Source organism: Phycisphaeraceae bacterium (genome assembly GCA_019636655.1).
GTDB lineage: Bacteria > Planctomycetota > Phycisphaerae > Phycisphaerales > UBA1924 > JAHBXB01.
Map to the genome: position 1 here is coordinate 805,125 of JAHBXB010000001.1, position 57,671 is coordinate 862,795.

At 66.9% G+C, this 57,671-nt stretch carries 42 protein-coding genes (2 of these 42 cut by a window edge); 17 read left to right on the top strand and 25 right to left on the bottom strand.

The window, feature by feature from the left end; all coding sequences use genetic code 11:
* Both gcvP and KF745_03505 read left to right on the top strand, forming a co-directional pair.
* Window positions 1-1,355, top strand: partial view of an aminomethyl-transferring glycine dehydrogenase gene (gene gcvP / locus KF745_03500; GenBank protein ID MBX3357472.1) — the 3' end only. It extends 1,633 nt beyond the left edge of the window; 1,355 of the gene's 2,988 nt are visible here — the last part of the coding sequence; its start codon lies off the left edge, out of view; it ends in the stop codon at window positions 1,353-1,355.
* A 256-nt stretch (window positions 1,356-1,611) separates the two neighbouring features.
* The gene (locus tag KF745_03505) at window positions 1,612-2,286 is read left to right on the top strand and encodes a DUF1579 family protein (protein MBX3357473.1); all 675 of its coding nucleotides are present in this window, start codon (window positions 1,612-1,614) and stop codon (window positions 2,284-2,286) included.
* Between the two features lie 77 nt (window positions 2,287-2,363).
* Here KF745_03505 and KF745_03510 read toward each other — a convergent pair whose 3' ends face one another.
* The 10 genes from KF745_03510 to KF745_03555 form a co-directional block, all read right to left on the bottom strand.
* Window positions 2,364-3,509: a TIM barrel protein gene (locus tag KF745_03510; GenBank protein ID MBX3357474.1), complete on the bottom strand. Its 1,146-nt coding sequence runs from the start codon at window positions 3,507-3,509 to the stop codon at window positions 2,364-2,366.
* 23 nt (window positions 3,510-3,532) lie between these two features.
* Complete coding sequence (gene xylB, locus KF745_03515; protein MBX3357475.1) at window positions 3,533-5,077, bottom strand: xylulokinase; 1,545 nt, start codon at window positions 5,075-5,077, stop codon at window positions 3,533-3,535.
* An 18-nt stretch (window positions 5,078-5,095) separates the two neighbouring features.
* Window positions 5,096-7,360 carry a HAMP domain-containing histidine kinase gene (locus KF745_03520; GenBank protein ID MBX3357476.1) on the bottom strand — a complete coding sequence of 755 codons (2,265 nt, stop codon included), beginning with the start codon at window positions 7,358-7,360 and terminating at the stop codon, window positions 5,096-5,098.
* Window positions 7,360-8,100 carry a response regulator transcription factor gene (locus KF745_03525; GenBank protein ID MBX3357477.1) on the bottom strand — a complete coding sequence of 247 codons (741 nt, stop codon included), beginning with the start codon at window positions 8,098-8,100 and terminating at the stop codon, window positions 7,360-7,362. The genes KF745_03520 and KF745_03525 overlap by 1 nt, the downstream gene beginning before the upstream one ends.
* Window positions 8,101-8,118: 18 nt before the next feature.
* A complete protein-coding gene (locus KF745_03530) occupies window positions 8,119-9,672 on the bottom strand; it encodes a DUF4139 domain-containing protein (GenBank protein ID MBX3357478.1) in 1,554 nt (517 codons plus the stop codon).
* Window positions 9,673-9,721: 49 nt separating this feature from the next.
* Window positions 9,722-12,091 carry a VWA domain-containing protein gene (locus KF745_03535; GenBank protein MBX3357479.1) on the bottom strand — a complete coding sequence of 790 codons (2,370 nt, stop codon included), beginning with the start codon at window positions 12,089-12,091 and terminating at the stop codon, window positions 9,722-9,724.
* Window positions 12,092-12,311: 220 nt separating this feature from the next.
* Complete coding sequence (locus KF745_03540; protein ID MBX3357480.1) at window positions 12,312-16,277, bottom strand: DPP IV N-terminal domain-containing protein; 3,966 nt, start codon at window positions 16,275-16,277, stop codon at window positions 12,312-12,314.
* A 68-nt stretch (window positions 16,278-16,345) separates the two neighbouring features.
* Window positions 16,346-16,912: a hypothetical protein gene (locus KF745_03545; protein MBX3357481.1), complete on the bottom strand. Its 567-nt coding sequence runs from the start codon at window positions 16,910-16,912 to the stop codon at window positions 16,346-16,348.
* A 98-nt stretch (window positions 16,913-17,010) separates the two neighbouring features.
* Entirely contained in the window at window positions 17,011-17,232 is a 222-nt protein-coding gene (locus KF745_03550) for a DUF2934 domain-containing protein (GenBank protein ID MBX3357482.1), read from the bottom strand.
* A 155-nt stretch (window positions 17,233-17,387) separates the two neighbouring features.
* Window positions 17,388-18,440, bottom strand: a complete 1,053-nt coding sequence (locus KF745_03555; protein MBX3357483.1) for a hypothetical protein — start codon at window positions 18,438-18,440, stop codon at window positions 17,388-17,390.
* A 78-nt stretch (window positions 18,441-18,518) separates the two neighbouring features.
* Between KF745_03555 and KF745_03560 the strand changes: the two genes are divergently transcribed.
* Window positions 18,519-19,472, top strand: coding sequence for a formimidoylglutamase (locus KF745_03560; GenBank protein ID MBX3357484.1), 954 nt, complete (start codon window positions 18,519-18,521; stop codon window positions 19,470-19,472).
* Window positions 19,469-20,692, top strand: a complete 1,224-nt coding sequence (hutI, locus tag KF745_03565) for an imidazolonepropionase (protein MBX3357485.1) — start codon at window positions 19,469-19,471, stop codon at window positions 20,690-20,692. Before KF745_03560 ends, hutI begins: the two co-directional genes overlap by 4 nt.
* On the opposite strand, the gene KF745_03570 is transcribed toward hutI, so the two are convergent.
* Together KF745_03570 and map are read right to left on the bottom strand one after the other, a co-directional pair.
* Entirely contained in the window at window positions 20,679-21,191 is a 513-nt protein-coding gene (locus KF745_03570; protein ID MBX3357486.1) for a hypothetical protein, read from the bottom strand. The two genes, hutI and KF745_03570, sit on opposite strands and share 14 nt — an antisense overlap.
* A gap of 48 nt (window positions 21,192-21,239) precedes the next feature.
* On the bottom strand, window positions 21,240-22,058 hold the full coding sequence (gene map, locus KF745_03575; protein MBX3357487.1) for a type I methionyl aminopeptidase: 819 nt from the start codon (window positions 22,056-22,058) through the stop codon (window positions 21,240-21,242).
* A gap of 333 nt (window positions 22,059-22,391) precedes the next feature.
* Here map and KF745_03580 point away from each other — a divergent pair, with 333 nt between their 5' ends.
* Entirely contained in the window at window positions 22,392-24,632 is a 2,241-nt protein-coding gene (locus KF745_03580; protein MBX3357488.1) for a glutamine synthetase III, read from the top strand.
* Between the two features lie 77 nt (window positions 24,633-24,709).
* Here KF745_03580 and KF745_03585 read toward each other — a convergent pair whose 3' ends face one another.
* Window positions 24,710-25,075 carry a translation initiation factor gene (locus KF745_03585; GenBank protein ID MBX3357489.1) on the bottom strand — a complete coding sequence of 122 codons (366 nt, stop codon included), beginning with the start codon at window positions 25,073-25,075 and terminating at the stop codon, window positions 24,710-24,712.
* Window positions 25,076-25,200: 125 nt separating this feature from the next.
* On the opposite strand from KF745_03585, the gene KF745_03590 reads away from it, so the two are divergent.
* The 3 genes from KF745_03590 to KF745_03600 all read left to right on the top strand — a co-directional run bounded on the left by KF745_03590 (window position 25,201) and on the right by KF745_03600 (window position 26,902).
* Window positions 25,201-26,214, top strand: a complete 1,014-nt coding sequence (locus KF745_03590) for a haloacid dehalogenase-like hydrolase (GenBank protein MBX3357490.1) — start codon at window positions 25,201-25,203, stop codon at window positions 26,212-26,214.
* A gap of 62 nt (window positions 26,215-26,276) precedes the next feature.
* A complete protein-coding gene (apaG, locus tag KF745_03595) occupies window positions 26,277-26,720 on the top strand; it encodes a Co2+/Mg2+ efflux protein ApaG (GenBank protein MBX3357491.1) in 444 nt (147 codons plus the stop codon).
* Window positions 26,721-26,749: 29 nt separating this feature from the next.
* Complete coding sequence (locus KF745_03600; protein ID MBX3357492.1) at window positions 26,750-26,902, top strand: hypothetical protein; 153 nt, start codon at window positions 26,750-26,752, stop codon at window positions 26,900-26,902.
* Here KF745_03600 and KF745_03605 read toward each other — a convergent pair whose 3' ends face one another.
* Window positions 26,903-27,652, bottom strand: coding sequence for a hypothetical protein (locus tag KF745_03605; protein MBX3357493.1), 750 nt, complete (start codon window positions 27,650-27,652; stop codon window positions 26,903-26,905).
* A gap of 612 nt (window positions 27,653-28,264) precedes the next feature.
* On the opposite strand from KF745_03605, the gene KF745_03610 reads away from it, so the two are divergent.
* On the top strand, window positions 28,265-29,407 hold the full coding sequence (locus KF745_03610) for a hypothetical protein (protein ID MBX3357494.1): 1,143 nt from the start codon (window positions 28,265-28,267) through the stop codon (window positions 29,405-29,407).
* A 14-nt stretch (window positions 29,408-29,421) separates the two neighbouring features.
* Here KF745_03610 and KF745_03615 read toward each other — a convergent pair whose 3' ends face one another.
* From KF745_03615 to KF745_03625, 3 genes are read right to left on the bottom strand one after another with little or no spacing between them, the layout of a single operon-like run.
* The gene (locus KF745_03615; GenBank protein MBX3357495.1) at window positions 29,422-30,159 is read right to left on the bottom strand and encodes a DUF72 domain-containing protein; all 738 of its coding nucleotides are present in this window, start codon (window positions 30,157-30,159) and stop codon (window positions 29,422-29,424) included.
* Complete coding sequence (locus KF745_03620) at window positions 30,156-31,574, bottom strand: hypothetical protein (GenBank protein ID MBX3357496.1); 1,419 nt, start codon at window positions 31,572-31,574, stop codon at window positions 30,156-30,158. Before KF745_03620 ends, KF745_03615 begins: the two co-directional genes overlap by 4 nt.
* A gap of 27 nt (window positions 31,575-31,601) precedes the next feature.
* A complete protein-coding gene (locus KF745_03625) occupies window positions 31,602-32,258 on the bottom strand; it encodes a hypothetical protein (GenBank protein MBX3357497.1) in 657 nt (218 codons plus the stop codon).
* 577 nt (window positions 32,259-32,835) lie between these two features.
* Here KF745_03625 and KF745_03630 point away from each other — a divergent pair.
* A complete protein-coding gene (locus KF745_03630; protein ID MBX3357498.1) occupies window positions 32,836-33,264 on the top strand; it encodes a hypothetical protein in 429 nt (142 codons plus the stop codon).
* A gap of 581 nt (window positions 33,265-33,845) precedes the next feature.
* Here the strand turns inward: KF745_03630 and KF745_03635 are convergent.
* Both KF745_03635 and KF745_03640 read right to left on the bottom strand, forming a co-directional pair.
* Window positions 33,846-34,817: an NERD domain-containing protein gene (locus tag KF745_03635; GenBank protein MBX3357499.1), complete on the bottom strand. Its 972-nt coding sequence runs from the start codon at window positions 34,815-34,817 to the stop codon at window positions 33,846-33,848.
* Between the two features lie 743 nt (window positions 34,818-35,560).
* The gene (locus tag KF745_03640; protein MBX3357500.1) at window positions 35,561-36,121 is read right to left on the bottom strand and encodes a hypothetical protein; all 561 of its coding nucleotides are present in this window, start codon (window positions 36,119-36,121) and stop codon (window positions 35,561-35,563) included.
* A gap of 249 nt (window positions 36,122-36,370) precedes the next feature.
* On the opposite strand from KF745_03640, the gene KF745_03645 reads away from it, so the two are divergent.
* Entirely contained in the window at window positions 36,371-37,747 is a 1,377-nt protein-coding gene (locus tag KF745_03645) for a DUF1015 domain-containing protein (GenBank protein MBX3357501.1), read from the top strand.
* On the opposite strand, the gene KF745_03650 is transcribed toward KF745_03645, so the two are convergent.
* The 4 genes from KF745_03650 to KF745_03665 are packed head-to-tail and all read right to left on the bottom strand — an operon-like array spanning window position 37,731 to window position 41,121.
* Window positions 37,731-38,222, bottom strand: a complete 492-nt coding sequence (locus KF745_03650; protein ID MBX3357502.1) for a thioredoxin family protein — start codon at window positions 38,220-38,222, stop codon at window positions 37,731-37,733. The genes KF745_03645 and KF745_03650 overlap by 17 nt on opposite strands.
* 10 nt (window positions 38,223-38,232) lie before the next feature.
* Window positions 38,233-39,222, bottom strand: coding sequence for a DUF21 domain-containing protein (locus KF745_03655; protein ID MBX3357503.1), 990 nt, complete (start codon window positions 39,220-39,222; stop codon window positions 38,233-38,235).
* Window positions 39,219-40,517: a DUF21 domain-containing protein gene (locus tag KF745_03660; GenBank protein ID MBX3357504.1), complete on the bottom strand. Its 1,299-nt coding sequence runs from the start codon at window positions 40,515-40,517 to the stop codon at window positions 39,219-39,221. The genes KF745_03655 and KF745_03660 overlap by 4 nt, the downstream gene beginning before the upstream one ends.
* A 37-nt stretch (window positions 40,518-40,554) precedes the next feature.
* A complete protein-coding gene (locus KF745_03665; GenBank protein ID MBX3357505.1) occupies window positions 40,555-41,121 on the bottom strand; it encodes a DnaJ domain-containing protein in 567 nt (188 codons plus the stop codon).
* Window positions 41,122-41,233: 112 nt separating this feature from the next.
* Here KF745_03665 and KF745_03670 point away from each other — a divergent pair, with 112 nt between their 5' ends.
* Together KF745_03670 and KF745_03675 are read left to right on the top strand one after the other, a co-directional pair.
* On the top strand, window positions 41,234-41,941 hold the full coding sequence (locus KF745_03670; protein MBX3357506.1) for an amino acid racemase: 708 nt from the start codon (window positions 41,234-41,236) through the stop codon (window positions 41,939-41,941).
* A 273-nt stretch (window positions 41,942-42,214) separates the two neighbouring features.
* Window positions 42,215-49,846, top strand: a complete 7,632-nt coding sequence (locus KF745_03675; GenBank protein MBX3357507.1) for a hypothetical protein — start codon at window positions 42,215-42,217, stop codon at window positions 49,844-49,846.
* Window positions 49,847-49,949: 103 nt separating this feature from the next.
* Here the strand turns inward: KF745_03675 and KF745_03680 are convergent, their stop codons facing one another.
* On the bottom strand, window positions 49,950-50,441 hold the full coding sequence (locus KF745_03680) for a rhodanese-like domain-containing protein (protein MBX3357508.1): 492 nt from the start codon (window positions 50,439-50,441) through the stop codon (window positions 49,950-49,952).
* 76 nt (window positions 50,442-50,517) lie between these two features.
* Between KF745_03680 and KF745_03685 the strand changes: the two genes are divergently transcribed.
* The 4 genes from KF745_03685 to KF745_03700 all read left to right on the top strand — a co-directional run bounded on the left by KF745_03685 (window position 50,518) and on the right by KF745_03700 (window position 55,385).
* Window positions 50,518-51,408 carry a hypothetical protein gene (locus KF745_03685; protein ID MBX3357509.1) on the top strand — a complete coding sequence of 297 codons (891 nt, stop codon included), beginning with the start codon at window positions 50,518-50,520 and terminating at the stop codon, window positions 51,406-51,408.
* 73 nt (window positions 51,409-51,481) lie between these two features.
* Window positions 51,482-52,183, top strand: coding sequence for a thioredoxin family protein (locus KF745_03690; GenBank protein ID MBX3357510.1), 702 nt, complete (start codon window positions 51,482-51,484; stop codon window positions 52,181-52,183).
* A 107-nt stretch (window positions 52,184-52,290) separates the two neighbouring features.
* Window positions 52,291-54,366, top strand: coding sequence for a site-2 protease family protein (locus KF745_03695; protein ID MBX3357511.1), 2,076 nt, complete (start codon window positions 52,291-52,293; stop codon window positions 54,364-54,366).
* Window positions 54,367-54,428: 62 nt separating this feature from the next.
* Entirely contained in the window at window positions 54,429-55,385 is a 957-nt protein-coding gene (locus KF745_03700; GenBank protein MBX3357512.1) for an alpha/beta fold hydrolase, read from the top strand.
* On the opposite strand, the gene KF745_03705 is transcribed toward KF745_03700, so the two are convergent.
* On the bottom strand, window positions 55,354-57,671 hold the 3' portion of the coding sequence (locus tag KF745_03705; protein ID MBX3357513.1) for a VCBS repeat-containing protein. The gene runs 91 nt beyond the window's last position; 2,318 of the gene's 2,409 nt are visible here — the last part of the coding sequence; the start codon falls outside the window, past its right edge; its stop codon occupies window positions 55,354-55,356. The genes KF745_03700 and KF745_03705 overlap by 32 nt on opposite strands.

Genomic DNA, 57,671 nt, shown 5'->3' on the forward strand with positions numbered 1-57,671 from the left:
CGGTCACGTGGCCCGAGTTCGGCCGGCTGCACCCCTTCGCGCCCGCGGACCAGACCCTCGGCTACGCGGAACTCTTCGCCTCACTCGAATCGTGGCTCGCGGAGATTACCGGGTTCGCCGCGGTCTCCCTCCAGCCCAACGCCGGCTCGCAGGGGGAATACGCGGGGCTCATGGTGATCCGGGCGTACCACCAGTCTCGCGGCCAGGGGAAGCGAGATGTCTGCCTGATTCCCGATTCGGCGCACGGGACCAACCCGGCATCGGCGGTCATCGCGGGAATGAAGGTGGTGGCCGTTGCGTGCGACGATCATGGGAACGTCGACATCGCGGACCTGCGGGCCAAGGCGAAGGAGCACGCCGCGGATCTGTCCTGCCTGATGATCACCTACCCGTCGACCCACGGCGTCTTTGAGGAGGGGATCCGCGACATCTGCAAGGTGGTGCACGACCACGGCGGACAGGTGTACATGGACGGGGCAAACATGAACGCCCAGGTGGGGCTCACCAGCCCCGGGGTGATCGGCGCCGATGTCTGCCACCTGAACCTGCACAAGACGTTCTGCATCCCCCACGGCGGCGGCGGGCCCGGCATGGGGCCCATCGGCGTTGCCGCGCACCTGGCGCCGTTCCTGCCGGGCCACCCGGTGCGTCCGCCGGCCGACACCCTCGCACCGATGCGGCACCGGCGCGGCATCGACGGGGTTGGCTCCAAGTCCATCGGACCCGTCTCCGCGGCTCCGTTCGGCTCGGCCTCGATCCTGACCATCTCCTGGGTGTATATCGCGCTCATGGGCGGGGAGGGCCTCAGGAGGGCCACCCAGGTCGCGATCCTGAACGCGAACTACATGGCCAAGCGGCTGGAGTCGCACTACCAGGTGCTCTACCGCGGCAAGGCCGGCACGTGCGCGCACGAGTTCATCCTGGATTGCCGCCCGTTCGAGAAGTCGGCGGGCATCAAGGTCGACGATATCGCCAAGCGTTTGATGGACTTCGGATTCCACGCCCCGACCATGTCGTTCCCGGTTCCTGGGACGCTCATGATCGAACCGACCGAGTCGGAGCCGAAGGCCGAACTCGACCGGTTCGTCGAGGCGATGGTCGCGATCCGCGAGGAGATCCGTGCCATCGAACAGGGCCGCATGGACCGGGCCGATAACCCGCTGAAGCACGCACCGCACACCGCCGCGGCGGTAGCGTCGGACACGTGGCCGCACGGGTATTCGCGCGAACAGGGCGCGTTCCCCGCTCCGTGGGTGCGGGAGCACAAGTTCTGGCCGATCGTCGGGCGCATCGACAACCCGTTCGGCGACCGCAACCTGGTCTGCGTGTGCCCGCCGATGAGCGAGTACGCCTGAGGCAGCGGGTCCGAGAACGTTGACAGGCATCTCATCGAGACATCGCCTTGGTGGGGCGATACGTGAAGCCATTCCGCAGAGTCGGATGGGGCGAGTTGCGCAATCTATCTCCGGGCCAATCCCGTCATCCGGCAGGACTCGGCTCCTCCCGTGGCCGATGGTGATAACGGACCTGGTGTCGTTCCCGCATTGCGGCCGCCCTTGAACCAGGCTTCGCAGCGCCGCCGGGAATCGAGACCCCAACGGAGCACACTTCATGATTCTGAACCGCGCCACGCTTGCCATCGTTCTGGCCGCCGGGCTCGCCGCGACTGCATCGGCCGCCGAACCCCCGGGCTGCAAGAGCCAGGACCAGACGACGGAGCGTCTGCAGCCGTGCAACTCGATGTTCAGCCGCCTCGTCGGCGAATGGGAAGGCCAGATCCAGACTCGCAACAGCGACGGGCGCGTGTCGACCTCGATGGCCAGCGTTTCGAACCGCCTCGAGAACAACGACAAGTCACTTGTGTCCTGCTTCGAGGGCTTCGCCTTCGGTCGCCCGGTCCACGGCGCCTCGGTGATCCGCATGAACCCCGGCGCCCAGGCCGAGCGGTCGTGGTACACCAACCTGACGAACGCGACCATGACGATGCCAATGAAGGCCTCGAGCAGCGAGAACTCGATCGCGTTCGCCGGCGAGGGCGTTGATCCCTCCACCGGCAAGACGGTGAGCATCGAGCAGGTGCTCCGCGTTGTCGATAGCAACAACTACGTCTTCGAGTCGTTCTCGATCGAGAGCAGCGGCGAGAAGGTCATGCTGATGCGCCTCGAGATGAGCCGGCTGCCCGAGGGCCGCCTCGCCCAGGCTGCCGAAAAGTTCAGCGACGCCAAGCTCCTGGCCAAGGTCCGGCTGAACTCGCCGGCGCAGACCGCCGACGCCAACGGTCACTGATAACCGCCTCCACTCACGCGGCTCGTCCCTGCTCTGAACGGCGGCGCCGGTCTCGACCGGCGCCGCCGTTTTTCTCGCTACCCCGGCGGAGGAAGCGGGCGGAGCCGCTCGGGGTGCCTGCTGCGGGCACGGACGAGATACGCCTCCAGCCAGCCGCGGGCGCGATCGGGGCGGCTCCTCGCGGCGAGAATCTGCTCGTGGTCCAGAACGCCGATCCAGTCGATCGCCGAGCGGATCGCGTCCATGGAAATCCGGAGGGCCGTCTGCACGGGCATCCGCTCGGGATTGATATCGATCCCGAAGTGCCCGGTGTAGCCGTGCATCGCGAGCGTGTACAGAGCCGCATCAAGCTGCTCGGGCGACACGCTCCCGACGGGGAGGTCCTGGTCATAGTTTCCCAGCGGCTGGCTGTTCCAGTGGCTGTGCGCAAGCCGGCCCTCGGAGAGAGGCCAAGAGAACGCGTAGGCCAAGTCCTCAAATCCCATCAGCACGTGACCGACCTCGGGGTTCATGCACACCAGGGCGTGACCATCCCCCAGCAGCCGAGTATTGGGTTCCGCCCTGAGCCTGGACTCGACAAGCCGTCCGAGCAGAACGCCCTCGGCGGTCGTGCCGAAGAGGATGCGGCCACGCGGTTCGTACGGCTTGGGCTCGAAGGCCACCCGCACGCCCGGCACCTCGTCCATCGCCTCGGCGAGGCCGTCGATAAACCGATCTCTCGCGGCCACGAAGTCCAGGCCAAACGGGTTCTCGTACCCGTCGATTCCCGGCCAGAGAACGGCGAAGTCACACTCCAGTTCACGGTTCATCCGCAGGGCCGCCTTCGTTCGGTCGATCGCGGCCCGCCTTGGGGCCCCGAGCGGATTCGAGAGGCTGCCGAACTCAAACTGCTCGTCGTAGAACAGGTTCGGGATCACCGTCAGGATCCGTATCCCGGCCTGACGACTCCACGTCCGCCACACATCGATGTTCTGCTCGTTGATCTCATTGGGGTAGTGCGCCTCCAGCGCCGAAAGCCCGTCGGCCTTGAGCCCCGCCGCGACTTCGAGCCGCTCCTCCAGCGAGAGTTCCTTCTGATACCTCGCGTGAAACCGGCTGGCCATCGGCGAGAAGAACCAGACCCCGGCGGAGAACTTCGGCTCAAGCCGGAACGCCCCGAGATGCGCCAGCAACTGCTCCGCAGTGCGGCGAGTGCCCTGCGATCGAAGGTCCACCAGCCCCATTGCTTATCTCCTGACACCCCGCTCTACCGTGGCATCGCGGCGAACGTCTCCCGCAGTGCAGGGTACACCCGCCCGTACATCCGCAGATGATCCGCGTAGAACCGGCGTGCCTCCTCATCCGGCTCGCGCACCTCAGTGTCCCGGATGACCTGGGCACAGGCCGCCTCAATGCTGGGCCACGCACCCACCGCAACCCCGGCAAGCAGCGCCGCACCGAGAGCGGGCCCCTCGGCCGTGGTGGGCATCGCCACTTCGCAGCCATAGATGTCCGCCTGCATCTGCCGCCAGAACGTCGACTTCGCGCCGCCCCCGCCGAGCAGGACCCGCTCGGATTCAATCCCGAGGCGCCGGAAGATACCGATGATCTGCGCCATCGTGAGGGTTACCCCCTCGATCAAAGCACGGATCATGGAGCCGCGTGTGTGGCGGGCGGTGAGCCCGACCCACGCTCCCCTCGCCGCGGGATCGGCGTGCGGGCACCGCTCGCCGGTGAGGTGCGGCAGGAACACAAGGCCCCCACATCCAGCGGGCGCCGCCCCGGCCTCCCTCATGAGGTCATCGAATGGAACCCCTGGGGCCAGGACGCTCTGCGCCCAAGAGAGGGCCCCCGCGCCGGAGAGCATGCAGCCCGTAGTGCACCATCCGCCGGGTCGAGCGTCGGTTCCCGTGGCGGAACACATGGCATGCGTCCGACCGCACGCGGCGGCATCGACCAGATCGGGGCGACACGATTTCGTATGGGCGTACACCACTCCGCTCGTCCCGAGGGTTGCGAGCAGGACCCCCTCGCGCACGACCCCGGCGCCGAGAGCGCCCATCATGTTGTCACCGGATCCCGCCACGACGGCGGTTCCCTCTGCCAGCCCGGTCTGCGCCGAAGCCCACCGCGTCACCGTGCCCGCGACTTCGCCCGACTCATGCACCCTCGGAAGGATCGCGGGATCGATCTCCGCCGCGTCGCACACCGTCGGGCTCCACGCCCGCCTGGAGGGGTCATAGAGCAGCGTTCCGGATGCGTCCCCGACATCGGTCGCCGGCTGGCCCGTGAGCCGCCAGCGGACGAAGTCCTTGGGCATGAGGACACAGCCGACGCGGCCCCACAGTTCGGGCTCGTGCTCCCGGACCCACATCAGTTTCGGCAACGTGAATCCAGGCAGGGCCGCGTTTCCTGTCTCGCGGACCAGGCTGGCCCGCCCGCCCACGCGGGATTCGATCTGGGCGCACTGTTTCGCCGTCCGCTGATCGTTCCAGAGCAACGCCGTGCGCAGGGCGGCCCCCGTCCCCCCGCCCGCAAGGGTCTCACGACCGAGCAGGACCGACCCGTGCATCTGCCCGCTGAGTCCGACTGCCGTGATTTCTCGCGACGACCGTCCCGATAGCCTCGCGACAGTTGGAACGAGCGATGCCACCCCCTTCCACCACAGTTCGGGATCCTGCTCGCTCCACCCCTCTCGTGGCCGGGTGACCGCATACTCGACCGACGATGTAGCGAGAACGCCCCCATGCTCATCGCACAGGATCGCCTTCGCCGCGGATGTTCCGATGTCAACTCCCAGCAGCAGGGCCACGTGCCGAGTGTAACCCCTTCAGGCCCCGGGCTGACGGTCGAGGGGCAGCGTCAGCACGAATCTCGCTCCCGGTGACACTCTCGCATCCAGGCGCAAGTCACCTCCCAACTGCCGCGCCAGACCCCTGGACAACGCAAGCCCGAGTCCCAGGCCGGAGGCTCCGGCGTCGCCCGCGCCCTTGCCGCGGAAGAACGGCTCGAAGACATGGGCGCGATCATCAGCGCGAACCCCCTTCCCGAAGTCACGAACCGCGATTTCAAGGTCTCCTCCGGATTCCCGGACATCAACAGCCACCCGCTTGGAGTCGCCCTCGTGCTGGCCGTACTTGCACGCGTTGTCGATCAGGTTGAACACGATGCGCTCGACGGTCGCCGGGTCGACGCGAAGCCCGGCGCTCGAACCGGCATCAAAGTCGACCGTGAGATCCATGCCGCACTGTGCCGCCCGCTCCGCCGCGCCGGGCCTGATGCGGTCGATCAATTCGCTCGCCGTAATCCACTCGCGGCTGACCGGGACAGCCCGGCGTGTAATCCTCGCGTATTCGAGCACGTTCTCGACGATCCGCGCAAGCCGCTGGGCCTCCCGCTTGAGGGTGGCAAGGTACTCCCGCCGGCTGGCTTCCTCCTTGACCATGCCATCCGACAGCATCTGCGAGTACAGACAGAACGTCGTGAGGGGAGTACGAAGTTCGTGCGTCACCGCGGAGACGAACCGACCCCGCCGTTCCGCCAGGCCCATCGACGCCCGAAGCACCATTGTGACCACGCCGATCGCTCCGATCGCGGCGATCCAGGAGAGCAGCAGGGCGGTCCGAAGTGGGGTCCACGCGGCCGCGCCATTCGGACCGACCACCGGGGCCACCGGTATGAGTTCTGCGGGGATTGAGGCCAGCCGCGACGCCAACCGTTCGGACTCAGGACTCCCACCCGCCACTTCAAGTGCCGGGCGATCCCGAACCGGCACAAGAACAGCCCCCGGAACAAGGTCAGACGCCTCGGCAACGAGCCACCGCTGCATCGCCGGCCAGTCGAGCCAGATGCCCTGCACAACCTCGTTCGAGCCCACGCGAACCGGACGCGTCAGGATGAGTTCGTCCTCGCCGCCAACCCCGCGCAGCCAGTTCGGCCGAAACTCCCCGGTCTGGACCGGCGCGGGTGTATTGGGCTCGGCGCCCGCCAACGCGTCCGCCGCGAACATCGCCGGGTCCAGGGCCCCAACCTGAGCCTCGGACACAACGATCGCCTGATCCGCTGGGCGGATGGGCCCTGCCTCTTCGTAGGCCCGCTCACGGGCGGGCCCCATGGATGAAGAATCGGCCCGCGACCGAGCGCCCCGATCGGCATCCGCCTCACCCTTCTCCCGCTTGACGCCGGCGCCTGCTGCTGCGGCGTCGCGGGCGGCGACATCCTTGTCCGCGAGCCTGCCCATTGCATCACCCTGTTCGGCCGGACTGACAGGCCCAGTTGCTGACGCCGGCGGCATCGACGCGGGCGGCGGCTCCGTGGCGGGAGCCTTAACCCACTGCTGCGGAACAATGTTGGTGGCCCGATCCGCCGCCTGCTTTCTCGCGGCATACTCGACCTCCGACCGCTGCCCGGCGCCCCGTTGGAGACTCTCATCGCTCAGCGTCTGCTGCGGAACCGACGCCGCAGCGAGGGAACGCCCGGCCCGCTCGGGGAGGTTCGATCGATCGTCCTCCCGACCCGGATCGCGTGCCTCCCGTTCGACCATGTCGAATCCAATGCCAGCGGCCGCACGCCCGACTTCCTTTGCAAGCCTGGTCGTCCGGCCGACCGCCAGCATGCGCGTGAGGGCGTCAAGCTGCCTCGTCTGCTCCACCACCTGTTCGCTCGAGACGTACGCGGCCTCCGCAAGGTCCCTCATGTTGCCCGCCGGAGCCTGCGGGGACGTCACGCTGCCGTCCGCGTTGACCTGGAAGTTCAGCCGCACGAACCGGCTGCCGGTTGTCAGCAGCGGCGAGGGCACCATGACCTCGCCGGGGCTCACCTCGTTCCACATCCGCGTGTACGCGCGATCGGCGGGGTAGAACGCCTGGTACTCGAAGTACGGCCTCGCCGCTTCGCGCGCAATAATCGGCGTAACCGCGGCGTCCATGCGCCAGAGCGTCAGCCGCACCGCCTCCTGCTGCTTGGCGTGCTCCCTGGCCCAGCGCTCCTCACGCTCCAGGCGCAGCGCGTGCGACGTGATCCACCCGAGCGCGGCCACCACCGCTCCGGCGGCGGCGACGAACACCACGACCGCCCGGCTGACCCTTCCCGTCATCAGCCCCCCTCCCGGTGCGCGTCGGCCGTGGGGACCGGGTCCGAAGCGTCACCGGCAAGCATGTACCCCTTGGCCCTGACCGTCGTGATGACCCGGGGCTCCGAGGGATCGTCCTTCAGCACCTCCCGGATTCTCGCCACCGCCATGTCAATCGTCCGCGTCTGCATCCCGCGCGGATCGAGGCCCCACACCCGCTGCAGCAACTCTTCCCGCGAAACCGCCCGTCCACGATTCGCCGCGAGATAGGCCAGAAGCTCCGCCTCACGGGGTGTAAGCGATGCCCTTGTGCCATCCTCCAGGACTGCCTCGCGGCGGTCAAAGTCGATCGTCCTTCCGGCGATGACGATCCGCGGCTGCGCTGCGGGCCGTCCGGGCGAACGCCGCATCACCGCCTCGATTCTCGCGAGCAGTTCGTTGACGCCGAAGGGCTTGATCACGTAGTCGTCCGCGCCGAGCCGAAGGCCCTGCACCCGGTCTTCCTCCTCCCCGACCGCCGTGAGAAAGATCACCGGCAGCGAGGCCCGCGACCTGCGGAGCTCCCGCAGCACCTCGGTCCCGTTCATCTTCGGCATCAGGATGTCGAGGAGGACCAGGTCCAGCTCGCCGGCAAGTGCCGCCTCGAGCCCGGCGCGTCCGTCCGCCGCCTCCCGGACGGAGTATCCGGAACACGCGAGCGCATCGCACACACCTCGGCGGATCGCCGGGTCATCCTCGATCACCAGCACGGTTCCCAGTGACATCCGCGGCTCCTCCCTTCCCTACCAACTGTACTTCACCGTATACGTCACGGTCGCCTCGCCGTCAGGGTCCAGCGTCACCGGGAAGTACACCGTCCGCGAATCCGCCTTCTCGTACTCGCTCGAGTGCTTGATGATCGCCCAGTTCGCCCACCGGTACATGTTCTCCTTGATGATCACGCGCACAGGCTCGGCCTTGTGGTTGCGGACCTTGACCTCAACAGTCTCTTCGATCCAGCGCCGCTTGGAATCGACCTTGAAGTCCACCTGACGCCGCTCCCCGACGACGTCGAACGCCGAACCCAGCTTGATCAGAACGCTCTCGTCCTTGGCGGTGTGGTCGATGACATTCTCCCCGATGAACTCCATCGATCCGTCAGCAGGATCGACCTTGTTGACGCGGATGCGCCCGCTCGGCAGCGGCATGCCCATCCGGCTCTCCTTGGAGTTCTTGAAGCGCAGGTAGATGTCGACCTTGCTGTTGGATTGTGTGCCGAAGTTCCGGTCGACCACCGGATCGGGATGGACCCCGTAATACCCGTCACCGAGCCCGTAGTACACCAGCACCTTCTCGCACGGGACCCCGTGAACCGGATCGAACAGTTCGATCTGCTTGGTCGCGTTGTCGGGAATCGTCGCCGCCCTGCCGAGCGTGTACAGGTGGTACTCGAAGAACGACTTCTCCGCAAAGCCGGCCGATTCGGCCGCAGACGGTGCGGCCACCATGGCGGCCATTCGGCCCCTTCGCTGCGGCGCCCGCTGCACGTCGCCGGCAACCAGCTTGAGCGTTGCATCCGTGTACGAAGCGCCGGACTTGTTCAGGATGCTGACCCACGCTGAAACATCCAGCGTCCCCGAGTTGGCGTCCTTCCCCTCCGCGAACACGAGGTTGTAGTCCGCCCACCACGTGATCCCCGAGGTCTGGTAGGTCACCCGCACCGGTGTCGGGCCCCCGGCGTCGCTGGCCACGTCCCAGACAAGTGTCGGCCGCGTGATGAGCCCATCCGGCAACGCGGGGAACCGGATGTTGCTGTACCCATTCACCACCTGGATCGTGCCGTCGTCGGACCTGAGCACGAGGTTCCCATAGGCCGAGAGCAGGGTCCCCGCAAGCGTGACCACCTTGTCACCCTGCACCTGATCAACGCTGATCGGCCGATCGATGAACTTGCGGAGCAGGACCTCGTTGCTCACGAGGTCGAACTGGTAACTCTGCTCCAGGATCGTGGCGCTGCCGTTGCGTGCCGTGAAGGAGACCGTGGTCGGCTCGATCAGCGACGCGACATCCGTGTACCGAACGGTGCTGCGACCGCGGGCCAGGTCAAACGTTCGGTCCTCCCGCACCAGCGCGTACCCCGGAATCTCCTCCCAGGGATACCCCCGCGAGTAGCCGCCTTCCATGGGAACCGGGCGGTACAACTCGGCGGGTATCGCCCCCGGGGTTGCCGACGAATAGATCGTCACCGCCGTCGAGCCCGCGGCCCCGGCTATGCCCGCCGCGGCGGGCTGGCCGACACGTTCCGGCTGGAGTGCCAGCCCCGCCACCGCCGCCATCACCCATGCTGCAAACGCCATAGTCACTCCTTGCTCGCCGCGCGTCCATGGTACAACGCCGATGACAGCGCTATTCGGGGTTCTTGAACAGCACCCGCTGGTTGTTGAGCATCAGATACACATCGCCGCCGAACGCCAGCATCCCCTGCCGATTCTCCTGCACCAACTGGGCCACGCACTGGGTGTACTCCGGCGTGCCGAACTCGACAACCCGATCGGGCTTCTCCTGCTCGCTTGCCAGCAGGCGGGTGTCCACCCACCGCCCGCCGCGATTCAGGCATGCCTCGCCGCCGACCTGCTGGACACCGGCGATCCGAACCATGTTCATATCCGCATCCAGGTAGCAGTTCATCGCCTGCGCGCTGGTCTGGCGGAACTGCTCGTCGTTGTTCTTGGCCTGGGCAACGCCGCTCGCTCCAGCACGGTCGGACGAGATCTTCTTGACTTCCGAGGACAGCCTGTCGCTCGCCGCGCGAGCAGGCACGAACTCAGGCATCGCCAGTCCGCGTTCCCTGCGGTCGGCCACTTCCGCTGGGTCGGTGGCCAGGAATGAAGTGTATTCGGTGAGGATGCCAAACCGCGTGCTCAGGCGCACGACCTCATCAACCAACTCCTTGGTCCGCGGATCCGTGGCGGTGCTGCCATTCGCTCCGGACTGGCGGATCTCATCCAGAAGGGCCGCGATCTTGCGGCTCGCCCACAGCCGCGGCACGTGCCCGTTCCGGGTGCTCGCCGCGCCGGGGTCGAGCGTGAACTCGAACGACCGATCCTTCCCGAAGAAACGGCCGTCAAGCCGCATCCTGGTCGGAGCATCGCCCGTGTACTCGCCGAGCACGACAAGCTGGTCCCCCTCGAACAGGTCCGGCAACTCGCCGCCGGCGCCGCCGATACCCGCCTGAAGATCCCGAACAAGCCGTGTTGACGGCTTCCCGTCGCCGTCAAGGGCCACGAGCCGCGGCGCCGCAAACGCCGGCCCGCTCAGGCGCCTGAACACCTGCGACACCTTCACCTCGACGTCCTCCTGGGGAAGCACGAACGTGCTCGCCGCGCGGCTGCCCCGCGCCAGCGCCGACAGCAGCGGCGCGTTGACGTCGAACCCCACCCCGAACGTAAAGATCCGCCGATCAAACGTGTTCGCGCGGGCCACGTCCTCGCGGATCTGCACCTCGCTGCGCACCCCCACCGTCGGAAGCCCATCGGTCATGAAGAGCACCATCGGAAGCGCCTCGGGCGTCGGCGTTACCCGCAGCGATTCGATGGCCGCATCGTGAAGGTTGGTTCCTCCCCCCGCCTCGATCGCCAGCAGGTATTCCCTCGCCTGCTCAACTGTCCGAGCGTCCTTCACAACCGGCTTGTCCGCGAACGACCGGATCGAATCGGAGTAGTCGATGATGTTGAACGACTCACCGTTCTCGAGCCCCGCGACCACCTGCAGCGCGGCGTTCCTGGCCTGCTCGAGCTTCTCGCCCCGCATCGAACCGGATCGATCAAGAACCATCACGACTTCACGCCGAGTGGCGGTCCGATCGGCGGGGCGGTCGGAGGGGAGCCCGGCCAGCAGCAGGAAGTACCCGCCGTGCCCGTCGCCGACACTCGGATCCGGGTACGCGATGATCGTTGTCGAGAGGCCGTCACCCGCCGACTTCTCCAGCAGGTACGAGAGCCGGTAGGCGCCGGCCGCGCGGGACGCCGCCTCGGGCAGGTTGACCTTGTACTGCGTCGGCGACACCCGTTCCGTCGCGAACTCGTGGCTGGGGGAGTAGACGGTTGAGATCGGCCGGCTGCTCTTGATCGTCATCCCCACCGTCCACACCGCATCCCCCCCACTGATCGACCCGGCGCCCTCGCTGCGCGGAAGGACAAAGTCGACCCGGTCACCATCCCGCGGCAACACCTGCTCGTACACCAACCGCACCTTCTGGGTGGCCCCGGCGGGAACCGGGAAGACACTGGACTTGATCAGGTTGTACCCTGCGAACTCGAGCAGCGCCGGGTCGCGCTCCCGATTCACGATGGACTCGTAGATCCGCCTCGCCTCGTCGCGGGGGAGCAGCTTGGCGGTCGGCTCCGACCCGGTCCCGTCGTACTGGAACGAGCGGATGGCCACCCCGTCCGGGACCGGGACGACCAGTTCCGCCTCCTGGGGTCGATTCGACGGATTGGTCAGCGTGAACTCGAACGACGTCACCGCGACCTGATCGTCGATCGCGACCTCGGCGCCAACCGCTGAAAGACTCACCGGGGCCGGGACATTCGGCCGCGGCGGCCGCCGCCGGACCTGCGGCACAATAACCGTAGGTCCCGTGGTGGTCGTCACGGTCGTCTGCGTGGTTGTGCTGGTCACGGTCGTCGTGGTCTGCGCCGAGACCGCCGACCCGAGCGACACCGCGAATCCAGCCGCCGCCACGATCGCCAAAGTCCGATGCTTGATCGCTTCCATGTCAGGCTCCTGCACCCAGATCAGACCCACGCGTGCCACGGCGCCCAGCCGGGCCAACGTGCATCCCAGGACCGGCTCGTCACCAACCAACGACGGCCGGCCCACTGTTTAGTCGTTTATTCCTACCGCCCGGGTCCCCGTGCGGCGGTAACGCCTTTGTAACGCCGCCGCGGCCCGCGCCGGGTCGTGCATTCTCGGCCTTCCGCCGCCCGCCGCGGGTCTATTCGGCCACGGACGCGGCCGCCTCGCCCTGTTCCGGAGCCGGCGGCTCCGATGTCGCACCGCCCGGGGTCATCGTCCGCAGAATGAAGTCGTACATCAATCGCTGATACTGCTTGCCCGTAATCCCATGCCGATTCGTCGGGTACACCGCCTGATCGAACTGCTTCCCGGCCGACTGCAGCGCCTTCGCCAGCTTCATCGAGTTCTGCGGGTGCACGTTGTCGTCCATGAGGCCGTGGACCAGCAGAAGGCGGCCCCGCAGATCCTTCGCGGCCCGAACGACGCTGGACCGGCGGTAGCCGTCCGGGTTTTGCTGCGGCGTCAGCATCAGCCGCTCGGTGTAGATCGAGTCGTAGTCGCGCCAATCGGTCACCGGCGCCCCCGCAATCCCCGCGGCAAAGAGCGACGAGTGAGTCATTGCGTACGCCGTGAGGAAGCCCCCGTACGAGTGTCCGTGCATCCCGATGCGGCCCGGGTCCGCCCACGGATGTTCGCCTGTGAACCAGCGGATCCCGTCCTCGACGTCCCGAAGTTCCGGCACCCCAAGTTCCTTGTAACACCGCCACGCCGACCTGGCGCTGACGCCGCTCGCCGACCGCGGATCGGCACGGAACACCACGATCCCCGCCTGCGCCAGCACCTGCTCCCAGACTCGCCCGTTCGCCCACGAGTCCGAGATCGTCGGCGCGTGCGGCCCGCCATAGGTCAGGAACCAGACCGGGTATCCCTCGGTCCGAGACGGGTCAAACCGCGGCGGATAGGTGACCGCTCCCTGCATCGAACCCGAGTCCTCGCCGCTTCCAACAGGGACCCGCACCAGTTCAAAGTCCCCGAAGTCGTACTCGTCCAGAACATGCACGGGATTCGTATCGATCGTCCTGACGGCCCCCCCTCCATCCGTCGACCTCAGCACGACCCTCATCGGAGTGGTCACGTTCGACCACGTGTCGACGAAGAGCTCACCGGTCGGATTCATCACGATCGAATGCGACCCGGATTCGGTCGTCAGGCTTTGGAACCCGCTGCCGTCGAGCCGCACCCGATACAGCCCCGGCGCAATCGGACTCGGCTGCGTGCCCGCAAGGTACACCCATGGAGAGCCGGATGCTGCCGCACCCGCGGGTCCGCTGGAATCCCCGGCCCGTTCCTCACCCTGCCCCTCGATCAGCACGATCTGCCGATCCTCCCAATCCCCGTTCAGAATCGGCCTCGGCCCCTCGTCGCCCGATGCAGGCGCCGAAGCCCCCGTCGGGTGTCCTTCACGATCAAAGTGATACGGATGCTTGTACCCGGAACGCTCCAGCAGGACGAGAAACGACCCATCTCTCATGAACTTGGGCTCATCCAGCTGCTCAACCCAGGCATCGGTCGTCTCACGGAACAGCTTCTTTGTGCTCCCGTTCTCCGCATCCACAGCGCACACATCCAGCCAGGTTTGCGTCCTGTCCTGAACACCGACCATCGCCGCCCTGCTGTCGGGCCACCAGAAGACGCCAGTAATGAGGAACGCCCCAGGGTCATAGTCGGGCATCTCGGCCCACGTCACGTCGCCGCCCGCAGCGCTCACCACGCCCAGGCGAACGACGGGGTTCGGCTGCCCGGGCTTCGGGTAGGGAGTCACCTCGACCCGCTGCGGATCCGTGGTCTCGTTCACAACCGTGAACGTCGGCACCTGCCGCGAATCCACCTCGAGCAGCGCAATCCGGGAAGAGTCCGGCGCCCACCAGTACGCCCGCCAGTTCCTGCCGAAGACTTCCTCAAAGTAGACCCAGTCGTTCTTGCCGTGGCGCAGCAGGTCCGTGCCGCCCGTGGTGAGCTGCCGGCTCGTCCTGGTCGCCCGGTCGACGACCCAGAGGTCATTGTCCCGCACAAAGGCAACCATCGCGCCATCCGGGCTGAACGATGCGAGTTCCTCCTTCTCCGGCGAACTGGTCAGGCGTTCAGCCGCCGAGCCGTCAACTACCGCGTAATACAGATCGTTCTCGTGTTCGAACAGCAGACCCGTGAAGTCCTCCGTCATCGTGAACGACGTCCGCTCGCTGATCTTCTTGGCCTGCTTCGCATCGATCGAAGGAACACCCTCCAGCGCCCGCGCCAGCACCTCAGGGTCGATGAACCGCTCCATGCGCCCCGTGTCGGCCGCCACTTTCCACAACGACCTGTCCTTGGCCTGGAGAAAGTGCTTGCCGTCCTTCATCCACTTGATGCCGCCGACCGGATCTCCGCCAAAGTCGGGCGCCTTCTCCGCGCCGTAGATCGCCTCGAACGTCAACGGCTGGTTGACCTTCCGATCCTCCGGGAGCGGTCGCACCGCACACGTCGTCAGCCCGACCGGCGCGTCCAGCCGCACCACCGGCGTCTCGGCCCCGACCGCGAGCGAATCGCCGAGGAACCCCCACGCGCCCAGCCCGTCCTCGCACGCCGGCTCCAGCAGGTACGACGCCAGCCGCCCTCGCTTCTGACCAGTCCGCACCACGATCGTGCCCGGCGGGAACGACCTCGCCTCCTGTGTCTTCCGGACCTCAAGGTCGACGAGCCGCCGACCCTGGAATGGCCGCTCCGACCGCGTGATCCCCCCGACGGAATACACGCCGACATCCAGCTCGACATCCTCCCGCAACTCCTCGACCTCGATCCCGTGACGCTGCAGCACCTCGACAATCGCCGTCTCGGAAGCGGGCATCATGTACGCCCAGGCCATCGGAACATCCAGGGTCGATTCGAAGCGGTCCCGGAGTTCCACCTCGTACTCCCGCGGCCGGTCAGTCGGCGTAACCACCCCGTCAACCTCGACCTCCTCCCACCCAAGCACCGTTACCTTCTGCGGCCTCGACGCGGCCTTGGTGCGCAGCGCCACCACGTCATCCGGCGCCGGCCGGCGCCCTCCATCGATGGCCCGTTGATCCGCCTCCCTCTCCAGATCCCAAATCGCCTCCCGATTCTCCGCGGCGTACTCCAGCACCTCGCGGCAGAACTCCAGTGTTCCCCGGACACGCTCCCGGTACGGTGCGTGAGAGTACGACTCGACCAGGATCCCCACCCGGTTCCTCAGCCCCACGTACGACGTCCCGTACCTCGCTTCGGCCGGAAACGTCTCCCACGCACCGCGATCTTTCGAGAAGTTCCCGTAGAAAAACGACTTGATGCCGGTCCTTGCTTCGAGCCGCCGCGAGATCTCCGGCAGCAGCGTCCCGTTGACATAGTCGCCCATCGCCGAATCGCCGGCCGGCACCTTCGGCCCCGCGTACGTGATCAGGTACTGGTGAAACGAACCATCGGTCGTGTGCGTGTCCACCACAACCGCGGGATCCCACTCGTTGATGAACTTCACGAGCGCCCGGGTCTCGGGCGCGGCGAGCTTGACGAAGTCCCGGTTCAGGTCCAGGCCCTGCGCGTTCTCCCTCGTTCCTACCCCGCCCTCGGGCCCCACCTGCTCCGGGCGACGCTCTCTCACATCCCCCACATCCTCGTTGCCGTCCGCGTTGTACACCGGGGCGATCACGACAACCAGGTCCTCAAGAACCCGCTTCGAGAACGCCTCCTCCGCCTCCGTCGGGTGGAGAATCTGGCGTGCCAGCATCGGCAGCGCCTCTTTCCCATCGACTTCCCCCGCGTGAATCCCCCCAAGCAGGAGCACCACCGGCTTCTTCAGTTTCCGCGCGTCCCTCGCCGACTTCACGGGCTTGTCGGAGATCACCAGCAGCGGGATCGCTCGATCCTGGTGAGTCCGGCCCATCTCCAGTCGTGTGGCCTTCGGCGAAGAGGCCGCGATGGCGTCCAGCAGCCCGACCACGTCCGCATACCGCGATGTCTTCGTGTAGTCGGACGACTCGGCAACCGTCCGCAGGCCCGCCGCGGCGTGTTCGACCGGTTGATCAGGCTGGCGCCCCTGCGCCGTCGGCTGGGCGCACGCCCCCGGGACGGCCAGAACCACGGCGACGAAAACCCACACCACTTTCGACATGATCGACCGCTCCAGTCGCCCGCCGCTCCGGCACGGGTTCAACACCGAACTCATCACACGAGGAGTCCTCACGGGTCCACGACGAGCATCTTCGCCGCCTTCCCGTCGTTCCCGAAGACCACCACCCGGCTGGCGCCCTCGGCCCACCCCAGCACCGCCGACGGCCTCGCCTCGCTCGTATACGCGCTCACCGACCCGTTCCCAGCCTCCGCCGCAAGCGTCACCGACGGCGACGCACCAGTCCCGCCGAACACGTTCACGACGCCCCCGCCACCATCGGGCCTCCCCGAGATCTCAACAAGCCTGCCCCCCTTCGCATCAGCCAGCGCCAGCGCCCCGCTCCCGCTTCGTGTTGCCGCCAGCGTGGCCACCAGCGCCCCATCCACTCCCTGCACCGCCACCACCCCACCCGAAGCCGTTCCACCGATGGTCACGAGCGTCCGCCCCGCCTCGTCCACGACGTGCAGGCGGAGCACCCTCAACTCGTCGATCGGCGCCGGCGGCCCGCCCTCCGAACCACGGGCATAGCCCATGGCGGCTGCCCCCGCGGCGACCACCACCACGGCCAGCGACAGGGCGCGAAACCGGCCAACCGATCTCTCCAGCCGCTCGATCCGTCGTTCTGTCTCATCCATCGCCCGGCTCCCGTAGCAAACCAACCTCTCCGCCGCGGACTCAGCCGCAACGGTCGATCGCATTATGCCACGGATTGCGGCGAGCGTCCTACGCGGTCCTAACGACCACTAAGCTCACGCTCCGCCTGCAGCCAGTCCGATTCCGGCGTGCCGTTCACGCCGCGCCGGCTTAGGTACAGCTCGTAGGCCCGCTTGCGAACCTCTTCCAGGGTCGGTCGGCGGGGCGCCGGCGAGGGCTGATTGGGCGGCGTCGGACGCACGCTCGGCGTGCTCTGAGCGACTGCCTTGGGTGTTGTCATCCGGGTGCTGGTACGTGCCATGACCTGAAAGCCTCCCTTGCTGTGTCAGTCGACGGGTGAAGGAGACGTCTCGGCGGCGCACAGATCCATCCGCGGTATTCACCGCGAGATCAACGGACTGTAGGCAGCAGCGGTCACTCGCCTGCCATAGACGATTCCGCTCTCGAAAAAGCAGCCTACTTCACCCCCACCACCATCGAATCAGGGCCACAGAGGTGCTCAACGCGGATCGACCGAAACCCGACTTCCTCCATCCAGCCGCGGCAGTCCGCCCCGCTGTAATCGAACCCGCCCGTCGTCTCGATGAGCATGTTCAGGCTCATCAGCAGCCCGAACGCGCTCTTTCGGCGTTCATCGTCGATGAGCGCCTCATACACAATCAGCGTCCCCCCCTTCGACAGCGCCGCGTAGCACTTCGCAAGGATCGCCTTCTTCTGCTCAAGGTCCCAGTCATGCAGGATGTGCCCCATGATCAGCACGTCCGCACCGGGCAGGGGATCCTTGAAGAAGTCCCCCGGATAGAACGCAAGCCTCTCGGCAAGCCCGAAGGATCTGGCGTACTCCTCAAAGATCGGGCCGACGACCGGCAGATCAAAGTTGCCGCCGGTCAGATGCCCGTGCGCCAGAGCCACTTGAACCGGCACGGCTCCCTGCGCTCCCCCGATGTCCACGAACGTGCGATGGTCGCGCCACGGGAACTTCTCCGCGATCGCTCTCGCGGCGCCCAGGCTGATCCCCGTCATCCCCGAGAGGAACTGCCGCAGCCGGGAAGGCTCGCTGTACAACTCCTCGAAGAGGTTCTGGCCGGACTTGGCCTCGTTCTGCGGCTGCCCGGTCCGGAGCGCCTCGCCGAGGGAACCCCAGTACGGATACAGCCGCGCCCCCGCCATCTCCAGGATCCCACCGACATACGACGGCTTCGCCCGGTCCAGGAACAAGTCCGTTTCCGGTGTATTCCGGTACTCGCGCTGCGGTTGATCGTCCCGATCGAGCATCCCAAGGGCCACCAGCGCATCAAAGAAGTCCGCCGCGCCCCTCGGATGCAGCCCAAGCCGGGTCCGCAACTCCTCGGCGCCGAGCGCCCCGCGGGCGAGGGTCGAAAACACGCCGAGTTCGATCGCTGTCAGCAGCGTCTTCGATCCCCAGAAGCCGAGCCCCAACTGCATAATGGAATCCGGCGTAGGTGCCGGCACGGGTCCGACCGATGGCGCAACGTGGCTCTCAATCATGCCGGCAGGGTACCCGGCATCCCAAGCCCGAACTCAACGGCTCCGCCGCCCCCAACCATCCGGCGGTAACCTACCTGCGTGATCCCCCATGTCGCCCCCCCATTCTGGCCCGAGACCCCGCCCGGCAGGCTCGCCGCGGCGATCTACCGGAACTCCACCGATCTCATCGATCGGCCCGAGGCCCTCCAGGAAGCCGCGGCCAAGTGCCGGATCGGGCTCATCGGCCTCCCTGACGACACCGGAATCGAACTCAATCACGGCCGGCCCGGGGCCCGCACCGGACCGCACGCCCTCCGCGCAGCGCTCGCCAGGTACGGCGTGGCCACTCCAATGCCCGATCCGGCCCGCGCCTCGATCGACCCGCCCTCTTTCCCGCGACTCTTCGACGTCGGCGACATCATCCCGGCGGAGACGCTCGCCGAGACCCACGACCGCGTCTCCGCGGCCGTCGCCGCCGTACTCGATCTCGGCCTGTTCCCCATCGCGATCGGCGGGGGCCACGACCTCACCTTCCCGTTTGTCCGCGCCGTGGCCCGCCGGCACGGGCCGCTCCGCGGCATCTATTTCGATGCGCACCTCGATGTCCGCCCCACCGAAGGATCGGGCATGCCGTTCCACCGGCTGCTGAGCGAGGGGCACGCCGCCGCCCTCACCTGCATCGGCATCAATCCGCTCGCCAACTCCCGTGAGCACTTCGATTGGTACACCGCCAACGGCGGCAACTTCGAAGTCTTTGCTCCCGATCAGTGGCCCCGTTCCGGAAGCGCCGGCCAGTTCGTGAGCCTTGATCTCGACGTGATCGACTCATCGCAGGCCCCCGGCGTCAGCGCAATGAACCCGTGCGGCCTCTCGGCACGAGAGATTGCAGACTACGTCCGCTCGGCCGGTCGATGCCCGAGCGTCGCCTGCTTCGACATCATGGAACTCTCCCCGCCCCACGACGAGAACTCCCGCACCGCCCGCCTTGCGGCGCACCTGCTCCTCCAGTTCCTCCTCGGTTTCGCCGAGCGGCCCGCAACGGAGACGCCATGAAGATCGTCATCCGCAACGCCAGGGTCGTGACGACCGACGGCTCCGACCCCGCCGCCCGCCGCGGCGGCGAAATGTCCGGCCTCCGGGTCCTCCCCTGCGCTCGCGTATGGATCAAGGACGGCCTTATCGACTCGATCGATGCGGACCCCGGCGAAGATTCGCCCGAAGACTGGCGTGACCTCGACGCCGCCGGCAGGGTCGTCATGCCCGCGTTCATCGATTGCCACACCCACGCGTGCTTCGCCGGCGACCGCCTCGACGAGTGGGAAATGAAGCGCCGCGGCGCGGCCTACCTCGACATCCTGCGCGCCGGCGGCGGGATCATGTCGACCGTTCGGGCCGTCCGGGCCGCGTCACAGGAGCAACTCGCGGAACTGCTCCTCGTCCGGCTAACCGCCATGCTCAACCACGGCACGGGCACCGCCGAGGTCAAGTCGGGATACGGCCTCACGACCGGGGACGAACTCAAGATGCTCCGCGCGATCCGCGACGCCGGAGCCCTCTGGCCGGGGACCGTCGTCCCCACCGCGCTGCTCGGCCACGCGATCGACCCCGACCAGCCCGACTTCGTCGACCGCACGATCCGCGAGACCCTCCCCGCCGTCTCCGCGGAGTTCCCGGGCATCACCATCGACGCCTTCTGCGAGGCCGGCGCCTGGACACTCGCCGACACCCTGCGCCTCTTCGAGCGGGCGCTCGAACTCGGACACCCCCTCCGCGTCCACGCCGACCAGTTCAACTCGCTCGGGCTCATCGGCCACGCCGCCCGTCTCGGCCTCCGCTCGATCGACCACCTGGAGGCGAGCGACGCAAGGGCGCTCACGGAGCTCGCCGCATCCGGCGCTGCGGGCGTCGTGCTCCCCTGCTGCGGCCTCCACGTCGACGGCCGGTACGCCGATGCTCGATCCCTGATCGATCGCGGCGGCGCCGTCGCCGTGGCGACCAACTTCAACCCGGGGTCCGCGCCCTGCTACGCCGTGCCGATGGCCGTCGCCCTCGCCGTTCGATTCAACCGCCTGACCCCCGCCGAGGCGATCACGGCCACCACCGCCAACGCCGCCGCCATCCTCGACTTCACCGATCGCGGCCGGCTCGAAGCCGGCCTCCGGGCCGACATCATCATGCTGCGCCACCGCGATGAACGACTGCTCGCCCACGACTTCGGCGACAACCCCGTCGACGCGGTGATCGTCGGAGGCCGGATCATCAGGCACGCCTGATGACGATGACCTCCGGGTCGCTCGACCCCTCCAGCCCGATGCGGCCCGCCCGCCACGCCGCCCCGCACTCGGGACACTCGACTCTCAAGTCCGCCTGCGCCTCGAGCCCGGCAAGGTCATAGCCGCACGCCGGGCATCGCCCGCGCCGCAGCAGCGCCTCCTCCGCCATGTCCGACGCCCTCCCCGCGATCAGCACCCCCGCCCGCACCGCGACAATGCCGACCATGAGCAGCGGGGCCGCAACCGGGCCGAGAACCAGCACGCCCAGCCCGATCGCCCCATCGTGCACGAAGACCGCCGCCAGCACCCCGATCAGCAGCGCCGCCGCGAAGACCAGCCACGTTGACGGCCGCCTCGCCACGCCCACAACCACCCTGAAGTTCTCTCGTCGAGTTCTCGCCCGGACCTGCTCCCACCACAGCGCGGCCGCCGGCCTGAGCCCGGAGAACCGCACCCACACCGGCCGGTCGCGGTCATCGGTGGATCGGATGAACAGCACGCACCCGAATCGTGCCCGGACCCCCGCGCGTTTCAAGCGGCCCCCGCCTTACCCGACGAGGTCCGGCAGGTCGTCGAGCCCCTCCGTCAGCACGCGCGGGCCCGTGTTCGTAATCAACACATCGTGCTCGTAGTGAACCGCCAAGGACCTGTCCGCGGTATAGATCGGCCATTCCCGCGAAGGCTGGTTGATCTGCGATGTGCCGATCGCGATCATCGGCTCCACCGCCAGCAACATCCCCGGCTCGCACGCCCGCGACGAATCGGGCCACTCCCCCGCATACGTCGAGACCACGTTGCTCACAAACGGCGATTCGTGGAGCCGCCGCCCGTAGCCATGCCCCCCTAGCCCGCGGACGAGGTGAAACCCGTACTGCTTCTCCACCACCGCCTGCACCGCCCTCGCCCAGTGCAGCAGCGTGTTCCCCGGACGAAGCTCGGCAACCCCCGCCCGGAGCGATTCCCGCCCGGACGCCATCAGCCGCCGGGCCTGCTCCGACGGGTACTCCTTGAACGCATAGGTCCACGCCGCGTCGCCGATCCACCCAGCCTTGACCACCCCGATGTCGATCTTGAGCACGTCCCCCACCCCCATCGGCTTCTCGTAGTAGCCCGCCGTGCCGTGGACGATGCACTCATTCACGCTCAGGCAGGCGTGCGACGGAAACGCCGGCGACTTGGGCACCCGGTACCCCAGGAAGCACGACCGAGCCCCAAGGTCCGCGAGCGTCGTCGCTACAAACTGGTCGATCTCCGGCAGCCGCTGGCCAACCCGCAGAAACCCAACCAACCGGCGGTGCGTCTCGACAACGCACTGGGCCGCGGCAAACGCCGCCTCAACTTCCTGGGCCGTCGGACACTTCGCCATAACGTCCCGCCATGGTACGCGGAGGCGACCCGCGTCACCGGTGCGATCCTCCGCTCAGTCCGTTCGCGTATCGATGCAAGCCGGACCATCCCTCCAGCGTCACCACGATTCCCAGCCTTTTCCCTAGCGCGAAACCTCTGCGCCGCGCCAAGCGAGCATCACCTCGCTTTCGCCAACATTCCCATTCCACCAATCCTTGTGAACGCCACTCGACCCTCCTATGGTTGATCCCGTTCGCGGCCCCGGCCTCTCGAACGCCGGGCCGATTCGCACATCGCGCCCTGGTGTTGAGGCGCGCAGAGCCTACGAAAGGGGTTCAGAACCATGGGATCTATGAACGGAAGCCGTCCAGGCGTTGCTCATCATGCTGCGCGTTCTGAGGCCGTCGCCGCTGCGACGAACTGGACGCAGCGGCAGCGTGATGACGGGTACGCCGGCTCCGCCAACCCCGGCTCCGCCCGCCGGCTGGATTCCGTGTTCGGCTCGGACGTCTTCTCCGAGCGCGTCATGCGCCAGCGGCTCCCCAAGGACGTCTTCAAGCGCCTGATGCAGACGCTCCAGAGGGGCACCACGCTCGACCCGGAGATCGCCGACATCGTCGCCGCCGCGATGAAGGACTGGGCCATCGAGCAGGGCGCTACCCACTACACCCACTGGTTCCAGCCCCTCACCGGTCTCACCGCCGAGAAGCACGACTCGCTCATGGTCCCCGACGGCCACGGCGGCATGCTCTTCGAGTTCTCCGGCTCCGCCCTCGTCCAGGGCGAGCCGGACGCCTCGTCCTTCCCCTCCGGCGGCCTGCGCGCCACCTTCGAGGCCCGCGGCTACACCGCCTGGGACGCCACCAGCCCCGCGTTCCTGACCCGCGGCGAGAACAACGTCACCCTCTGCATCCCCACCGCCTTCGTCTCCTGGAACGGCGAGGCCCTCGACAAGAAGACCCCACTCCTCCGATCGATGCAGGCCCTCTCCGAACAGGCCATGCGGATCCTCCGCATCTTCGGCACCGACTCCGGCGTCTCCCGGATCATCACCACCCTCGGCCCCGAGCAGGAGTACTTCCTCGTCGACCGCAACCTCTACTTCGCCCGGCCCGACCTCTCGACGTGCGACCGCACGCTCTTCGGCGCCCGCCCCCCCAAGGGCCAGCAGATGGAGGACCACTACTTCGGGTCGATCCCGCCGCGCGTCCTCGCGTTCATGACCGAGGTCGAGCGCGAGCTCTACCGAATGGGGGTCCCCGTCAAGACCCGCCACAACGAGGTCGCCCCCGGCCAGTACGAGATCGCCCCGCTCTTCGAGACGACCAACATCGCCTGCGACCACCAGATGGTTCTGATGGAGACCATCCGCCGCGTCGCGCCCCGCTACGGCCTGCAGGCGATCATGCACGAAAAGCCCTTCGCCGGTATCAACGGCTCGGGCAAGCACAACAACTGGTCGATGTCGACCGACACCGGCGTCAACCTCCTCGATCCGCGCGACGACGCCCACACCAACATGCAGTTCCTCGTCTGCCTCTGCGCGGTCATCCGCGCCGTGGACCTCCACGCCGACCTGCTGCGCGCGTCGATCGCGTCCGCCGCCAACGACCACCGCCTGGGGGCCAACGAGGCGCCCCCCGCCATCATTTCCATCTTCCTCGGCGACATGCTCAGCGACATCATCGACCAGCTCGAATCGGGCCACGCCAAGCGCACCCTTAAGGGCGGCGCTCTGGACCTCGGCGCCCGCACCCTCCCCCAGATCCCGCGCGATTCCGGCGACCGCAACCGGACGAGCCCCTTCGCGTTCACCGGTAACAAGTTCGAGTTCCGCGCCGTCGGCTCCTCGGCGACCAGCGCCTGGCCCAACACGGTGCTCAACACCATCGTCTGCGAGAGCCTCGACGCGATCGCGACCATGCTCGAGAAGGCCGTCGGCAAGGACCGCAACCCCGCGAAACTCCAGGCCGCCGTCCGCACCGTGCTCCAGAAGATCATCAAGCAGCACAAGCGAGTCCTGTTCAACGGCGATAACTACTCCGAACAGTGGCACGCCGAGGCCGCCGCCCGCGGCCTGCCCAACCTCCGCGACACAGTCGAGGCCCTCCCCGTCCTCGGGAGCAAGAAGTCGATCGACCTCTTCAAGAAGTACAAGGTGCTCACCCGGCCCGAACTCGAGAGCCGCGTCCACATCATCGCCGAGAAGTTCGTCAAGGAGGTCACCATCGAGGCCGAGACCATGGTGTCGATGGCCCGCACGATGATCCTGCCCGCGTCGCTCCAGCACCTGGGATCCCTCGCCGAAACGGTCGCCGCGACCGAGACCGCCGGCGTCGATTGCTCCAGCCTGCGCGAGTCCCTCGAGGAGTTCGCGGCCAACATCGACCGCCTCCGCACCGCGTCGCACGACCTCGAGCAAACCCTCGACCACAACGGCAACGGCGACGCCATGGCCCACGCCAGGCACGTCAAGGCCAAGATCCGCCCCGCCATGGCCGAACTCCGCCTCGCCGCCGACGAACTCGAGCGCCTCGTCCCCGCCAACCTCTGGCCCATGCCCACCTACCGCGACCTGCTCTTCATCAAGTAGCCGCGGCGAACCATCGATGCTTGCGGGCGGCCGGTTCATCACCGACCGCCCGTTTTCTTTGCGTGCAACGACCCCGCCTACCCCCCAGCCGCCTTCGCCGGATACCCAAGCGACTTCAGGTGCTCGATCACCCGGTCCCGGTGATCCCCCTGCAACTCAATCGTCGAGCCCGAGACCGTCCCGCCGGTTCCGAACGTCGTGCGGAAGTGCTTCAGCAGCGCCGGCAGGTCATCCGTCCGCGCCGATCTCACCGCAAACCCCGCAGCCACCGTGACCACCTTCCCCGATCGCTTCTCCCGCCGAACCCGCACGGCCTGGTCTTTCGGATCCAGCACCCGTCCCGTCCCCCGGTCCCGCGGGCACACGCACGCCCCCAGCGCCAGCCCACACCGCTCACACGTCACCGGCTGCTCCAACGGTGTTCCCGCAAAGAGTCCCGACATCGCCGCTCCACCTCATCTCATACGTGATCACCGCACCCCATCGCGGGCACCCCGCCCAACCCTCCATGCAGGTGACGACGGTACTGTACCCATGACGCCCTCAGCAACGGGCCGTGGAGCTCGCCATGAACCGCACCGCTGTCGCCATGCTCGCCTGCCTTCTCCTCGCCACCACCCTCCTCGGCCTCGCCTCGCCGCGCGCCGTCGACCCCCTTCCCTCATGGAACGACGGCCCAGCCAAGCAGGCCATCATCACCTTTGTCACGAACACCACCTCCCGCGGCAACCCGGACTTCGTCCCCGCCCCCGAGCGCATCGCCACCTTCGATCAGGACGGCACCCTCTGGGTCGAGCACCCCGTCTACACCCAACTCGCCTACTGCTTCGACCGCGTTCCCATCGTCGCACAGCAGCGCCCCGAGCTCCGCGACCGCGAACCCTTCAAGACCGTCCTCTCCGGAGACCGCAAGGCCATTGCCGCCCTCTCCATGGACGCCCTCATGGAGATCCTCGCCGCCACCCTCACCGGCATGACCGTCGACCAGTTCCGCGAGGATGTCGATCACTGGCTCACGACCGCCCGCCATCCGCGCTGGAACCGCCCCTACACCGACCTCGCCTACCAGCCGATGAAGGAAGTTCTCACCTACCTCCGCGACAACGGCTACAAGACCTTCATTGTCACCGGCGGCGGGCAGGACTTCGTCCGCGTCTTCGCCGAGCGCGTCTACGGCATCCCGCCCGAACAAGTCGTCGGCTCCATCGCCGCGACCAAGTTCGGCTATGACGCGGCGGGCGCCCCCATCCTCACCAAAGAGCCGCACCTCCTCCTCAACGACAACGACGGCGGCAAGCCAGAGGGCATCCACCTCATGATCGGCCGCCGCCCTCACGCCGCCTTCGGCAACTCCGACGGTGACCGCCAGATGCTCGAGTACACCACCGCCGGCCCCGGCGCCCGCCTCGGCATGCTCCTCCTCCACAACGACGCCGACCGCGAGTACGCCTACGGGCCCGCCCTCGGCCTTCCCGAGACCCACATCGGCGAGTTCCCCCAATCCCTCTACGACGAGGCCCAGAAGCGCGGCTGGACCGTTATCCGCATGAAAGAGGACTGGAACCGCATCTTCTCCTTCTGATCCGCCCCTTGCACCCCGCTCCCCCTACTCTTCCCCGCGGCAAGGCCCGCAGGGAATCTCCAATGCCCCAACGATCCTCCCCACTCGCCAGATCCCCCGACTCCACCCGTCTGGGCTCGGACACCACCACGCGCGGCATCCGCATCACCGTTACCCCTCGATTCCTCCCCGAACAGTCCGGTGAAGGCGAATCTTGGCAGGGCCGCCGCTGGGTCTTCGCCTACGACATCCGCATCACCAACGACGGCGCCATCCGCGCCAAACTCCTTTCCCGCCATTGGCTTATCGTCGACTCCGACGGCGAACGCCACGAGGTCCGCGGCGAAGGTGTCGTCGGCCACCAGCCCGACCTCGCCCCCGGCGAGTTCTTCGAGTACACCAGTTCCTGCCCCCTGGGAACCCCCTGGGGAACCATGGAAGGTGAGTACCAGTTCGAGGACGCCCACGGCGAAAAATTCGACGCCATCGTCGGCCGTTTCTTCCTGGTCTCACCTCCCGACGCCTGAGCGCACCTGCCAGTACCCGGATCGCGCCAATGAAGAACGGGAGCGAGAACGTCACCCGCCTCAACGCCAGTTGGGGCGACAGCCTGATGAACAAACTCCCCTCGCGCAGCCGCAAACGCCGCAAGCGGGAAGCCAGCAAGAAGCGGCGCGTGCGGTCACGCCAATCGCTCTCGGCTGAATAATCACCGCCTCCGACGCGCCGCCATCACCCCGCCCGCGGCGAGCAGCCCGAGCACGCCGGGTGCCGGCACCGCGGGGATCCGCGGCTCCGAAACATCCGTCCCGTACTGCAGAAGCACGTTCGAGATCGAGTCGAGCGAGAAGTTGGCCGGCAGCCCCGTCAGCGTGAACACCACGGCGTTCTTGATGAGCCCCCCGCTCCCCGTGATACCGCCGTTCCCCGTCGCCGTGTTGTCGCCGGCGGAAAGCAACCCGTACTGCAGCCCGTCGGGGCTCGTGGGCGGCGCCAGGTCCGGGCCCGGGAACAAATCGCCCGGCCCAAACAGGTCGATGCCCGTAGAACTGATCCCGAAAGAGGCGCCGTTGAACGACAGGCCGGACCTGTACGCCCACTCGCCGCCGATGACGCCCCCCGCCGGCTGGCCATCCGGATCATAAAACACCGTGGACCCCGGCGCCAGCAGCCCGCTCGTTCGCGTAAGCGACGAGGCGCCGATGTTCATCGACCAGAACACCGCCGTCAGCACGTCCGAAGGCACGGTGACGTCGCTCGTCGCCGTGTTGGTCAGCGTCACGATCAGCGCGTTGCCGCTGATCGCGAACTCAACACTCCCCGCGATTGGGTTGTTGTTGTTGATGGGATTCACCCCCGACCCGGTGAACGTCACGCTCCCTTCCGCCACCGACACCACAGCCCCCGCGGCCCAAAGAACGGCAGCGCAGCCGAACGAACGCAACAACATGGAACGCATGTCTCTCTCCCTCTCTCAATCATGACGGCCAGTCCGCACCCGAGGAAAACCCCGAGCGCTGTAGTAAATGTGCCCCAAAATCAGCGAGCAGAATAGAGAAATCCAGCATTTGTACTAAACGGGCAACAACTCTGGAAGTCTGGGCAATCTGCCCACCAATCACACACCGGTTATCGCACCCACCAGCGGCTCAGCCCGACACCCACACGAGCCGCCGTCAGATCCCCCACTCCGCCCGAAGCCGTTGGCAACGGCGGAGCAACTGGTGCCTTCGGTAGCGAACGAAGAGCGGAATCACCGCGACACCGACCGGGATCACCGCCCAGCGCGAGAGCCTGTACACCTCGGGCTCCCGAGTGGGAACCAGCCTCCAACGCTGAATCGCCCCCTCCATCTCCGTGGCATCCAAATCAACCAGGTGCCGCTCCCATCCATGCCGCACCTGCCCGCGAAGCACGATGGATGGAGCAAACCGTCGGAGTATCCCGCACACACCGACCCATGTCATCTCAGCGCGCGTCTGACCTGCACGCACACCTGTGCACGCTCACTTCGCTTGTTACATTCTCGTAGTCTTGACACGAATTCCCTGCCTCGGGTACACTGCCCTGCATGGTCGGGGGACACCACATTCCATCGCCCCGCACGCCTTCCGGCAGTGCTGCCGCGTGGCTTGCAGTCGCAATCCTTGCGATCGCCTCCGCCATCGCACCGGCCCCGCCGATCGAACCCGCGCCGCTCGGCAGCACGCCCCAGTCCCCAGCCCTTGGCCCCGAGCCCCGCGTATTCACCTCATCCGTCCTCGGCGTCTCGCTTCAATACCCAGGCTCTTGGCCCCGCTTCTACGGGACGTGCACCTCGGTCGACTCCTCGTACCACCCCCGTGCAGGCCCTGCCACCAACGACACTAATCACTGGATACTCAGTATCTACCCGCCCGAAGATGCTCCCGCTCCACATCCCGGCGCGGAGCCGCGCTGCACTCTGAACCTCTCTGTCGTCGAATCGCCATCCCCCTCCGCCCGCCGCTACCTCGCGGAGCACAACAACAACATCCTGCTCACAACGGACTTTGAGTTCGCCGACGGTCGCCGCGGCAAACGATTCCTTGCGCCCGATTCCTCGCATGTCATCTATCTTCTCGAGGCCTTTCCCGACCGCCTTATCGTCATCAGCGCCTACAGCGTTGCACCCTCGCGACTGCCCGATGTCGACGCGATCGCCGCGACAGCCCGTGCCTTCCCCGTCGTCCGCGAGCGACCGACCCCGGGTGTCTGGAAGACCTTCCGCGGCGAGGACGCCCACTTCGATTACCCCGGCGAATGGCTCCGTTCGGCATCGCTCGACGACGAGAAACCCAGCGGCCGCTTGATCTCACCCCCACTCCTTCCCTCACGTCCCGGCATCAGGCCCCAGCCACGGCCGTCGCTCTTCTTTGGATCTTCATCGATCGGCGTTCCCGACAACCAGTCCATCACGCCCGAGCAACTCATCGCAATCCCTGATTTCTGGAGGGCGACGAACGAGTATGAGATCGACGCCCGCCCCTTCACTAATGCCCGCGGCCAGCAGGGCCTCCGGATTGACCGCACCAGGATCCCCAAGGCCGGGCGCGCACCTGTTACCTCCTCCGAGGCCATCTTCATCTTTCACGTCAAGGATGGCACCCTGCGCGTGCTCACCGTCCGCACCACCCCGAACGAGCCTCCCAACCTCGTCCCGCGCATCGAACAATCATTCGAGTTCGACGAGTGACCCGCCCCGCGTCACTACACCCTTCGCCGCGTCGTTTTCTTCGCCGCCCCACCCTCCCCCGCCAAGTCCAGGAGCTTCGCCGCCAGTTTCGGCCCCGTTCCCTCATCCTCGTGCTTGAAGAACACGAACACATCGCTCCAATCCGTTCCCTGCACCCTCGCGAGCCAAGCCTTGAGTTCCTTCGGGCCGTAATCCGGCCGCCGCAGCCGCAGGTAGCCGAATCCCGACGTCGACACGAAGGGCGGCTCCACGCCGTCCTCGGCCTCCGCCAGGCACAACGCCGTGTTGTGCTCGCGCAGCAGCCCGAGCACCTCGTCATCAAACCACGAGGCATGGCGGAACTCGACGGCCGTTTGCCGACCCCGCGGCAGCAGCGCCAGGAAGTCCCGCAGACGAGGCACATCCTTTTTCATATTTGGCGGCAACTGGAACAGCACCGGGCCCAACCGATCGCCCAGCACCGCGGCGACCTTGAACAGATCTGTCACCGTTTCCTCGGACCCCTTGAGCCGCTGGAAGTGCGTGATCCGCTGCGGAGCCTTCAGCACAAACCGAAACCCGGGCGGCACCTCCGCGGCCCACGATTCGAGCACCGACACTGTCGGCATCCGGTAGAACGAGTTGTTGATCTCGACGGCGCGGAATCGCTCGCCGTAGAAGCGCAGCATCGCCTTGGCCGGCAGGTCCTCGGGATAGAACGAGCCCTTCCATTCCTTGTACGCGAACCCGCTGGTGCCGACGTAGAAGTTCATGGGTCGCGGGAGTCTACCACCGGTGGATTCAGGGCCGCGGCGAGCCGGGCGCGCAGGTCGTTGTCGGCCTCGCCAAGGATCGCCGCGTGCCGCTGCCGCGGCTGGCCGGCGACGAGGGCGGTGGTCACGAGCGACCGGCGTGCGAGCGGGGTGCCGGCCTGCTTGAGCAGCAGGTCCGCGATCTGCCATGCGTCGCCCTCGCGCCCGGCGCGGAGGCAGGCGGCGTGCAGGCGGCAGGCCTCGTCGACGAGGTACGTCCGGACGAACGCCTGCAGGCCGGGCCAGTCCTCCGGCTGGACGTTCCGGGGGCGGGCGCCCGCCGCGATAGCGGCGATCCGGGAGATGCGGCCGACGGGGTCCTTGCCGAGTTCGTAGCTGTCGGCCAGGCGCTCTCGCGCGAGCATGAGGTTGTACGCGATCTTGTCGGCGCGCGGCATCATCGCGGCTTCGGCGTCGCTGTTGATGACCATGTTGAACCACTCGACGACGAGTTCGTCGTCGGCGACCATCGAACCCAGGACGCCCCACTCGACCATCTCGTCGTAGTCGGCCCAGAGCATGCGGGCGCTGCGGGCATCGCGGATCTGGGTGAATCGCTCCTTGGCGCCGGGGCGGCGGGAGGCGAGGTCGGCGATCTCGGAAGCCAGGGCGCCGCGGCGGGCGGGGCCGAAGGCGGGGTCGAGTTCGGCGGCGCGTTCCCAGAGCCAGGTGTAGAGGCCGGTCGCCGCGTAGAGGTTGCCGACGCGGACGGCGCGGCGGGCGTCGTCGAGACGCTGCCAGAGATCGACGGGGCCGTCTTCGGGGCCGGGGTCGCGGACGGACTCGCCGAGGCCGTCGTCCATGGCGTAGAAGCCGGTGGGCATCGGCGGGGGCTCGGGGGGCGGGTTCTTCAGGTTGTGGAACTCGTACCAGACGGGGTCGGTGGAACGGATCCGCTCCATGGCGAAGTCGGATTGGAAGAGGATGCTGACGGCGCCGGGGCAGATCTTCGGCGGCTTTGGGATCTTGCGGCCGCTGGTGAGTGCCGAGGGGAGCATCCCCTCGTTCGCCGCGTAGGGCGATTCCTCGCAGTACAGACGCTTCATGCACTTCTTGCCCTTGAAGATGGAGACGCCAGTGCATGGCGCCGGCACCTTGACGGCGATGCAGTGCCAGCGGATGTACGCGGCGAGGGTGGGGTTTCGCCACGTGTACTGCTCCATCCATGCCGCGTCGGCGCTGTTGGGCTCGTATTGGTAGAGGACCAGGAGGCGGTTTTGGCGGGCGGCTTCCTCCGCGGCTTCGGTCGGACCGAGGGTGGACCACTCCACAGCGGGCGCCATCTCAGCGAGGCGGTCCTGTGCGGAGGCCGGGGCGGGGGATGCAAAAATGACAGCGGCGCAGGTGAGTGCGAGGGCGGCGGCTGCGAATCGCATGCTGCAAAGCCTCCGACTGAGGCCGCTTCAAGGGGGCCGTGGCCTGTAACGCGCCGATGGTTGGACGCACAGGGCCCGGTCTGGTTCCCATGGGCGTCCGTACGGCTCGGTCCGCGGGCGGGCGCCGTCGCAGGCCGGCAGGGGCGTGGCCGCTTGGACGGTTGCCGGGATGGGGGACGGCACGGGGTTCGGATTGGGTGGTGGGTCCGCCACGGGAGCGGGTGGGGGCGGCGGGGCATGAGAGGGTGGTCGGGGCGCCGGGGACGCGGAGTAGGACGTGCCGCGGCGCGGGCCTGGGGTGAAGTTGGCGAGGCGCAGGAGGAGGGCGGCGGCGCGGCGGGCGGTTTCGCGGGAGCGGCGGCGGAGTTCGAGGCCGCGCTGGTCGCCGGGACGGACGGGGAAGTGGGATTCGTCTGAGTTGTGCTCGTCAATGGAACGGCCGAGCGCGATGGTCGCCGCGGGGAGGAAGTTGCTGGCGACGATGCGGGTGCGGCGGGCGATGGTGGATTCGATGTGATCTAATCGCTCGGCGATCTCGGGCTCGGCGAACCAGAGGACGAGGGCTTCGACGGTGGTGTTATGGAGATCGGCGACGTCGCGGAGGGTGAGGGTGGGGTCGGTGACGGAGTCGAGGATCTTGGCCGCGAGGTCGGGGGAGGGGTTGAAGGAGGGGAGGCTGAGCATGACCGACCAGAATACGGGTTTTTAACGGTGCGTCAATAGGGTTTTGATAGGAATGTGAAAAAGCCCGCAAGTGGTGACTTGGTGAGGAGTTGCGCGAGGGCCTTGCGGTGGGCGGAGGGTTGTGGGTGCAAAGGGAACCATGCTGACTCCCTCTGCGACTCCCTCCGGCGGGGAGTGGGTGTTGGGTTCGGTGGAGGGGGCAAAGCCGCGTTCCTGCATGTTTGCCTTGCTTCATCAATGAAACGCCGCGCCTTACCAGTTGAAGAGGCCCGGCAGACGAGATGGGTCAGTCGCCCCGCTAGTGTCCTGATCTGGGAAGTCGCAACTGTTCGGGGGAGGCGCGAATCGACTCCGGGGTATTCTGGAGTCGAGCGATGAGCACACGGAAGCCGTTGAACCTGACCGCAGTGGAACGGGAGGAACTGCGGGCCCTGGTCCGCCGCGGCGTGTTCACCAGCGTGGCGGCCCATCGTGCGGCTTCCTTCGGTTCACGACACTAGGCGAGAGGTCTCGAGTAATGACCATTGGTCTTCGCAGCGCATCTGAGTCGCGATGGAAGCCAAGCAGAGGCGATATCATGGCGATGTCTCTGCGGGACAACGAGTGGTTGTTCTCTAGAGTAATCAACACATCGGCTGTCGCTAGTCCGCTTGCCAATGATTGGCTTGGCACTTTACTGTATGTTTTTAAATACAAAAATAATCGACCATTGCCGCCACAAAGGCTTTTTGTCAACGACTTGCTGATGCCACCGGTGATTGTTTCAGGCGAACTTTGGCATCACAGATTGGTAGAATTAATTGACAACAGGGGGTTTTTTGATGGCGAATTATTTGATATACATTGCTTTCGATCATTAGTATTTACGACTCAGAGATACTATGACGAGCATGGGGTTGAGCTCGCATCGCGTGTGGAACCGTGTGGCCTCCAGGTATTGTACACTGCGCAGGGGCTTGCAAAGGAGATCACCAACGCGATCGGAGGCTTGCGCGGGCTGAAGTAGCCCAGTTGGAGGGGCGAGGTCTTCGATGGTCTCGTGCGGTGTGGTTGACCGTCACGTTGGCGTGGAGCTCGCGGCACACAGGTCGCCGAGTTGGGCAACAAGCTGCCCCCCGATTGGCAGGCTTTGATACGCCGACACCGCCGCCGCGGGCAATCTCCGCTCCGACCGCTTCTAGTACAACGATATCCGCCGCCTCCTGATCTACGTAGAGCTTGCACATGAAGGCGTTCGCCGTGTGCGTCCTGTGATCGCAGAGCACATGGGCAACGATGAATATCGGCTGATTGCGGCCGAGGGGGTGCAGCGGATGACGTCTGGGAGCTTACGGCTGGCAGTGTTGTTCGATGCCGGATGGAATCCTGGGAAGGTGGAGAGATCCGAGTTGCTCGTGAGTTGGTGCGCGGCGAGTGACGGCGGGCCGGTCGCCGCGCGAGCGGGCAACTCTGTGGTGAGTGGATGCGAGGCGACGGGTCGCGGATGCAGAGGGAACCCGCTGGTTCCCTCTGCAACTCCCTCCGGCGGGAAAGGCAGGCGTGCGGGGTTGGTCGGGTTCCGGGCCGCTGCCGGTGCGCCTTGCACGCTTAGCTTGTCCGCACAAAGACGGTGTGCTGGCGGCAGCCGTCGGGGCGGTCGCAGTCGCGGTAGAACTCGGCACCTCTCTTGCGGATCTTGGCGTGCTTGCCGCAGAGGGGGCAGGTGTAGGCGAGCGGAGAGTACTTGCCGCAGTCGGCGCACTTGAGGCAGTAGTCGCGTCTGTATTCCACCTGGACGTTGATGCTGCGGCACTTCGCGCAGGAGAGGGCTTCGAGGCGGTCGATGCGGATTGACGCGGCGGGAGTGGGCTGGGACGGGGCGCGGGTGGAGGTCGCTGGCGGGGTGTGCTGTTTCATCAGGTAGTCGGCGATGCGGGAGAGTTCCGCATCAGAGAGGGTGAAGTCCGTGGCCTCGTCGCCAATCCCTGCGCGGAGCATGCCCTTGAAGCCGCTGCCGCGGAGGTGGGTTGCGATCTGCTCGTTGATTCGCTTGGTGATCTGGTCGGCCTTGAGGACGCTTGTCTCGTAGGGCTTGGTGTGGCCTGCGAATCGGCCGTTGGTGCTGATGGCGACGAAGGTGAGGATGGGGAACGCGCCGAATCTCGTCTGCAGCAGGCCGAGCGTCTTGCTCATGAGTGGCGGCTCTGCCGTGTCCAAGAGGACTCGGAGCGAGCGGGCCTGGCGGTCTGCCTGTGCGAGGGGATCGGCGATGTTCTCGGGCTTGCCCGGGTTGGATCGCCACGTGCGCTGCCACTGGCCGAGGCGGTCGACGGTGAGTTTGCCGGAGACGCTCTTGGACTCGATGATGGCGATGCCGTGGCGGTAGAGGATGAGGTGGTCGATCTGGGTGAAGCCGCCCGCGCGGTCGGGGACACGCAGGCCATTGAAGACGTAGATGTCGACGGCGGTGTGGTACTCACGGGCGAGGAAGTGGGCGAGATCTTTCTCCGCTGTCCAGCCGGCGTGGTTGAGAATGTCGGTGGACCTGGGTTCGTGCTGGTCGAAGGGTTTCCGGATCATGGGCGACGAGACTAACGAACTCTCGAAGGGATGCAAGGGCGGGGGTGGGGGCCACAGATCTGTGGTGGTGGGTGGGGTTGGCGCGGGGTTAGTACGCGTGGCTGTTGCGGATGCAGAGGGAACCCGCTGGTTCCCTCTGCAACTCCCTCCGGCGAGGGGATCGTTGGGCGCTGCGCGGTGGTGCGGGGGGCGGGATGCACTGGCTCAACCGCAGAGCCGGTTGAGTCGGTGGCACGATGTCGGCGTCAACTGCCGGCCCTGGTCCAAGCCGCCCCCTCTCCTCCGGCTCACCGTCCGGCCGGTTCCGGAGAGCTGTGACGCGTTGGTGCTAACCCTGCCGCAGATTCGGGGCCCGCGCAATCGGAGGTCGATCGCGCTGGGGTCCGGCAGCGCCTGGTGGTCTTGCCGTTTACTTGGGGAGTGGCGGGGCCTGGGCGACGGCCCGGCTCGGAGATCCGGGCCACCAAGAGGGGAGGCCGAGGGCGGGGGTCAGCCGCAGGACCAGGCAAATGCGAGGGTGTCGGGGTGCCGCGAGCTGATGGTGAGCAGTATGTGGGCGGCTGGAGTGTGATCGTGCAGTGGGCTCTTGTGACCGATCTCCACGGCTGCATCTGCAGGAAGCGCAGACGCTGAAACACCAAGGCCCGGGTGCGACGCACACCGGGCCTCGTGTGTTGCCATCCCCCCACTGCACCCCTGCCCCAAGGCTCCGCGCCCACACGCGGCGAACGTCGTTGAGGATATCAGCCTGCGAGGGGGACGAAGGTGCGGGGCCAGAGCCAGAGGAAGATGCCGGCGGTGATCGCCGCGTAGACGACGCCGTCGAAGACCTTGACGACGGCGTGGCGCCAGGACTGGCCGAGCCAGATGGTGTTCTGCGCGGCCATGCCGACGTAAGGGAGGAGGGCGATCGCAGCGAGGCCGTAGAAGAGGATCTGGTTGCTGGGGGAGTTGGGGCCGTGTGGGATGGTCCAGCGGGCGGCGACGCCGATGAGGATGGAGACGACGAGGAGATTGAGCATCCAGAGGGTGAGGCAGCGGCCCATGCTGGGCTTGCCGGACATGACGGTGAGGAGGGCCCAGGGGCCGCGGTTGAAGCGTTCAAGGAAGGCGGGGTCCTTCATGTTCTGGCCCTGGCACCAGGGGACGTAATAGACGCCCGGTGCATGGGGGTTCTGCTGGAGGTAGGCCATGAGGCCGGCCTCATCGGGCGGGGCCTTGAAGTCCGCCTTGTGGATGGGGGTGGCCATCCAGATGATCGACGACGCGATGAACACAGCGACGGCGGACAGCACGATCGGCATCCACATTTCCGTGATGAAATACATGCGTTGCCCTCGGTGACCCCCCACCGCCCCAGACATTTCAATACCAGCATATCGGAATAGCGTGCAGATACAGTGAAAACTCGGGAATTCAGAGGGTTGGGCGGCGCGGGGCGGGATCGTCGCAACTGGTGATTGCTGGCGGACTTGTGGGATAGCGCGGGGGTGCGTGAGGGGAGCTCAACCTCTTATACTCGCGCGGCGGGGGAAGGGATGAAGGACGACGCCATGCCCGAGGTTTTTCCGTTTCGCGCGGTGCAGTACACGACGATGACCAGGGGACGATCCGGGGCGCCCGCGGATGTGAGCGCGGTGATCGCGCCGCCGTACGACGTGCTGGATGCGGGGTCGAAGGGGGCGCTGCTGCGGCAGAGTGCGAAGAACATCGTGGCGATCGACCTGCCGCACTTGCCGGCGAAGCAGCGCGGGCCGGATGCTGTGTACGAGAGGGCAGCCGCGGCGCTGCGGGGATGGCTGGGGGATGGGACGCTGACGCAGCGGTCGGCGCCGGCGATGTTTGTGTACCGGGAGCGGTTCACATTCGCGGGGTCGCTGCACGAACGGACGGGGATGGCGTGCACGCTGGAGGTGGTGCCGTTCGGGCCGAGGCCTGGCGCGGGCGGGGTGCTGCCGCACGAGGAGACGTTCTCGGGTCCGAAGGAGGACCGGATGGCGCTGATGGGGGCGACGCGGGCGCAGCTGTCGCCGATCTTCGGGCTGCACCAGGATGAGCGAGGGGAGGCGACGGGGCTGCTGAAGCGGATCATGTCGTCGCGCGGGCCTGATGCGACGGCGCGGACGGAGGCTGGGTTTGGCGGGGAGGTGACTCACGAGGCGTGGACGGTGGACGAGACGCCGATGATCGAGGCGTACCAGGCGGCGCTGCGGGGAGAGGATGTGTTCATTGCGGATGGGCACCACCGGTACACGACGGCGCTGAACTATCTCACGGGGCTCGAGGCGGAGGGGGCGGTGGGGCGCGATCATCCGGCGCGGCGGTGCATGTTTGTGCTGGTCTCGATGAGCGACCCGGGGATGGTGATCGGGCCGACGCACCGGGTGCTGGGAGGGATGAAGGAGTGGTCGTTCGAGCGGTTCGCCGCGGCGGCGAAGGGGGTGCTGGAGATCCGCGAGTGCGGGGGCGATGTGGGGAAGATCGAGGGGGAGATGGCGAAGCGAGGGGGCGAGGCGGGGGTGCTGGGGCTGTACGACTTCGCGGCGGGGCGGTGCTACGTGTGCAGCCCGGCGGCGGCGGACCCGCTGGCGAAGAGGTTTCCGGATCGCGTGCCGGCGTGGCGGAACCTTGATGTGGCGATCGTGCAGTACGTGATCGTGGAGGGGATCTGCCAGCCGGCGCTCAACGGCGGCGAGGCGGTGAAGTGGGCGTTCCCGCATTCGATCGAGGAGATGATCGAGATCGGGGAGGGGAAGGAGAAGGGGAGCGGCGGCGGAGGCGCGGGGGATGCGCAGTTGGCAGTGATTGTGAGGCCGACGCCGCTGGAGGCGGTGCGGGAGATCAGCCGCGCGGGGGAACTGATGCCGCAGAAGAGCACGTTTTTCTATCCGAAGCTGGCGACGGGGCTGTTTGTCAACCCGCTGGCGTAGGGATGGCAGGGGCGGGAGCAGCCGCGGCGGACTCTTCGAGCCAGGAGCGAAGGGCCGGGGCGCCCATCACGCCGCTGTGGGAGGCGACGATTGAGTCGCCTCGGAGGACGACGAGGGCGGGGATGGAGCGGATACCGAGTTCGGCGGCGTCCTGCGGGTGCTTGTCGACATCGAGGTAGACGGGCTCGGTGTGGTCGGTGATCCACTTGTTGATGCCGGCGTCGGCGAGGGCGCCGCGCTTGAAGACCTGGCAGGGACCGCACCAGGAGGCGGTGGCGAAGACGAGGACGGGGCGGTTGGACTCCGTGGCGTGCGAGGCGGCCTCGGCGAGGGTGGTGGTGACGCGGAAGGCGGGCGGGGTTTCGGCGCTGCGGCCGGCCCACCACTGCAGCCCCATGAGCAGGGCGATGATCGCGAGGATGGGGATCAGGAAGGAGAATCGGCGGGGGCGGCGGCGGGATGGTGTGTCGTTCATGGGTGGTCCTTTACCAGGCGCCGAGTTCGCCGATGAGGGGCTCAACGAGATCCTTGGCGGTGACAATGCCCAGGGGGCGGGCGGTGCTGCCGACGACGGCGAGTTTGCCGCCGTGCTCGCCCATGAGGCGGAGGGCCTCCCTAACGGTGATGTGCGGGGGGAGGACGAGAACAGGTCGCATGAGATCCTGCAGCGGGCGCTTGGGGTAGAGCGAGATATCGAGGTGCTCGACGACGCCGACGACGCGGCCGGAGGGATCCACGACGGGGAAGCGCGAGAAGGTGCTCTGCGTCAGGAACTGGAGGAGTCGCGAACGGTCGAGGTGCTGCTCGATGGTGCGGGCGCGCGGCCAGCGGACCATCTCGTCGCCGACGGTGGTGGTTCGCATCGCGAGGGCGCGATCGAGCAGGCTGGTCTGGGACTCGGAGAGAAGGCCGTGGCGGGCGCCTTCCTTGAGGAGGTTGGCGACGGCCTCGCGGCCGCTGCTGATCCGGGCCTGCTCGCCGAGACGCAGGGCTCGCTTGGACGCCTGCATCAGGAGGAGGATGAGGGGGATGATGCCGAGGATGGTGAAGAGGAGGCGCATGCCGACGAGGAAGGGGACGAGTGCGGGGGTCCAGCGGTCGGCCTCGAGCCGGAAGAGCTCCTTGGGCATGATCTCGGCGAGGATGATGATCGTCGGTGTGAGGATGAGGATGTTGAGGAGGACCGCCGCGGGTTCGCTGTATCCGGCGAGAGTGAGGAGGATGCCGACACCGGTCGCGGCGAGGCTGCCGAAGAGGGTGTTGCCGATGAGCAGGACGGCGAGGGCCCGCTCGGGCTTGTCGAGTTCGTTCTTGAGAGCGCGGGCGCGGCGGTTGGCGGGGGCGCCGGGGGCGGTCTGGACGCTGAGACGAACGCGGTTGAGCGTGTAGAGACCGGTCTCGGTGCCGCTGCACAGGGCCGAGCCGACGAGGCCCACGATAACCATGATCCATCCGAGCATGGTGTCGGTGATCATCGGGATGGCTCCGTGCTCGCGGCGGGGGCGGCCAGCGAGACGAGGACGCGGTCGGCGACCTTGCCGACGACCGAATCGACCTCGATGGAGATGTTGCCGATCTCGACCGTGTCGCCCTTGGCCGGGATGCGGCCGAGGCGGGCCTGGACGAGGCCGGCGACGGTGGTGACCCTGGTGTCGGCGACCTGCCCGAAGAGTTCGGCCCAGTCGCGGGCGCTGAGGCGGCCGGGAACAAGCCAGCGGCCCGGGGCGATCTGCACGATGTCGTCGGTGTCCGGGGCGCCGTGCTCATCGACCGGGAGTTCGGCAACGAGGCGTTCGGCGACGTCCTCGATCTTGACGGAGCCGACGACATCGCCGTGTTCACTGACACACAAGGCGAACTGGGTCCCGCTGGTGCGGAAGTGCTCCAGGAGCTGGTCGAGGCGGGCGGTCTGGGGGACGTAGCGGACGGGCTCGATGAAATCAGTGGTACGGGGGACTGAGATGCCGGCGGCCGCGGCGGCGAGGTACCGCTTGGTGTTGAGCAGGCCGATGACGTGGACGGCGGCGGGGCCGGTCAGGTTGTGGCGGCGGCGGACGGGGATCTTGGTCAGGCGGGTTGAAGCGACGACGACGGCGACTCGTTCGGGGCTCAGCGGGAGGTCGAGCCAGATGACGCGGGTGCGCGGCGTCATGACGTCGCGGACGCGGAGGGTGCCGAGCTGGAGGACCTGAGCGAGCACCTCCTGCTCGCCGGGATCGATGGCCCCCTGGCGCCGGCCGAGTTCGACGAGGGCGGAGAGTTCCTGGACGGTGAGCGTGTTGTCCTGGTCGTGGGGGCGGGCCAGGCGGGTCAGCGGTGCGATGATGAACCGCTCGATGGCGACCCGAACCGGGCGGAGCAGGCGGAACGCTGCGCTGACCGGGACCGCGAGCAGGGCGCAGGCGCCGGCGCGCGCCGACGAGGCGAACAGCTTGGGCAGAACCTCGCCGAAGGCGACGAGGGAGATCACGGCGACCGCATTGATCGCCGCGGCAAGGAGGTGGTTCGGGGCGCGGAGCACGAGGGCCGAGGTGAGGGAGTAGTAGGAGATGTTGATGATGTTGTTGACCAGCAGGATGACAATGATCAGGCCGCGCGGCTGGGCCACAAGGCCGGCGACGACGCGGTCGATGCGCGGCGCCGCGCGCCGGAGTCGGATCCGATCGGCGTGGTTGAGGCCAAAGAGAGCGGTCTCCGAGGCGGAACTCGCCGCGGAGGCGGCGGTGAGGGCCAGGAGCGCGAGCACGATGGGCAGTGAAGTCAGGTCCATCGAGCGCCCACGGGTTGTCGGGGGGCGGTGGCGGGGGTCACGTCCGCGCGGCTCCAGGGCCGGACCGGGTCTCGCCCCCGTCGAGCTGCTCGAGAAGCCGCTCGGTGTAGCGCCAGACGTTCAACTCCAGGCGGATGGCGTGGAGGTGCTTGGAAGCAAGGTCGGCGGCGTGGCGGGCAAAGTGATCAGCGACCGCCCGGATGTGCGACCGGCGCCGATCGGCGGCCCAGTCCTCCCAGCGCTCAAAGGCGGCGGCATCGCGGTTCGCGGCGGCCTGCTCGATCTGCTCTCGCACATCGAGCATCTCGGACAGGAACTGCGGGGGGAGGGTGCGGTCCTGACCGGCGGCGGGACCTCCGAGCCGCTTCAAGAGCGCCTCGGCCCGCTGCTCGGGGTCGTCGAGAACCCGCTTGGCCGCGTTGAGCCGGGAGATCTCGGCGTGGTCATCGGGCTGGGACAACCCGCTCGTCGCATCCCCCCGGTTCCCGGCGGCGCGATCGGGATGGAAGCGGGCGGAGAGCGCCAGGTACTTTCGCTGCACCTCGGAGGGGTCCAGGTCGAACCGGGCCGGAAGTTCGAGAGTATCGAAGGGGTCGTCGGGCACAGGGAAACTGTACGCGAACCGCCCGCGGCTGCGTTGACTCGGGGACCGCGGGGCGAGACTATGGGTTGTTCAATGCCGATGCTGGGCGGGGCCATGGCCGGAGGTCTTCAGAGTGGGCAAGCACATCGGCATCGTCGCGGTCAGCCCGGAAGGGTCGGCGCTGTGCTATCGCCAGATCTTCCGGTCTGCGACGCGGCTGGTGGGCGATGCGGGTCACCCGATCGTCACGCTCCACAACGAGCCGTTTGAGCTTTATATAGAGGCGGTCGTCCGGGACGACTGGCACGCGGTGGGGATGCTGCTGCGACGGTCGGCTACGGTGCTCGCGCAGGCGGGGGCTGACTTCTGCATCATCCCGGACAACCTGATGCAGCACGCGGTGCACCTGGCCGAGGTCGGCTCGCCGATTCCCTGGCTGACGATGACCGATCTGGTCGCGGATGCCGTGACCGCGGATGGGCGGAAGGTCGTTGGCCTTATCGGGACGCGGATGGTGATGCTCGGATCGACCTACCAGACCCACCTTGGTCTGCGGGGGGTGCAGGTGCTGGTCCCCCGTGAGGAGGAGGCGCACCTCGTCGATTCGATCGTGTTCCGGGAACTTGTCTACGGGGTGAGCAAGCCAGAGTCGCAGCGGAAGGTGCTGGAGGTCATCCGCCACCTCGCGGACAACGGGTGCGAAGGGGTGATCCTTGGATGTACCGAGGCACCGCTGCTGGTGACGGCGGAGAACTCGCCCTTGCCGGTGTACGACTCGACGTCGCTGCTGGCCGAGGGGGCTGTCCGACGGGCCCTGGGGTTGCCCATGGTGCCACGGTGAATGAAACCGGTGCCGGAGCGACCCTCCCCTGATCTGGATAGTGACCACTAGCCTTGGTGAGAACCGAGGGGATCAGAAAAGCCACTTGTGGGCGGGCCAGGTGGACTCGTGAGGGAACCGGTTGGAGCCGCTGGACGAATGTCCCCTGGTTCCGTTACACTGGCGTCGGGCGGTACACAACCGCTTGCGACCAACCTGTTTACGGAAGACGCCCGCGTCGAAACGCCCACTCTTTCGACGCACGGGGGAGTGTCAAACCGCTTGGAGTCTGGCATGAGCACTCACAATCGTTCGCTGCTTGACCTTTTGACTGGTCGAGCGGGCTCGCGGTCCGCGCGTTCACTGGTGACCCGTGCGGGGCGGAGCGTTGCCGCCGCGGATCCCGAAGCGCATCCGATGTTCGAGCAACTCGAAGCGCGCGTGCTGCTCGCGGGTGATCACCCGAGTTTCGCGCTGCCGCTGACTCCGACGTCGGGCACGCAGGTCACGCTGGACGGCGGCGGGAGTGGGACCGCCACCGGCGTCATCGGAGGGATCTCGGACGATGACTTGTTCCGATTCACACCGACGACGACCGACTTTGTGCGCGTGCTGGCGGACACGATCCCGTCGGGCGGCTCGCTCAACTCGCGGATCCGGATTTACAACGCGGCAGGGCAGGTGCTGACTCGCGACGGCACGTTCGTCGCGCCTGGCTCGGTGACGCCGGCCAACCCGGCACAGGGGGACGACAACGGGATTCTCTCGACCACGCGTCCGAACCCGGCGCCGGATGGATGGGCGGGCTTCATCGCGACGGCGGGCCAGACGTACTACGTGAACGTGGTGGGGCAGAACTCGACGAGCGGCGGGTACACGGTGCGGGTGGCAACGCAGACGACGGCGCTGGCGCTGGATGGGAGTGGGTCCGCTGATCTGATGCCGGACCCGCCGAATCCTCCCGGGGGCGAGCCTAACCCGGCAACGGATCCGATCATCGCGTTCCGGCAGGACGAGCAGGTTTATAGGGTTACCACGGGTGCAGGGATCGAGCATGACAGCCTCGCGACCATCACCGCCCGGTCTCGCCGGAATGCCCCAGCGCTTCCGGGGGGACCGGTCGACACGCACCTCGAGGTGTACGACTCGGCTGGCAGGTTAATCTCGTCGGACATCGAGGCGGGATTCCTGAACGACGCGTTCGCAACGTTCAAGTCCGCACCCAACTCGACGTACTACATCCGCGTCCGTAGCGACGATCTGCGAGACAGTGCGCTGTTCCCGTCCGTCGGCCGCTACCAGTTGCGGGTGCGGATGGTGGCGAATGAACTCGACACCCCGATGGACCCCGTGGTCCGTCGGGGCGAAGCGCATAATGCGCTGGCGAATCATGCGGACAGCGTGCTGTACCGGTTCGTGGCCCAGGGAACAGGCCTCTCGTTCATTACCGCTCGCGACGAGGGAGGCCCGATCCCGCAGGATGTATCGATCCGGGTTTTCAATAACTCGGGCAGTTTTATCGGATTCAACGACGATTTCGGCCTGTCACTTGATGCGCAGGTCGAAATCCAGCTCGTGGGCGGCCAGACGTACTTCGTTGTGGTCGACGGGTTCGACGACGTCACCTCGGACGCATTTGGGCTCTACATCGAGGCCCATCACACGTTCGATCCGAACATCCCGGTTGACGACGGCGTGCCGTTGCCTCCGGCCGGATTCACCACCGAGGCCGCGACTCCGATTACGTTCAACGGGGTGACGACCTTATTTGACGGCTTCGACGGCAACCCAATCCTAGACCACCCGTATGTCATCCAGGGAACCGCCGATGGCCGAATCTATGAGGGTGCCGACAGCGACCTGTACCAGTTCACTCCTCCTGTGGATATGCTCGGTGGCTATGCGGGCAACAACGACGATGTCGGTACCGCTCTGTATATCGGGGGAGCGTTCAGCCAGGGCGATCCGCAGGCCACGAACTTCAGGCCGGTTAACTCGCGTGGGGTCACTGCGTGGGACGCAGGCGACTACTGGGCCATCGGCCGGCAGGGCCTGACGGGGCAGCCGGCACCGCTCGATCGGTTCGGATTCGTAGACAACCCCGCGACGCCCGGCACACCGACGGCCGAGATCTACACCATGCAGGTGTACACGCCGCCGCTGATTGGGCAGCCGTTCCTCTTCGTCGGCGGAGATTTCAACTTGGTGGTCCCCGGGCCGTTCGGTCCGGTCGCGATCCAGAACTTCGCCGTGTGGGGGTTCAGTGCCCTGCTCAACCACTACACCTGGTTCGATGTTGGCGGCGCGGACCAGCCAGTGCGGGCGATGACAGTGTTCGATCCTGAGGCGTGGGACCCGGATGGCCCGACTGAGCCGGCGGTGTTGCGGCCGGATCCCTCCGGCTCGGTTCTCGTCGTTGGCGGCGACTTTGCGAATATCGGTGGAACGGCAGCAAACGCGATCGCAACATTCGACGGCGCTGCGTTTGCGCCGATTACAACCGGTGTTACAGGCGGTTCGGTACGGGCACTGGCGGTGTACAAGCCGCAAGACGCTGGAGACCGGCGCGAGGCAAGCGCTGGCCCTCCGGCGCTCCCGTTGGTGCGCGATGTGCCGGCGCCGGCGAACACCCTGTGGGTGGGCGGCAACTTCACTGACGCGGGCGGCACAGGCCAGGGTGTACTCGCAACGTGGAACGGGCACTTCTGGGGCAAGCCGGACTTCGCACCCAACGGCACCAATCCAACAGTCACCTTCAGCGCTGGAGCCTCGGTCAACGCGCTGACGGTGTACGACCCACCGGACGTTGAAGGACTGAACAATGCGCCCGAACTGATCATCGGCGGTCAGTTCACGAGTGTCACCGTCAACTCGGCCGCTTCATATACGATCAACACGCTGAATATCATCAAGTACGGCCGCAAGGCATCGACCGACTTTGGCGACGCCAACGCCGACCCGGCGCTGGCGGCATTCGCTCCGCGGTTGTTGTACGAAGCGATGGGGACCGGCGTGAACAATGTGGTCCACGCGCTCACGGTATGGGACCCGCCGGATGTGTTCGGACAAGACTCGTTCCGACCGGTGGTCGTCGCCGGCGGCGACTTTACGACCGCCGGGGGCATCGGGGCCCAGCGAATCTCGGCGTGGGGGCTCAACCTCGCCGGCTCGGCTTATGCCTGGGGCGTGATGGACTTCCGGGGCGGATTCAACGCCTCGGTACGCGCTCTTACCGTGGTGCGGAACGATGGCCAGGAACCGGGCATTCCGCGGCTCGGCAGCGACTTCCCGCCGGCGAACGACGTGCAGGAAGTGTTGTATGCGGGCGGTCTGTTTACGACGGCGGGCGGCCAGCCGGCGGCTCATGTGGCGCAGTTTGCGTTCGAACCCAATCCGCAAGTCCTTGCATTTGTTTGGACGTCCCTGCGATCGGGCGTTGACGGCAATGTCTTTGCGCTTACCGAGTTTGACGATCAGAATCCGGCTGTCGACAACAGCGAGAACGAGTGGGACCGAAACGACCGACCGTCAACTCGCTTGAACATCATCGTTACCCCCACTGCGGATGCCTTCCTCGACGTTGGGTTCCGTGTCTACGACTCCAACTTCAACCAGATCTATCCGACCTCGGCCGCTGCACCGTACCACGTTGACCGTGGGGATGGGCTCGGCCCGGTCGCGACGACAATCAACCCCCTGACTACCGATCCCGCGGGAATGTTTGATCCGTCCATCGCTCCTGGCACAGAACAGGCGCTGATTGGCGTTCCGGTGTGGGGCGGTGAGGTGTTGTACATCGAGGTGGTCGGCCTCGGCGGGACTGGGAGATACGAACTCGTCATCCAGACCGAGGGCTTGCCCCCAGATCTGAACGGCGACGGACTGCCGGATGACCTGCGAGCAAACTACCGAGAGGTGCAAGGCGCTCCGGCATTCGGAGCCGCACCAGCAATCGAGCGGAATCTCGCGAGCGGAGACGGGCGGAACTTCCGTGCCGGCAACCTGAACGCCTACGGCATCCGGGACTGGCGTCAGACCCCAACGTACAGGACCCTGATTCAGCGGAGCGAGTTGCAGGCCATCGAGCACATCACCGACTCGGACCTGTATTCGTTTATCGCCGAGGAGACCGGAACGATCCTGGTCCGCGTAAACACGACCGACCTTGTCGACGAGTTCTTTGAGCGGGAGACCGATGCGTCGAATGACCTGCCGCAGCAAACAGATCGCCTGCAAACCAAGACGTACAGCAGCAAACTGGACTCGGTCCTGCGTGTGTTCAGCAACGACTTCATCCAGATCGGTATCTCCGACAACGATCCTTCGGTGCTTGGCAACGCCCAGGCGCAGGTAACCGGCTCCTTCGTACGCACGGCCACTCGCCGTGACGCGGTCGTGGCGGTGAACGTCCGCCGTGGCGAGAAGTACTACATCCAAGTCGAGAGCAGCCAGAGGGCCATGTTCGGGACCGCGATGGAGAGTCTGATCGACTGGCGGTTCGCAACCGGCGCGTATGAGCTGCTGCTTGACAGCCCGCCGCAGCTCAACTTCGACGACGACCACTCCAACGGCGCCTTCCCGTCCCCGATCCCGATCGGGACGCGCGACCCGATCCTTATCACCGACCCGCCGAACGGCGGCGGCTCAATCACGGGTGTCATCGATAACACGGCGGCAAACCCGGACGACATCGACACCTTCTACTTCACCTCGGTCGCGCGTGGGCCGACGACCCTGACATTCACGGCAGACCCCACGAGCACCCTGCGTGTCGGCGTGAACGTCACCAACCTCCGGACCGGGCAGGCGATCGCACAGGGCGGCACCAACGCCGGCGGCGCCGTCACGCTGCAGTGGTTCGCCACGAAGGGCGATGTATATCTGGTCGTGGTCGACGGTGTGGGTACCTCGGAGGGCAGCTACACGCTCGCCGTGCAGGGCCAGCCCGCGGTGGACGACTTCGCGCGCACGGCGTTCGATCCATCGCCGTCACCGAACGGTTCTTTCATTGGCAGCCAGTGGGCGAACGCAAGCCCGCTGACCGTAAACCGGTACTTCGGCACCGCGGTGGTGAACGGCCTGATCGAGGACGCAGGCGACAGCGATGTGTTCGTGTACACGTCGGAGACCTACGAGGTCGCAACGATCACCCTCAACTCGCAGGCGGCGACGCTCGATCCGTTTGTTCAGGTGTACGAGGTTGGTCGAGATCCCTCGGGCAACCCGGTCTTCAAGCGCATCGCTTTCAACGACGACGGCGCCAACCTCGGAAACGATTCCCGCGTTTCCTTCTCGATGACCGCGGGGCGGCCGTACTACTTCATTGCTTCGGGCATCAATGCGGGCGTGGACTTCGGCGCCTACCGCCTGACACTGCAGATCCTCCCGACCGACGACCACCCCAACCTGACCGACAGGCCGGTGGCGACGCAGATCCCCGTCTCGTACGACCCGTCGTCGGGCATCGGCACGGGCTCGCGGGCCGGTGTGATCGAGCGGGCGACGGACAACGATTTGTTCGTCTTCACCGCGGCGGCGACCGGCGGCTACTTCATCCAGGTCCGAACGCCGGTCAGCAACCTGGCTCCCAAGGTTGAACTCCGGGACTTCAACGGGGTGCTGATCGCCACGGCGAACAGCGACGGCTTCGGGACGGCGTTCCTCAGCGGCGAAACGGGCCTGCTCGCGGGCCAGAAGTACTACGTCGTGGTCGCGCCGGAGAATCCGGCCGATGCGGGGACCAGCGCTGGCGCGTACTCGGTCGACCTGACCACGCTGCCCTTCGACGACCATCCCGACGAAGGTGAATACGGCCTGGTGGGACCGGGCGACACGATCGTGCTCGCCGCGGGAACCGGCATCGGCACCGGGAGCGGCGTGATCGTTCCGTTCTCGGATACCGACCTGTTCGCGTTCACCTCACTCGCCTCCGGGCCGATGGTGGTGCAGCTCACCACGCCCCAGAGCACGCTCGATGCGAAGATCACCATCATCGATGGTTCGACCTTTGTCGCGATCGGCTCGTCCTCGGGCGACGGGGACACGGCCACGTTCTCCTTCAACGCCGCGGCGGCGGGGAGGACGTACTTCCTGCTTGTCCAGCCTGAGCCCGGCGCTCCGCTGGTGAACCTCACCGGCTCGTACTCCATCAAGATCACCGGCTCGGTCAGCGGTGGTGGTGGCGGAGGAGGAGGTGGCGGCGGCGGCGGTGGTGGCGGCGGTCCGGACGATCACGCCAACTCCGGCGACTTCGCCAACGCCACGACCGTCCTGCTGGATGCCCGGACCGGCGAGGGAGATCGCGCCGGCGTGATCAACTTCCTGGGCGATACCGACCTGTTCACGTTCCATGCCGCGCCGTTCTCCACAGCGCGAAACGGGAACGTGTTCGTGCAGGTCGTGACCCCGGCGGGCGGCACGCTCGACGCCTCGGTCCGCGTGTTCGACAAGCACTTCAACCAGATCCACTTCGACGCCCTGGGGATCCCCGGAGCGACGGCGTCCACGTCGTTCACCACGACGGGCGACGAGGACTTCTACCTGCTCGTGGAGCAGGTGGGCTCCAACACCGGTTCGTACACGCTCCGCGTGAGCGCCGAGCCGACCGTGTCGTACCTGTACTTCCCCGAGGGCTTCGCCGGCAGCACCATCAAGGAGTACGTGCCGCTGGTCAACCCGAACCCCTACCCGGTCACCTACACCGCGTACGCGAGGTACGAGGTGGGCGACCGCGACCAGGTGCTCATCACCGAGACGATCCCCGCGAACTCCCGCGGCGGGTTCACCGTCAGCGACTATCAAGATCCGTCGTCGACCCTCGTCCGCGTCGGCTCGCCGTACGCCCTGGAGATCCAGGCCAGCGGTCCGCTGGGCGGGACGTTCAGCCACTACGACTTCGGTGTCACGGTGGGCGAGTCGTTCACGAACAAGACGTCGACGGTCTGGACGTTCGCCGAGGCCCACAAGGACCCGGCGGTGTTCCGCGACTTCCTGACGTTCTACAACCCCAACAGCGTCGACGCCAACGTCACGATCACGCTGACGTACAACGACGGGACGACCACGTCCTTCAACCGCACCGTCGAGGCCCTGCGTCGAAACGGCATCAACTTCACGGATGACACGGCCATCCCGGCCAACGGCGTGTTCGCCGTGAAGGTGCAGTCGGATGTCGGCATCGTCGCGTCGCTCTCGTCCTACGACTTTGTCCGAGGACGCGGCGACGGCTGGCTGGGCGATTCCCGCGGCGGCGCCACCGAGGGCGTCATCCCGGCGATCCGCACTGGCAGCGGCACCGAGTCGACACTGTCGTTCTTCAACGACAACTCGACCGCGGCGACGATCATGATCAAGGCGGACTACAACCGCGTCGACCTGCCGGACCTGAACCGGACGGTGACCGTCGCGGCCCATTCCCGCGCCACGTTCACCCTGAGCGCCTTGGGGCTCCTGGACAGCCAGATCGCCGGCCTGCACTTCCAGTCGACCCAGACGGTTACGGTGCACGCCATCGAGTACCGCAACGGCGACGGCAACGGAGCGGTGACGCCGGTCAACGCCGTGACCACCGGGATCATCGGGGATGCCTTCGTCAACCCGGCGACCGCGGGCATCGACTACATCGAGGAACTCTCGCTGTACAACCCGGCGGGTGTCGATGTCAACGTGACGATCACCTTCCTGTTCGCCGACGGCTCCGCGTCGTCGTCGATCGTGGTGAACGTCCAGCCCGGCGCGTTCGGGTATGTCAGGATCGACCAGCAGTCGGCGATCCTCAACCGCGTTGCCCCGACGGCGTTCTCGCTGCGGCTCGATGCCCCGACGCCGTTCGCCTCGATGTTCTCCCACTACGACCTGTTCCTGCAGGGCGGATGGAGCGCAGAGCCGACCCCGATCGGCCTTGCGAATCCGATCGCGTCGATCTGAGTTCGTTTTAGATCAAGCGACAGGGGCCGTGATCACCGGATCACGGCCCTTTTTTCTTCAGTTCAGCAAATCGACTATCGCCAAGCCCCCCGTAACCACCAGGTTACTGCCCGGTGGCCGCGGCGGCATCGCCCCAGGGCTTCGGACCGGTTTCCGTGGGGTAGCCCAGCCTGTTCCACTCGACGAGCCCGCCGAAGTACATCCGGACGTTTTCGTAGCCGGTGGCGAGCATTCGCTTGGTCATGGCACGGGCCGGGGGGCTGGCGGGATCATGTCCGTAGACAACGATCTGGGGGAACTTGGTGATCGCAGGGTCGGTGTCCTTCGGAACGCCGCTTACGTCTGTGAGTGGCATGTTCACCGCACCGGCAATGTGGAGGGCCTGGTACTCCTGGGGCGGACGGGGGTCCACCAGCAGCAGGGTGGTTGCCCGCTCCGGGCTGTCCGTCAGGGCCTTGAGTTCGCCGATGCTGATTGGCTTGATGTCCTTGTCGCTGATGCTGGGGGTGCAGCCAACCCCTCCGACCGCCATACAAAGGAGTGCGGCAATGCCGGTTTGGAGCCGGTTCGATCGGATTCGCCTGGTTCTTGTCATATCGAGAGAATAGCAGACCCGGTCGGGACGTTCACCTTGGGACGCCGCCGCGCGAGCCGTGGAGACTCAAGTCACGATGCTGACGCCCGGACCGTTCATCACACTCGCCGTTGTCATTGCCCCGTTGGCCGGGATCGCCGCGGCTGGCGGAGCGTGTCGGGCCGACCGCCTGTCTCCCGTGCAGGCACGCTTGGTTGCGGAGCAGTCTGCCCTGGTCCCCGGGACCACTGGCTACCTTGGCGTCGTGATCGAGCCGGAGGACGGCTGGCATGTCTACTGGCCGGGGCTGTCCGAGGCCGGGATGCAGGTGACCTACTCGATCAAGGGGCCCGAGGGGTACCAGACCGGCCAGGCCCAGTGGCCGGCCCCGGAGCGGTACGAAGAGACCGGCGGCATCATCAACAGCGTCTATCACGGACCGACGGTCCTGATCATTCCCGTGCAGGTTCCGGCCTCGGCGCCCCCCGGGGAGTCCGTGGCGTTCGAGGCCACGGTCGGCTACTTTGCCTGCCGGGACGTGTGCGTCCCGGGAGAGACAACCGCCTCCCTCAGCGTTCAAGTCGGTGCGCCGTCGGCCGACGCGAAGCCCTCGGCCGACGCAGGCCTGTTTGCCGCGGCACGACGCCGCCACCCGGTTGCCCCGCCAAAGGGGACAGTCGAGTCGGCTTGGAAGGGGCAGGAACTGACGCTCCGGGTTCCCGGCGCGGCCTCGTTGCTCTTTCACCCGTCGATCGGCTCTGCGGATCCAGTCGAATCTCCAGTGCCGTGGGAGAAATCGGGAGACACTCTGGCGGTCCGATTCCAGCCCAACCCGGCGACGCCGGCGGGCGAGGGGAATCGCGTCGTCGGTGTCCTGAGCGTCGGGGGATCGGGCGGCAAGGCCGACCGCTTTTTCCAGATTGACCTGCCTATGCCGGGGGGCGCGAGTCCCGGCAATACAGGCGAGAACAACGGCCCGGGCCACTAAGGCTGTCGCCACGGCGGATGGACGGACCCAGCAGCGTCGTCGCCGACACGGGCACGCAACAGGAGTTTCGAGCATGAGCAAGTCAACCAACGTTCTGAGCCTTCTTGTCGCCGCCGGCGCCCTCGCGTTCGCGGCCACCGTCACTCCGGGAACTGCCGCGTTCGCCCAAGGGCAGCCCGCCAAGTCTCCGCAGCAGGCCACCGAGAAGGCCCCGAAGCACGCCGAGGGCGCCCACAAGCACGCCGCGGCGAAAGTGGGCGAGACGGCGCCCGAGTTCTCCTTGACGGGCGTCGACGGCAAGACGTACGCGCTGTCGGACTTCAAGGGCAAGATCGTGGTGCTCGAGTGGTTCAACCCCGAGTGCCCGGTCATCGTGATGCACCACAAGAAGCACAAGACCTTCGCCGACCTCCAGACCGCGTACCAGGGCAAGGACGTCGTCTTCCTCGCCATCAACTCGTCCGCGGCCGGCAAGGAGGGCGCGGGCAAGGACTTGAACGCCAAGTACGCCAAGGAGTGGAACCTGGGCTACCCCGTCCTGCTCGATGAGAGCGGCGACGTCGGTCACCAGTACGGCGCGCAGCGGACGCCGCACGTGTTCATCGTCGATGCCACGGGCACGCTCGCCTATGCCGGCGCGATCGACAACGGGAACCCGTCCGAGCCCGGCACGACCAACTATGCCAAGCAGGCGATCGACGAGATGCTCGCCGGCAAGAAGGTCTCGACCCCCGAGACCAAGGCCTACGGCTGCTCGGTGAAGTACTCCAAGTAAGCCGACCGATAGAAATGGTGATCCGCCTCAAGGGGCCCGGCCAGATGGCCGGGCCCTTCTTGTTGCCCGCACGGATGCTCCCGGCCCGCGTATAGACTCTGACAATGATGGACCTGCTGTCATACTTCCGTACGGCGTTCGACCTGCTTCTGGTGCTCGGGGGCTTCAGCCTAATCATCGTGGCCCACGAACTGGGGCACTTTGCCGCGGCCCGGTGGGCTGGGATCCGGGTGCTGGCCTTCGCCGTCGGGTTCGGACCCGCGATGGTGTCGTTCCGCAAGGGCCTGGGATGGCGGAGAGGTTCGAGCGAGGCGGAGTACAACCGTCTCATCGGCAAGGCAAGAGCGTCAAGCGACCCTCAGGCCGCGGAGATGAGCCCGACGGAGTATCGGCTCAACGTGCTCCCTTTCGGTGGGTACGTGAAGATGCTCGGCCAGGACGATGCCGCTCCGACGGCCATCAGCGACGCCCCGGATGGCTACCAGCGCTGCCCGGTGTGGAAGCGGATGATCGTGATCTCGGCGGGCGTCGTGATGAACATGATTGTCGCGGCGGTTCTGTTCGTGATCGTCTTCATGATCGGGCTGCGCACCGAGGCCCCGATGGTCGGGGATGTCCTGCCCGGCTCTCCCGCCGCGGCCGCGGGGCTGCTTCCGGGGGACGTGGTCCTTTCGATCGACGGCTCGACGCCGTCGTCGTTCACGGACGTGATGGTGGCGAGTGCGATGGCCAGGAAGGGCCGGCCGATTGACATCACCGTCCAGCGCCGCGGCCGGCCGGAGCCGCTGCGGGTCACGGTGGAGCCGAAGGAGGATCCCGAAACCCGCATGCTGCAGGTGGGGATTGCGCCGGCGAGTTCGACCACAGTGATCACGCCCAAGGGAGCGGAGAATCTGAAGCAGTTCCGTCGCATCGCCGAGGATTCGGAACTGCCGGGCCTTGAGCCGGGCATGGTGCTCAAGTCGATCGATGGCAGCCCGGCGCACTCGCTGGCGGACCTCTCGCTGGCCGCCCGGAACAGCAACGGCAGACCGATCACCGTCGCCTTTGAGGACGCCCGCGGCGGTGCGCCGCTGACGTTCACGCTCAACCCGAGTCCCCAGTCGCAGACCGCGAGTGTTCCACCTCCAGACCGTGGTGAGCAGGAGACCATCGTGCCTCATGTGCTGGGGCTGATGCCGGTCATGCAGGTGTCGTACGTCACGGATGCGGGCGAGCGGGCGGGCCTGCGCGCCGGGGACCTCCTGGAGCGCATCGGCGGGCTCGAATGGCCCAATCCGCTTGATGGGCAGCGGGAGATCCGTGCCAACGCCCGGAAGACCCTGGCGATTTCAGTGCTGCGTCCCGCGGGCAGTTCATACGAACGGATCGACCTGCCGGCAGTGCCCGTTGGGCGGGACAAGACGATTGGTTTTGGATATCGCCTCGGCTCACGCGCTCCGGCACGCGTCGCCTCGTGGCCCGAGGGGTCGCAGCCCGAGGGCACGCCGCGGCTGATCCGGGGCACTCGCATCGTCGCCGTGAATGGGCACCCCGTCTCCGACATGGGCGACATTCAACGCCAGGTACGGCGGATGATCGCCGCCGGCGGCGGGCAGGATGCTCCGGTCATGCTCGATGTCGAACTCCCGCCGACGGCCATGTCGCCGGAGCCCGCAACGGAAAAGATTGAGTGGCGACTCACGCCCGAGCAGTACAGAGCGGTCGCTGATGCCGGCTGGGAGAGTCCTATCCCTGGCGCGCTGTTCGAGCCCGAGTACATCCTGGACAAGGCGGAGTCGCCGATTGGTGCGCTGCGGAAGGGGCTCGAACGGACTCGAACGGTCATGCTCAGCACGTACATCACGTTCGCGCGATTGTTCCAGGGCTCGATCAAGGTTCAGCACCTGAAGGGTCCCGTTGGCATCGCGCACGTCGGCACGCTCCTGGCTCAAAAGGGCTTTGTGTGGCTGCTGTTCTTCCTCGGGTTGATCAGCGTCAACCTCGCGGTGGTGAACTTCCTGCCCATCCCGATCGCCGACGGCGGGCAGTTTGTATTCCTGCTCTACGAGGCGATCTTCCGAAGGCCGGCGTCGGTCGCTGTGCAGAACTTCGCTGCGATCACCGGGTTGGTGCTGATTGTCGGCTTGTTCGTAGTCGTCACGTTCAATGACGTCGTGAACCTCTTCGCCAGCGGTCGCTAGTCCCCCACTCGCCGCTGCCACGCGCCCGCCCCACGCCAACAAACGCTGGAGGATTGAGTCTGATGGACGTCGGCGGCCTGGCACTGCTCCTGCTGCTCGGCCTGGCGATCATGTGGGCCCTGGTCGTGTGGTTCACGGTGCACGCGCTCACGCACCCGCCGCGGCGGGGCCTCGCATGGGCCCTTGCGCGATCCCGACCGGCGGACCCCGCGGCATTTGCCACTCCCGAGGGCACGGCCCGGCCTTATGAAACGTGGTCGTTTCGCTCTCGCTGTATGGAGTTCCCCGTGTGGGATGTGCCCGGCGACGATGAGTCGGGCCCGGTCCTGATCGTCACACCGGGGTGGGGCGACTCGCGGGTGGTCATGCTCTCCCGGCTGCCGGCGCTTCTGCCGGTGTCCCGCCGCGTGGTCATGTGGGACCTTGCCGGGCAGGGTGACAGCCCCGGAATCGGCGCGCTCGGCACCCGCGACGTGGAAGACCTGTGCCGACTCATCGAGACCGTTGCAGAGCGGGGCCTGGAGGCAAGGGTTCTCCTGTACGGGTATTCGCTCGGCGCCGGCGTCTCCATCGCCGCCGCGGCGGCCAGCGAGTTGGTCGCCGGGGTCATCGCCGAGGCGCCGTACCGGGTGCCGATTGACCCGGCAAGGAATGTCCTCCGCAACGCCGCGCTGCCGCACGCGGCGACGCTCCGCCCGGCGCTGGCCCTGCTCGGAGTCCGGCTTGGGCGGGGGCTGACGTGGGCGTTCGATCCGGCGTACGGCGGGTTTGATCGCGCACGACTGGCGGAACGGCTGCGATGCCCGCTGCTGGTCCTGCATGGGAGCGACGACGAGGTGTGCCCGGTGGAGGATGCCCGGGAGGTCACGCGTGCAGCGCCGAAGTCTCGCTTGGTCGAGCTGCCCGGGGCCGGGCACCTGGACCTGTGGGAGCACCCGCCGAGCGCCGCCGCGGCGACCTCAGCGATCGCGCTGTTCACGGCCTCGCTCAGCGAGGCTTGGTCGCCTGCGGATAGATAATGACCCGGTCGTGGACCTGGATGATCACATCGGGCTTGCCGTCGCCGGTCGCATCGGCGACCGTCGCGCCGCGGGGCTCGCCCTCCTGGGGCCTGCCGCGGGTAAACAGCCGCGACTGGAAGACCTCGAACTCGGTTCCCGGCAGTATCTTCCGGGCGTCGCTGATCGAGAAGATCTCGCACATGCGCTCGGCGCCATCAAGGACGACAAGGTCGATCTTGCCGTCGGAGTTAATGTCGCCGACCTCGATCTCGTGCTCGACGCGGTCGTCGTCGTCGGCCCGTCTCGCGGCGAAGGCGTCGAGTTCGGCTCGCTGGCCACCGAGGCGAACCAGCGCAAAGCCGTCATCGGAGACACAGAGGATGCTGGGCTCGCCATCGCCGGCGAAGCTGCCGGCGAAGATCGGTCCGAGCGGAAAGCCCATGAGTTTGAGCTGGTCCCTGACCCGCCACGGACCGGGCTTTCCGTTGAGTTCCGCGCCGCGGCCGACGAGCACGAGGCGGCCGTTGCCCTTGTCCGCGGCAACAACCAGGTCGTCTCCATTGGCCTTGAGCGTGGAGAGCCCGGCGAACTTGGTGCCCGGCTCGGCCATCGTGATCTGGTCGACGACACTCCAGCCTCTCTGGGCGTTGTACTTGCAGGCGCGGATGAAGTTCTCATCGGCGATCAGCAGTTCGGGCTTGCCGTCGCCGTCCATGTCGATGAGTTCGGTGTTGTCAGGGCCGGCGGCCTGCACCAGGCCGAACTGCGACATCTGCTTGTCGGTGAGCACCTCGTAGGCAACGCTCCCGTCGCCGGACTTTCCTGTAGCGCGGACGAGCACCATCGGCTCGCTGGGGGTGAAGAGCATGAGGTCGGTGTGGCCGTCCTGGTCGGCATCGGCGGCCAGGAGCGACTGGGGCGGCCGGGAGACACCCTTGAGCTCGATGCTGGTCACCTCGTCGGTCACCGCACCATCGGCGCCGAGCACGGGCTTGTGGAGTTCCAGCGTGTGGTCCCGCTTGTCCTTGACGACGACGGCGAGCATGCCTTCGCCGCCGAGCGTGACGTAGTTCATGGCCACGGGGACGGCGCCAGGCGTCTTGACTGAGATAGGAACCGGGAAGGAAAGACGGCCGGTCACTGCGTCGTACTGCGAGACGCCGACGGTCTTCTCCTCTTCCGACAGCACGAACACCTCGGGGGGGCCGCCGGTGGTGGCCCAGCGCCCGGTGGCGATCGACTTCGGCTTCTTGAGGGCGCTGAAGGGCTCGGCGGCGCCGAGGCCGACCTTCTCCGCTTGCCGGTAGTAGTCGATCGTGTTGGACTTCTGGTTGGTTGCGAGCAGGTCGAGCCTGCCGTCGGCGTCGAGGTCGACGACTCGCACCGCGCGGTCCTTGTTGCTGCCCTCATCGAACGCCCAGACCTCGGCGCGGACCCGTCGCTCACCCCCCGTGGACTGCAGCGACGCGGCGGGCTCGATGGCGGAGTTGATCAGGTCATAGAGAACCATCCTCTTGGAAACACGTTCGATCACCGCGATCGACGCGGCCGCGCGCCCGGGGAGGCGGACGTTCTCGACCTCGCGGAGCGACGGCATCTCGAAGCGGAGTTCGCTGGCAAGCAGGCCGCTCTTGCCGACCCGCCTGGGATCCTGGCGCTGGAGCCACAGGCGAAGGGGTGTCGAGGCCTCGGGGACGACGCCCAGCACGTCCTGCAGGCCGTCGCCGTTGTAGTCCTCGACAAAGAACGCCGCGAACGGGGCGCTGGTCCCGATGCGCGAGGGCTGGCCGATCGTGCCCGTCCGGCTCAGCGGGAAGACCTGGATCCGGTCATCGGCGATGGCGATGATCTCGGGAGCCTCGTCGCCGATCACGTCGGCAATCGCCAGGCCCTGCTGACGGGAGGCGAGCCCCTTGACTTCTCGCTTGGAGACCGTCGTGAACTTCGAGGGGCTCTCCTGGCGCATGACCACCAGTTCGTTGGGGCTGGCGCCGGCGTAGACGATATCGAGTTTGCCGTCACCATCCACATCGAACGAACGGATCGCCTGAACGCGGTGCGCGACGCTGATGTCCTCGCGGTCGTACCAGGGGCTCGGCGGGAGTTCGTTGGCCTTCATGACCCGTTCACGCTCGGCCTCGGTGCGCTCCTTGTCGCGAAGGTAGTAAACCTCGATCCGGCTCTTGCGGTTGTTCACGATGGCAAGATCGGGCCGGCCGTCGCCATTGAAGTCCCCCACCACCATCGGACCGAATCCGTCATCGACGACGATCGTGCGCATCGGATCGAACCCGAAGTAGCGTC

Coding starts and splice junctions, on each gene's coding strand:
- KF745_03505 (MBX3357473.1), top strand. CDS start 1,612: ATGATTCTGAACCGCGCCACGCTTGCCATCGTTCTGGCCGCCGGGCTC.
- KF745_03510 (MBX3357474.1), bottom strand. CDS start 3,509: ATGGGGCTGGTGGACCTTCGATCGCAGGGCACTCGCCGCACTGCGGAG.
- KF745_03520 (MBX3357476.1), bottom strand. CDS start 7,360: ATGACGGGAAGGGTCAGCCGGGCGGTCGTGGTGTTCGTCGCCGCCGCC.
- KF745_03525 (MBX3357477.1), bottom strand. CDS start 8,100: ATGTCACTGGGAACCGTGCTGGTGATCGAGGATGACCCGGCGATCCGC.
- KF745_03530 (MBX3357478.1), bottom strand. CDS start 9,672: ATGGCGTTTGCAGCATGGGTGATGGCGGCGGTGGCGGGGCTGGCACTC.
- KF745_03535 (MBX3357479.1), bottom strand. CDS start 12,091: ATGGAAGCGATCAAGCATCGGACTTTGGCGATCGTGGCGGCGGCTGGA.
- KF745_03540 (MBX3357480.1), bottom strand. CDS start 16,277: ATGTCGAAAGTGGTGTGGGTTTTCGTCGCCGTGGTTCTGGCCGTCCCG.
- KF745_03545 (MBX3357481.1), bottom strand. CDS start 16,912: ATGGATGAGACAGAACGACGGATCGAGCGGCTGGAGAGATCGGTTGGC.
- KF745_03550 (MBX3357482.1), bottom strand. CDS start 17,232: ATGGCACGTACCAGCACCCGGATGACAACACCCAAGGCAGTCGCTCAG.
- KF745_03555 (MBX3357483.1), bottom strand. CDS start 18,440: ATGATTGAGAGCCACGTTGCGCCATCGGTCGGACCCGTGCCGGCACCT.
- hutI (MBX3357485.1), top strand. CDS start 19,469: ATGAAGATCGTCATCCGCAACGCCAGGGTCGTGACGACCGACGGCTCC.
- map (MBX3357487.1), bottom strand. CDS start 22,058: ATGGCGAAGTGTCCGACGGCCCAGGAAGTTGAGGCGGCGTTTGCCGCG.
- KF745_03580 (MBX3357488.1), top strand. CDS start 22,392: ATGAACGGAAGCCGTCCAGGCGTTGCTCATCATGCTGCGCGTTCTGAG.
- KF745_03585 (MBX3357489.1), bottom strand. CDS start 25,075: ATGTCGGGACTCTTTGCGGGAACACCGTTGGAGCAGCCGGTGACGTGT.
- KF745_03590 (MBX3357490.1), top strand. CDS start 25,201: ATGAACCGCACCGCTGTCGCCATGCTCGCCTGCCTTCTCCTCGCCACC.
- apaG (MBX3357491.1), top strand. CDS start 26,277: ATGCCCCAACGATCCTCCCCACTCGCCAGATCCCCCGACTCCACCCGT.
- KF745_03600 (MBX3357492.1), top strand. CDS start 26,750: ATGAAGAACGGGAGCGAGAACGTCACCCGCCTCAACGCCAGTTGGGGC.
- KF745_03605 (MBX3357493.1), bottom strand. CDS start 27,652: ATGCGTTCCATGTTGTTGCGTTCGTTCGGCTGCGCTGCCGTTCTTTGG.
- KF745_03610 (MBX3357494.1), top strand. CDS start 28,265: ATGGTCGGGGGACACCACATTCCATCGCCCCGCACGCCTTCCGGCAGT.
- KF745_03615 (MBX3357495.1), bottom strand. CDS start 30,159: ATGAACTTCTACGTCGGCACCAGCGGGTTCGCGTACAAGGAATGGAAG.
- KF745_03620 (MBX3357496.1), bottom strand. CDS start 31,574: ATGCGATTCGCAGCCGCCGCCCTCGCACTCACCTGCGCCGCTGTCATT.
- KF745_03625 (MBX3357497.1), bottom strand. CDS start 32,258: ATGCTCAGCCTCCCCTCCTTCAACCCCTCCCCCGACCTCGCGGCCAAG.
- KF745_03630 (MBX3357498.1), top strand. CDS start 32,836: ATGGCGATGTCTCTGCGGGACAACGAGTGGTTGTTCTCTAGAGTAATC.
- KF745_03635 (MBX3357499.1), bottom strand. CDS start 34,817: ATGATCCGGAAACCCTTCGACCAGCACGAACCCAGGTCCACCGACATT.
- KF745_03640 (MBX3357500.1), bottom strand. CDS start 36,121: ATGCCGATCGTGCTGTCCGCCGTCGCTGTGTTCATCGCGTCGTCGATC.
- KF745_03645 (MBX3357501.1), top strand. CDS start 36,371: ATGCCCGAGGTTTTTCCGTTTCGCGCGGTGCAGTACACGACGATGACC.
- KF745_03650 (MBX3357502.1), bottom strand. CDS start 38,222: ATGAACGACACACCATCCCGCCGCCGCCCCCGCCGATTCTCCTTCCTG.
- KF745_03655 (MBX3357503.1), bottom strand. CDS start 39,222: ATGATCACCGACACCATGCTCGGATGGATCATGGTTATCGTGGGCCTC.
- KF745_03660 (MBX3357504.1), bottom strand. CDS start 40,517: ATGGACCTGACTTCACTGCCCATCGTGCTCGCGCTCCTGGCCCTCACC.
- KF745_03675 (MBX3357507.1), top strand. CDS start 42,215: ATGAGCACTCACAATCGTTCGCTGCTTGACCTTTTGACTGGTCGAGCG.
- KF745_03680 (MBX3357508.1), bottom strand. CDS start 50,441: ATGACAAGAACCAGGCGAATCCGATCGAACCGGCTCCAAACCGGCATT.
- KF745_03685 (MBX3357509.1), top strand. CDS start 50,518: ATGCTGACGCCCGGACCGTTCATCACACTCGCCGTTGTCATTGCCCCG.
- KF745_03690 (MBX3357510.1), top strand. CDS start 51,482: ATGAGCAAGTCAACCAACGTTCTGAGCCTTCTTGTCGCCGCCGGCGCC.
- KF745_03695 (MBX3357511.1), top strand. CDS start 52,291: ATGGACCTGCTGTCATACTTCCGTACGGCGTTCGACCTGCTTCTGGTG.
- KF745_03700 (MBX3357512.1), top strand. CDS start 54,429: ATGGACGTCGGCGGCCTGGCACTGCTCCTGCTGCTCGGCCTGGCGATC.